60 protein-coding genes (2 of these 60 running past the window's edge) are annotated in these 57,006 nt (G+C 50.9%); 8 read left to right on the forward strand and 52 right to left on the reverse strand.

The window, feature by feature from the left end; genetic code table 11:
* The 4 genes from carB to dapF form a co-directional block, all read right to left on the reverse strand.
* Window positions 1–925 carry the start of a carbamoyl-phosphate synthase large subunit gene (carB, locus tag H6X83_RS08815; protein ID WP_212506123.1) on the reverse strand. Its footprint begins 2,294 nt before the window's first position, so 925 of the gene's 3,219 nt are visible here — the first part of the coding sequence; it begins with the start codon at window positions 923–925; the stop codon falls past the left edge of the window.
* The gene (locus H6X83_RS08820; protein ID WP_212506124.1) at window positions 922–1,998 is read right to left on the reverse strand and encodes a carbamoyl phosphate synthase small subunit; all 1,077 of its coding nucleotides are present in this window, start codon (window positions 1,996–1,998) and stop codon (window positions 922–924) included. Before H6X83_RS08820 ends, carB begins: the two co-directional genes overlap by 4 nt.
* A 171-nt stretch (window positions 1,999–2,169) precedes the next feature.
* Window positions 2,170–3,381: an LL-diaminopimelate aminotransferase gene (locus H6X83_RS08825; protein ID WP_212506125.1), complete on the reverse strand. Its 1,212-nt coding sequence runs from the start codon at window positions 3,379–3,381 to the stop codon at window positions 2,170–2,172.
* 83 nt (window positions 3,382–3,464) lie between these two features.
* Entirely contained in the window at window positions 3,465–4,298 is an 834-nt protein-coding gene (gene dapF, locus H6X83_RS08830; RefSeq protein ID WP_212506126.1) for a diaminopimelate epimerase, read from the reverse strand.
* Window positions 4,299–4,809: 511 nt separating this feature from the next.
* Between dapF and gdhA the strand changes: the two genes are divergently transcribed.
* Entirely contained in the window at window positions 4,810–6,141 is a 1,332-nt protein-coding gene (gdhA, locus tag H6X83_RS08835) for an NADP-specific glutamate dehydrogenase (protein ID WP_212506127.1), read from the forward strand.
* Between the two features lie 126 nt (window positions 6,142–6,267).
* Here gdhA and H6X83_RS08840 read toward each other — a convergent pair whose 3' ends face one another.
* From H6X83_RS08840 to H6X83_RS08885, 10 genes are all read right to left on the reverse strand, one after another.
* The gene (locus tag H6X83_RS08840; protein ID WP_212506128.1) at window positions 6,268–6,492 is read right to left on the reverse strand and encodes a GNAT family N-acetyltransferase; all 225 of its coding nucleotides are present in this window, start codon (window positions 6,490–6,492) and stop codon (window positions 6,268–6,270) included.
* Window positions 6,493–6,496: 4 nt separating this feature from the next.
* The gene (locus H6X83_RS08845) at window positions 6,497–6,976 is read right to left on the reverse strand and encodes a 23S rRNA (pseudouridine(1915)-N(3))-methyltransferase RlmH (RefSeq protein WP_212506129.1); all 480 of its coding nucleotides are present in this window, start codon (window positions 6,974–6,976) and stop codon (window positions 6,497–6,499) included.
* Window positions 6,976–7,767: an MBL fold metallo-hydrolase gene (locus H6X83_RS08850; RefSeq protein ID WP_212506130.1), complete on the reverse strand. Its 792-nt coding sequence runs from the start codon at window positions 7,765–7,767 to the stop codon at window positions 6,976–6,978. Before H6X83_RS08850 ends, H6X83_RS08845 begins: the two co-directional genes overlap by 1 nt.
* Before the next feature lie 82 nt (window positions 7,768–7,849).
* On the reverse strand, window positions 7,850–9,133 hold the full coding sequence (locus tag H6X83_RS08855; RefSeq protein ID WP_212506131.1) for a UDP-N-acetylglucosamine 1-carboxyvinyltransferase: 1,284 nt from the start codon (window positions 9,131–9,133) through the stop codon (window positions 7,850–7,852).
* Between the two features lie 498 nt (window positions 9,134–9,631).
* Window positions 9,632–11,131, reverse strand: a complete 1,500-nt coding sequence (locus H6X83_RS08860) for a M23 family metallopeptidase (RefSeq protein WP_212506132.1) — start codon at window positions 11,129–11,131, stop codon at window positions 9,632–9,634.
* 206 nt (window positions 11,132–11,337) lie between these two features.
* Window positions 11,338–11,796 (reverse strand): S-ribosylhomocysteine lyase, encoded by a 459-nt coding sequence (locus H6X83_RS08865; RefSeq protein WP_212506133.1) that lies wholly within the window; start codon window positions 11,794–11,796, stop codon window positions 11,338–11,340.
* A complete protein-coding gene (locus H6X83_RS08870; RefSeq protein WP_212506134.1) occupies window positions 11,793–12,650 on the reverse strand; it encodes a hypothetical protein in 858 nt (285 codons plus the stop codon). The genes H6X83_RS08865 and H6X83_RS08870 overlap by 4 nt, the downstream gene beginning before the upstream one ends.
* A gap of 57 nt (window positions 12,651–12,707) precedes the next feature.
* On the reverse strand, window positions 12,708–13,604 hold the full coding sequence (locus H6X83_RS08875; RefSeq protein WP_212506135.1) for an RluA family pseudouridine synthase: 897 nt from the start codon (window positions 13,602–13,604) through the stop codon (window positions 12,708–12,710).
* 66 nt (window positions 13,605–13,670) lie between these two features.
* Window positions 13,671–14,741, reverse strand: a complete 1,071-nt coding sequence (locus H6X83_RS08880) for a branched-chain amino acid aminotransferase (RefSeq protein WP_212506136.1) — start codon at window positions 14,739–14,741, stop codon at window positions 13,671–13,673.
* Window positions 14,742–14,884: 143 nt separating this feature from the next.
* Window positions 14,885–16,234, reverse strand: coding sequence for an RsmB/NOP family class I SAM-dependent RNA methyltransferase (locus tag H6X83_RS08885; RefSeq protein ID WP_281390883.1), 1,350 nt, complete (start codon window positions 16,232–16,234; stop codon window positions 14,885–14,887).
* Window positions 16,235–16,293: 59 nt separating this feature from the next.
* Here H6X83_RS08885 and H6X83_RS08890 point away from each other — a divergent pair, with 59 nt between their 5' ends.
* Window positions 16,294–16,476: a hypothetical protein gene (locus H6X83_RS08890; protein ID WP_212506138.1), complete on the forward strand. Its 183-nt coding sequence runs from the start codon at window positions 16,294–16,296 to the stop codon at window positions 16,474–16,476.
* A 75-nt stretch (window positions 16,477–16,551) separates the two neighbouring features.
* On the opposite strand, the gene H6X83_RS08895 is transcribed toward H6X83_RS08890, so the two are convergent.
* The 27 genes from H6X83_RS08895 to H6X83_RS09025 form a co-directional block, all read right to left on the reverse strand.
* Complete coding sequence (locus tag H6X83_RS08895) at window positions 16,552–17,469, reverse strand: YitT family protein (RefSeq protein ID WP_212506139.1); 918 nt, start codon at window positions 17,467–17,469, stop codon at window positions 16,552–16,554.
* Between the two features lie 12 nt (window positions 17,470–17,481).
* Entirely contained in the window at window positions 17,482–17,886 is a 405-nt protein-coding gene (locus H6X83_RS08900) for a Mini-ribonuclease 3 (RefSeq protein WP_212506140.1), read from the reverse strand.
* Between the two features lie 26 nt (window positions 17,887–17,912).
* Window positions 17,913–19,184 (reverse strand): GTPase ObgE, encoded by a 1,272-nt coding sequence (gene obgE / locus H6X83_RS08905; protein WP_212506141.1) that lies wholly within the window; start codon window positions 19,182–19,184, stop codon window positions 17,913–17,915.
* Window positions 19,185–19,287: 103 nt separating this feature from the next.
* Window positions 19,288–19,572, reverse strand: coding sequence for a 50S ribosomal protein L27 (gene rpmA, locus H6X83_RS08910; protein WP_212506142.1), 285 nt, complete (start codon window positions 19,570–19,572; stop codon window positions 19,288–19,290).
* A 3-nt stretch (window positions 19,573–19,575) separates the two neighbouring features.
* Window positions 19,576–19,896: a ribosomal-processing cysteine protease Prp gene (locus tag H6X83_RS08915; RefSeq protein ID WP_212506143.1), complete on the reverse strand. Its 321-nt coding sequence runs from the start codon at window positions 19,894–19,896 to the stop codon at window positions 19,576–19,578.
* Window positions 19,896–20,204, reverse strand: a complete 309-nt coding sequence (gene rplU, locus H6X83_RS08920; protein WP_212506144.1) for a 50S ribosomal protein L21 — start codon at window positions 20,202–20,204, stop codon at window positions 19,896–19,898. Before rplU ends, H6X83_RS08915 begins: the two co-directional genes overlap by 1 nt.
* A 130-nt stretch (window positions 20,205–20,334) precedes the next feature.
* Window positions 20,335–21,234, reverse strand: coding sequence for a polyprenyl synthetase family protein (locus tag H6X83_RS08925; RefSeq protein ID WP_212506145.1), 900 nt, complete (start codon window positions 21,232–21,234; stop codon window positions 20,335–20,337).
* Window positions 21,235–21,263: 29 nt separating this feature from the next.
* Window positions 21,264–21,899, reverse strand: a complete 636-nt coding sequence (locus H6X83_RS08930; RefSeq protein ID WP_212506146.1) for a CatA-like O-acetyltransferase — start codon at window positions 21,897–21,899, stop codon at window positions 21,264–21,266.
* Window positions 21,900–21,911: 12 nt separating this feature from the next.
* A complete protein-coding gene (xseB, locus tag H6X83_RS08935) occupies window positions 21,912–22,127 on the reverse strand; it encodes an exodeoxyribonuclease VII small subunit (protein WP_212506147.1) in 216 nt (71 codons plus the stop codon).
* On the reverse strand, window positions 22,120–23,268 hold the full coding sequence (gene xseA / locus H6X83_RS08940; RefSeq protein WP_212506148.1) for an exodeoxyribonuclease VII large subunit: 1,149 nt from the start codon (window positions 23,266–23,268) through the stop codon (window positions 22,120–22,122). The genes xseB and xseA overlap by 8 nt, the downstream gene beginning before the upstream one ends.
* Window positions 23,265–24,200 (reverse strand): tRNA (adenosine(37)-N6)-threonylcarbamoyltransferase complex transferase subunit TsaD, encoded by a 936-nt coding sequence (locus H6X83_RS08945; protein WP_212506149.1) that lies wholly within the window; start codon window positions 24,198–24,200, stop codon window positions 23,265–23,267. The genes xseA and H6X83_RS08945 overlap by 4 nt, the downstream gene beginning before the upstream one ends.
* Window positions 24,193–24,633 carry a transcription antitermination factor NusB gene (nusB, locus tag H6X83_RS08950; RefSeq protein ID WP_212506150.1) on the reverse strand — a complete coding sequence of 147 codons (441 nt, stop codon included), beginning with the start codon at window positions 24,631–24,633 and terminating at the stop codon, window positions 24,193–24,195. The genes H6X83_RS08945 and nusB overlap by 8 nt, the downstream gene beginning before the upstream one ends.
* A 138-nt stretch (window positions 24,634–24,771) precedes the next feature.
* Window positions 24,772–25,350 (reverse strand): SpoIIIAH-like family protein, encoded by a 579-nt coding sequence (locus H6X83_RS08955; protein ID WP_212506151.1) that lies wholly within the window; start codon window positions 25,348–25,350, stop codon window positions 24,772–24,774.
* 107 nt (window positions 25,351–25,457) lie between these two features.
* Entirely contained in the window at window positions 25,458–26,039 is a 582-nt protein-coding gene (locus H6X83_RS08960) for a stage III sporulation protein AG (RefSeq protein WP_212506152.1), read from the reverse strand.
* Window positions 26,032–26,493, reverse strand: coding sequence for a stage III sporulation protein AF (locus H6X83_RS08965; RefSeq protein ID WP_212506153.1), 462 nt, complete (start codon window positions 26,491–26,493; stop codon window positions 26,032–26,034). The genes H6X83_RS08960 and H6X83_RS08965 overlap by 8 nt, the downstream gene beginning before the upstream one ends.
* Window positions 26,490–27,818, reverse strand: coding sequence for a stage III sporulation protein AE (locus H6X83_RS08970; RefSeq protein WP_212506154.1), 1,329 nt, complete (start codon window positions 27,816–27,818; stop codon window positions 26,490–26,492). The genes H6X83_RS08965 and H6X83_RS08970 overlap by 4 nt, the downstream gene beginning before the upstream one ends.
* 8 nt (window positions 27,819–27,826) lie before the next feature.
* The gene (locus H6X83_RS08975; protein ID WP_212506155.1) at window positions 27,827–28,216 is read right to left on the reverse strand and encodes a SpoIIIAC/SpoIIIAD family protein; all 390 of its coding nucleotides are present in this window, start codon (window positions 28,214–28,216) and stop codon (window positions 27,827–27,829) included.
* A 2-nt stretch (window positions 28,217–28,218) separates the two neighbouring features.
* Entirely contained in the window at window positions 28,219–28,413 is a 195-nt protein-coding gene (spoIIIAC, locus tag H6X83_RS08980; protein WP_212508544.1) for a stage III sporulation protein AC, read from the reverse strand.
* A 48-nt stretch (window positions 28,414–28,461) separates the two neighbouring features.
* Window positions 28,462–28,938: a stage III sporulation protein AB gene (locus tag H6X83_RS08985; RefSeq protein WP_246419631.1), complete on the reverse strand. Its 477-nt coding sequence runs from the start codon at window positions 28,936–28,938 to the stop codon at window positions 28,462–28,464.
* Entirely contained in the window at window positions 28,877–29,893 is a 1,017-nt protein-coding gene (locus H6X83_RS08990) for a stage III sporulation protein AA (protein ID WP_212506157.1), read from the reverse strand. Before H6X83_RS08990 ends, H6X83_RS08985 begins: the two co-directional genes overlap by 62 nt.
* A 173-nt stretch (window positions 29,894–30,066) precedes the next feature.
* Window positions 30,067–30,366: a Dabb family protein gene (locus H6X83_RS08995; protein ID WP_212506158.1), complete on the reverse strand. Its 300-nt coding sequence runs from the start codon at window positions 30,364–30,366 to the stop codon at window positions 30,067–30,069.
* A 271-nt stretch (window positions 30,367–30,637) separates the two neighbouring features.
* Entirely contained in the window at window positions 30,638–31,582 is a 945-nt protein-coding gene (locus tag H6X83_RS09000; RefSeq protein ID WP_212506159.1) for an L-lactate dehydrogenase, read from the reverse strand.
* Between the two features lie 229 nt (window positions 31,583–31,811).
* On the reverse strand, window positions 31,812–31,967 hold the full coding sequence (locus tag H6X83_RS09005) for a FeoB-associated Cys-rich membrane protein (RefSeq protein WP_212506160.1): 156 nt from the start codon (window positions 31,965–31,967) through the stop codon (window positions 31,812–31,814).
* Window positions 31,968–31,983: 16 nt separating this feature from the next.
* The gene (feoB, locus tag H6X83_RS09010; RefSeq protein ID WP_212506161.1) at window positions 31,984–33,990 is read right to left on the reverse strand and encodes a ferrous iron transport protein B; all 2,007 of its coding nucleotides are present in this window, start codon (window positions 33,988–33,990) and stop codon (window positions 31,984–31,986) included.
* Window positions 33,987–34,214, reverse strand: coding sequence for a FeoA family protein (locus tag H6X83_RS09015; protein WP_212506162.1), 228 nt, complete (start codon window positions 34,212–34,214; stop codon window positions 33,987–33,989). The genes feoB and H6X83_RS09015 overlap by 4 nt, the downstream gene beginning before the upstream one ends.
* Window positions 34,215–34,401: 187 nt before the next feature.
* Complete coding sequence (locus H6X83_RS09020; protein WP_212506163.1) at window positions 34,402–35,661, reverse strand: polysaccharide biosynthesis tyrosine autokinase; 1,260 nt, start codon at window positions 35,659–35,661, stop codon at window positions 34,402–34,404.
* 5 nt (window positions 35,662–35,666) lie between these two features.
* Complete coding sequence (locus tag H6X83_RS09025) at window positions 35,667–37,232, reverse strand: O-antigen polysaccharide polymerase Wzy family protein (protein WP_212506164.1); 1,566 nt, start codon at window positions 37,230–37,232, stop codon at window positions 35,667–35,669.
* Between the two features lie 253 nt (window positions 37,233–37,485).
* Here H6X83_RS09025 and H6X83_RS09030 point away from each other — a divergent pair, with 253 nt between their 5' ends.
* Window positions 37,486–38,982: an MBOAT family O-acyltransferase gene (locus H6X83_RS09030; protein WP_212506165.1), complete on the forward strand. Its 1,497-nt coding sequence runs from the start codon at window positions 37,486–37,488 to the stop codon at window positions 38,980–38,982.
* An 11-nt stretch (window positions 38,983–38,993) separates the two neighbouring features.
* A complete protein-coding gene (locus H6X83_RS09035; protein ID WP_212506166.1) occupies window positions 38,994–39,980 on the forward strand; it encodes a hypothetical protein in 987 nt (328 codons plus the stop codon).
* Window positions 39,981–40,065: 85 nt separating this feature from the next.
* Here H6X83_RS09035 and H6X83_RS09040 read toward each other — a convergent pair whose 3' ends face one another.
* From H6X83_RS09040 to H6X83_RS09050, 3 genes are all read right to left on the reverse strand, one after another.
* Window positions 40,066–41,496, reverse strand: coding sequence for an NAD(P)/FAD-dependent oxidoreductase (locus tag H6X83_RS09040; protein ID WP_212506167.1), 1,431 nt, complete (start codon window positions 41,494–41,496; stop codon window positions 40,066–40,068).
* A gap of 164 nt (window positions 41,497–41,660) precedes the next feature.
* A complete protein-coding gene (locus H6X83_RS09045) occupies window positions 41,661–42,314 on the reverse strand; it encodes a vitamin B12 dependent-methionine synthase activation domain-containing protein (protein WP_212506168.1) in 654 nt (217 codons plus the stop codon).
* Entirely contained in the window at window positions 42,304–43,179 is an 876-nt protein-coding gene (locus H6X83_RS09050; RefSeq protein WP_212506169.1) for a methylenetetrahydrofolate reductase, read from the reverse strand. The genes H6X83_RS09045 and H6X83_RS09050 overlap by 11 nt, the downstream gene beginning before the upstream one ends.
* A 201-nt stretch (window positions 43,180–43,380) precedes the next feature.
* On the opposite strand from H6X83_RS09050, the gene pglX reads away from it, so the two are divergent.
* Together pglX and H6X83_RS09060 are read left to right on the forward strand one after the other, a co-directional pair.
* Complete coding sequence (gene pglX / locus H6X83_RS09055) at window positions 43,381–46,488, forward strand: BREX-1 system adenine-specific DNA-methyltransferase PglX (RefSeq protein WP_212506170.1); 3,108 nt, start codon at window positions 43,381–43,383, stop codon at window positions 46,486–46,488.
* Between the two features lie 295 nt (window positions 46,489–46,783).
* Window positions 46,784–49,327 (forward strand): homocysteine S-methyltransferase family protein, encoded by a 2,544-nt coding sequence (locus H6X83_RS09060; protein ID WP_246419151.1) that lies wholly within the window; start codon window positions 46,784–46,786, stop codon window positions 49,325–49,327.
* A gap of 79 nt (window positions 49,328–49,406) precedes the next feature.
* On the opposite strand, the gene H6X83_RS09065 is transcribed toward H6X83_RS09060, so the two are convergent.
* The 8 genes from H6X83_RS09065 to H6X83_RS09100 form a co-directional block, all read right to left on the reverse strand.
* Window positions 49,407–50,369, reverse strand: a complete 963-nt coding sequence (locus H6X83_RS09065) for a phosphotransferase family protein (RefSeq protein ID WP_212506171.1) — start codon at window positions 50,367–50,369, stop codon at window positions 49,407–49,409.
* A gap of 87 nt (window positions 50,370–50,456) precedes the next feature.
* The gene (gene upp, locus H6X83_RS09070; RefSeq protein WP_212506172.1) at window positions 50,457–51,095 is read right to left on the reverse strand and encodes a uracil phosphoribosyltransferase; all 639 of its coding nucleotides are present in this window, start codon (window positions 51,093–51,095) and stop codon (window positions 50,457–50,459) included.
* Window positions 51,096–51,119: 24 nt separating this feature from the next.
* Window positions 51,120–51,563 (reverse strand): ribose 5-phosphate isomerase B, encoded by a 444-nt coding sequence (gene rpiB, locus H6X83_RS09075; RefSeq protein ID WP_281390884.1) that lies wholly within the window; start codon window positions 51,561–51,563, stop codon window positions 51,120–51,122.
* Window positions 51,564–51,593: 30 nt separating this feature from the next.
* Window positions 51,594–52,154 (reverse strand): GNAT family N-acetyltransferase, encoded by a 561-nt coding sequence (locus H6X83_RS09080; RefSeq protein ID WP_212506174.1) that lies wholly within the window; start codon window positions 52,152–52,154, stop codon window positions 51,594–51,596.
* Between the two features lie 29 nt (window positions 52,155–52,183).
* A complete protein-coding gene (locus tag H6X83_RS09085; protein WP_212506175.1) occupies window positions 52,184–52,954 on the reverse strand; it encodes a methyltransferase domain-containing protein in 771 nt (256 codons plus the stop codon).
* Between the two features lie 43 nt (window positions 52,955–52,997).
* Entirely contained in the window at window positions 52,998–53,693 is a 696-nt protein-coding gene (gene tsaB, locus H6X83_RS09090; protein ID WP_212506176.1) for a tRNA (adenosine(37)-N6)-threonylcarbamoyltransferase complex dimerization subunit type 1 TsaB, read from the reverse strand.
* Window positions 53,694–53,708: 15 nt separating this feature from the next.
* A complete protein-coding gene (gene tsaE / locus H6X83_RS09095) occupies window positions 53,709–54,170 on the reverse strand; it encodes a tRNA (adenosine(37)-N6)-threonylcarbamoyltransferase complex ATPase subunit type 1 TsaE (RefSeq protein ID WP_212506177.1) in 462 nt (153 codons plus the stop codon).
* Entirely contained in the window at window positions 54,170–55,837 is a 1,668-nt protein-coding gene (locus H6X83_RS09100) for a formate--tetrahydrofolate ligase (protein ID WP_212508546.1), read from the reverse strand. The genes tsaE and H6X83_RS09100 overlap by 1 nt, the downstream gene beginning before the upstream one ends.
* Before the next feature lie 239 nt (window positions 55,838–56,076).
* Here H6X83_RS09100 and H6X83_RS09105 point away from each other — a divergent pair, with 239 nt between their 5' ends.
* Together H6X83_RS09105 and H6X83_RS09110 are read left to right on the forward strand one after the other, a co-directional pair.
* Entirely contained in the window at window positions 56,077–56,781 is a 705-nt protein-coding gene (locus H6X83_RS09105; RefSeq protein WP_212506178.1) for a response regulator transcription factor, read from the forward strand.
* Window positions 56,753–57,006, forward strand: the start of a protein-coding gene (locus H6X83_RS09110) for a sensor histidine kinase (protein ID WP_212506179.1). Its footprint extends 1,978 nt past the window's final position; 254 of the gene's 2,232 nt are visible here — the first part of the coding sequence; its start codon is at window positions 56,753–56,755; its stop codon lies beyond the right edge, outside the window. The genes H6X83_RS09105 and H6X83_RS09110 overlap by 29 nt, the downstream gene beginning before the upstream one ends.

A 57,006-nucleotide genomic window follows, 5' to 3' on the forward strand; every position in this document is an offset into this window, starting at 1 on the left:
GTGCGGAAGAACGGCTGACGCGCGGGTTTACTTCAATGACGCAGTATTCAAAGCTGTTGGGATTCAGCGCAAACTGCACGTTGCAGCCACCCTCAACACCCAGCTCTGTGATAATATCCAAAGAAGCAGTGCGCAGCATCTGTGTTTCTTTATCTTCCAGTGTCTGGCACGGTGCCACAACAATGGAGTCGCCGGTGTGAACACCGACTGGGTCAAAGTTTTCCATGTTGCAGACGGTAATGCAGTTGCCGTTGTGGTCGCGCATCACTTCGTATTCGATTTCTTTCCAGCCTGCGATGCTGCGTTCAATCAGCACCTGATGCACACGGCTGCGCTGCAAACCCAATGTTGCAATTTCTTCCAACTCTTCCTTGTCTGCAGCAATACCGCCGCCACTGCCGCCAAGGGTATAGGCAGGACGAACAACGACCGGATAGCCGATACGGTCTGCAATTTTAAAGCAGGTTTCCAAGTCCTCCGCAACTTCGCTTTCCGCGCAGGGTTGGTCAATACGTTCCATTGCCTCTTTAAAAAGTTCGCGGTCCTCCGCCATGCGGATAGTGTCGGCACTGGTGCCAATCATCTCCACATTGTGCTCTTTCAGAAAGCCGGATTCTTCCAGTTCCACCGCGAGGTTCAGGGCGTTCTGCCCGCCCAGTGTCGGCAGGACGCTGTCCGGTTTTTCCTTGATAATGACTTTTTTAACGGTTTCCGCTGTCAGCGGCTCAATGTAAACCTTGTCCGCAATCTGCTTGTCCGTCATAATCGTTGCCGGGTTGGAGTTAATAAGGATAACTTCAACTCCTTCTTCACGCAGAGCGCGGCAGGCCTGTGTGCCTGCATAGTCAAACTCCGCGGCCTGACCAATGATGATTGGGCCGGAACCAATAATAATAACTTTCTTAATTTCAGGACGCTTACTCACAGCCGCTCACCTCCAACAACTTTCAAAAACCGGTCAAACAGGAAGCCCGTATCGCGCGGACCACCGCATGCTTCCGGGTGGAACTGCACCGAGAAGCACTTTCCGTTTGCGTAGTTAATCCCCTCCACACTGCCGTCATTCATGCTGATAAAACTGACCTTGGCAGCAGCGGGGTCAATGGTTTTTTCGTCCACTACAAATCCGTGGTTCTGCGAAGAAATATATACACGATTGGTGGAAAGGTCTTTTACCGGGTGGTTGATGCCGCGGTGACCATACTTTAATTTGTAGGTATCAAATCCCTGCGCCAGAGCCATCAGCTGATGTCCCAAGCAGATAGCAAAGGTCGGCACACCGGCGGCGTAGACCTTTTTCAGCTCCGTAATTGCCTTGCCGCATTCTTTCGGGTCGCCGGGACCATTGCTCAGCATAATGCCGTCCGGCTTCCACTCCATTACTTCTTCAAAGGGAGCATCCCATTGGAAGCACTTCACCGTGCAGCCGCGCGCAACCAACGAGCGGATAATATTGCTTTTTACGCCATAGTCCATGAGTGCAATTTTCACAGCGCCGTCACCGTAAACATTGCCGCCGCGCACGCTGACTTCCGGCACGCAGGACTCCAGCTGATATGCTGCAATTTTCTGTTTCATAGCCTCTGTATCCACATTGTCGCCGTACGCAATCATGCCGCGCATGGTGCCGCTTTCACGAAGCAGGCGGGTCAGTGCACGTGTGTCAATTCCCTGCAGACCCGGCACATGGTGCGCTTTCAAATAGGAATTCAAATCAATATCACAGCGGAAATTGCTTGCCACATTAGAAACAGAACGTACAATGTAAGCACTCAACCAAGGTTTTCCGGACTCTGCATCCTCATAGCAAATGCCATAGTTGCCAATCATCGGGTACGTCATGACAACACCCTGTCCCGCATAAGAAGGATCAGTCAGCAGTTCCGGGTATCCGCACATGGCACTGTTGAATACAACCTCGCACAGGACATCGTGCTCATCGCCAAATCCGGTTCCAGCAAATGTCGCGCCATTTTCAAGCATCAGCAATGCTTTCATGAAATCACCAGCCATTTCTTTAGTATTCTGTCCTGCCGCATTTCTGTGCAGGTAAAATTTCTTTTTCCTCTATCCGCTTATCAACGTGTAATCCCACATCTGCGGACAGAATGATTCCCCCAGTCGCAGGACAAATTCATCTGGCGGTCTGAGGGAGTTATTCATTTATGCTTATGTGAACTGCTCAACGATACGCTGAACTGCTTTTTCTGTGTTCTCTTTTGTATTAAAGGAAGTAAGGCGGAAGAAGCCCTCTCCGTGGATACCGAATCCAGAGCCGGGTGTACCAACGACTGCGCACTTTGTCAACAGTTCGTCAAAGAACTGCCAGCTAGTCATACCGGCAGGCACCTTCATCCAAACATAGGGCGAGTCTACACCGCCGTAAACAGTGAATCCGGCTTTTTTCAAGCCCTCGAGGATAATACGGGCATTATTTTGGTAATATGCAATATTTTCGCGTACCAGCTTTTGCCCTTCTTCGGAATAGACTGCCTCTGCGGCACGCTGAACAGGATAGGAAACACCGTTCATTTTGGTAGACTGACGGCGCGCCCACAAACGGTTCAAGGATACATCCCCAACTTTCAATTCTTTAGGAATGACCGTAAAGCCGCAGCGGGTGCCAGTAAAGCCCGCGGTTTTGGAGAAGCTGCGGAATTCGATTGCACAGTTCTTAGCACCCTCACACTCAAAAATGCTGTGGGAAACGCCGGGGGTAACAATGAAGGCCTCATAGGCGGCATCGTACAGAATAACGGAGCCGTGCTCATTGGCATAATTGACCCACGCCTGCAGTTTGGTTTTCGGCATGCTGACACCGGAGGGGTTGTTCGGGAAACACAGGTAAATCAAGTCCGGCATTTCATCCGGGAAAGACGGCAGGAAACAGTTTTCCTCCAGACAGGGCATATAAACAATTTTGCTCCAGCCTTTTCCCTCAGTAAAGTCACCAGCACGGCCGGCCATAACATTGGTATCCACATAAACCGGATAAACCGGGTCGCAGACAGCAACAACATTATCCAGACCAAAGATATCGCCGATGGAGCCGGTGTCACTCTTTGCGCCGTCGCTTACAAAGACTTCGTCCGCAGCAATGTTCAAACCTTTATAATCATGATTGGCAATTGCTTCCCGCAGAAAAGCATAGCCATTTTCAGGGCCGTAGCCACGGAAAGTTTCCGCATTGCCCATTTCATCTGCAGCTTTTTTCATGGCATCCACCACAGGTTTTACCAGTGGACGGGTAACATCGCCTATTCCCAGACGCAAGATTTCCTTGCCTGGATTTTTCTTTTGAAAAGCATCCACTTTATTTGCAATGTCCACAAACAAATAACTCGCAGGCAGCTTTACAAAATTTTCGTTCACCTTTACCATCTGTTCAGTTCCCCCTTCAGCAAAATATCAAACTGCTTTATCACAAGAAACTACCGACAGACAAACCCATCCGCCGTAGTTTTTTATGCATCTACTGTACCGTCAAAAACGAATGCCGCCGGACCTTCCATAAAGACAGAGCCTGTCTGCTCATCCCACTGAACAGTCAGGTCGCCGCCGCGCAGATGCAGCCGCACCTGCCGCCCGGTTTTCCCATTCAGTGCACAGGCCACTGCCGATGCGCAGGCACCAGTGCCGCAGGCCCATGTTTCGCCGGAACCGCGCTCCCAAACGCGCATTTTTACCTCTTTTTCACTGATGATCTGAATGAATTCGGTATTGACACGCTGCGGGAAAATGGGTGCGTTTTCAAACGCAGGACCAATTTTCTCCAAGTCCAGCGCATCCACATCGTCCACAAAAAGTACGCAGTGCGGGTTGCCCATGGAAACGCAGGTGATGTGCTCCTCTTTCCCATTTACTGTATAAGGAACATTGACAACACATTCACCCGGCATCTGCACCGGAATTTCCACCGGTGTCAGAATTGGCGCACCCATATCCACGCGCACAGTCTGCACAGCATCGTTTTCCACATGCAGATAAAGTGTTTTAACACCGCTCTGCGTGTCCACACGCAGAGGATTTTTTTTGCAAATGCCGCGGTCATAAACGTACTTGCCCACACAGCGGATGCCGTTGCCGCACATCATGGCACGGGAGCCGTCCGCATTGTAAATATCCATTTCACAGTCGGCTTCCTCGCTCGGCTTAATCAAAATAATACCGTCGGAGCCGATTCCAAAGCGGCGGTCGCTCAAGCGCACACTTAGTGCGGCGGGATCCTCCACTTTTTCTTCGAAACAGTTGATGTAGATATAATCGTTGCCGATTCCCTGCATCTTTGTGAATTTCATTTTCCGCCCTCCACCTGCAAAAATAAAGAATGCGGCAAGGCTGCTGTTTAAAACTGCACCTCCTTGCCGCAAAATTTCAATATTGCTGTCTTTTTGACGCTTTTACTATTCTATTCTATTTTCGGTTTGCTGTCAATGAGTTTTTGCATGGAAAGTTCCTGCATTGCCCACGCAGCGGTGGTTGGTTTAGGCGCTGTTTTGGCCAATTTCCCGATTTTTCAAGACTTCTCCGGCAATATCACTGAATTCTCATGCAAAGGCAGCAGGGAATTCTGCAAGTTGAAGTGTATATAATTGTAATTTTAATTTTATTTGTCCGTACTTTTCACCAATCTGCGCAGCAATCTGCATTTTCAAATAACAAAATCAGCGAAAGCAAATAGAAATCTTGAAAGATTCGTCAAAAAAATATTCAAAAATTTATTGTAATCCTTGCTTTGCTATGCTAAACTAGACGGGTAAGAAAAGTGCATTGGCTATGCATAATCAAAATCAGGAGGCAAAACTTAATATGTCGTATGTAAGTGAAACACTGGAAACCGTACTGCAGAAAAACCCCGGTGAGCCGGAGTTCCATCAGGCTGTTACAGAAGTGCTCCAGTCGCTGGAGCCTGTACTGGCAAAACATCCGGAATACGAAAAAGCTGGCATTCTGGAGCGCCTCACAGAGCCTGACCGCGCGCTTCGCTTCCGCGTAACATGGGTTGATGATGCGGGCAAAGTACAGGTAAACCGTGGCTACCGCGTACAGTTCAACTCCGCCATCGGGCCTTACAAGGGCGGCTTGCGCTTCCACCCCAGCGTGAACTTTGGTATTCTGAAGTTCCTCGGCTTCGAGCAGATTTTCAAAAACAGCCTGACCGGCCTGCCCATCGGCGGCGGCAAGGGCGGCTCTGACTTTGACCCGAAGGGCAAGTCTGACCGCGAAGTCATGGCATTCTGCCAGTCCTTTATGACAGAACTGTACCGCCACATTGGCCCGGATACAGATGTTCCTGCCGGCGACATCGGTGTCGGCGGCCGTGAAATCGGCTATTTGTTCGGTCAGTACAAGCGTATCCGCAACGAGTTCTCCGGTGTACTTACCGGCAAGGGTCTGCCCTACGGCGGCAGCCTTGCCCGCACCCAGGCCACGGGCTACGGCCTCCTGTACTTCACAGATGCCATGCTGCGCGCCAATGGCAAGTCTATTGCCGGCAAGACCATTGTCATCTCCGGCGCAGGAAACGTTGCTATTTATGCCGCAGAAAAAGCCATTGCACTCGGCGGCAAGCCTGTTACCATGAGTGACTCCACCGGCTGGGTCTATGACGCAGAGGGCATTGACCTGGATGCGATTAAAGAAATCAAGGAAGTCAAGCGTGCACGCCTGACCGAGTACAAAAAGTACCGTCCCAACTCCGAATATCATGAGGGCCGCGGCGTATGGACAATTCCCTGCGACATTGCCCTGCCCTGCGCAACTCAGAATGAGCTGAACCTTGACGACGCAAAAGCGTTGGTCAAAAACGGCTGCTTCGCAGTTGCCGAGGGTGCGAACATGCCCAGCACACTGGACGCGACCAAGTATTTGCAGCAGAACGGCATCCTCTTTGGGCCTGCAAAGGCTGCAAACGCAGGCGGCGTAGCTACCAGTGCACTGGAAATGAGCCAGAACAGCATGCGCTACAGCTGGACATTTGAAGAAGTGGACAGCAAGCTGAAAAACATCATGGAAAGCATCTTTGCTAATGCTGCTGCAGCAGCCAAAGAGTACAGCCAGCCGACCGATTATGTAAGCGGTGCAAACATTGCAGGCTTCGTAAAGGTTGCAGAAGCTATGCTCGCACAGGGTGCGGTCTGACACTGACATACACTTTTCCACTGCATTGTCTTTTGGGAATGTAAAATAAAAAAGAGTTGCATTGAAAGTGAAAAAGACGCCTTCGGGTTTTTGCCGAGGGCGTCTTTTTCTGTGTAAAAAATGAATTTACGGTTTTCTCATGCCGTTGCAAAGCACAAGAACCCCATTGGCTTTATAAAAGGCATCGTTGTCACTGAGCACATCAATCGAACACGCCGGCCACTGTTCCTGCACAATTCGCAAAAGCCCCGTTCCAATCCCCCGCCCGCGGAATTCGCTGTCCACAATAATTTCGCAGCAGTAGATAGTAAAGCTGCCGTCCGTAATACAGCGGACAAATCCGCAGTACACATCCTCATTTATGATATTTTCCGTGGTTCAAAATCTGAAACGCCCGGTAAATTTGTTCGCAGAGCATCACCCGCGCAAGCTGATGCGGAAAGGTCATCGGTGACATGGAAAGACACAGACGCCCAGCATTTTTTACAATCGGCGCTAACCCGAAGCTACTGCCGATCACAAACGAAACTCTGCCGGCACTTTCCACTGCCGCCTGCTGCAGATGCTTTGCCAGTGCAGGTGAATCCAGTTCCTTTCCCTCTATGCACAGCGGGATGACCTCGCCTCCCTTGCAGGCAGCCAAAATGTGTGCCGCTTCTTCTTCCAAAGCCGCATCAATCTGCGCCTGTGACGGCGACTCCGGTAGTCTGCTTTCCACCAATTCTGTAATCTGAAAGTCCGCAAAAGGACGCAGGCGTTTTTCATACTCCGCACATGCCTGCCGCCAATAAGCTTCCTTTAGTTTTCCCACACACACGATCTGCACTTTCTGCATTAAAACACCGTGACCTTTCCCGGATTTTCACGCGGCGCCACTTCCAGCAGAAAGTCCCGCCCCTGCTCAGCGCCCATCTGCGTAAGTGCACAGATGCTGGTTGCACGCGCCAAGTCCGGCGTGTTGTTTTCCTTGCTCAGGTGTGCAAGAAAAATGCGTGCCGTGCCGCTGCTCACCAAGCCTGTTACAGCCTCGGAACAAGCCGCATTGGAAAGGTGGCCCCGGTCAGACAGAATCCGACGCTTCAGCGGATAGGGATACGGGCCGTTCTGAAGCATGCCAATATCATGATTGGATTCCAGCACAATCAGCTCCGAACCGGTAATGTTTTGCCGCACTTCATCAGAAAAATAACCCAAGTCCGTTGCAAACGCGACCTTGTGGTCATCCGCCGTTTCCACACAGTAGCCGTACCCCTCGGCGCAGTCGTGGGAAGTATGAAACGGATGAATCCGCATACCGGCGCACTCCGTTCCCTCCATACCCAACACTTCTGTAGGAAATTTCCCATTCAATATTTTCATCTGCTCCAGTGCCTGCATGGTTCCGGCAGAAGCATACACAGGGACACCGAGGCGGCCTGCCAACACGCGAAGCCCCTGCACATGGTCTGTGTGTTCATGTGTCACAAAAATGCCGCGTACAGCTTCCCTGGAAATTCCACAGGCATCCAGCTTTTCTGTAATCTGTTTTGCACTGCGCCCTGCATCCACAAGGATCCCCTCTTGTGCAGAACCTATGTAATAACTGTTCCCGCTGCTGCTGCTGAACAGTGGACAAAACCTTGCCATTCTTTCTTATCCTCCGCTGTTAAGTTAAAAAGAACGGGACAGAACGATAAAACTCGCCCGCCCCGTAATTCTGTAGTTCACTTTATACTGCTTGTGCTTCTTCATCGTCCCGCACAGTTATACGGCGTATATCCGCACCGATGCCCTGCAGCTTTTCCACGATATGCTCATATCCGCGCTCAATATTGCGTATCTGTTCAATTTCAGAAGTACCGTGAGCTGACAAGGCTGCAATTACCATGGCTGCGCCGGCACGCAAGTCCGTTGCCTTTACAGGTGCTGCATTCAAATGGTCAATGCCTTCCACCACAGCAAGCTTGCCATCTACAGAAACCTGTGCGCCCATCCGCTTGAGTTCATCAATGTAACGGAAGCGGTTGTCCCACACACTTTCGTTTACAATGCTGGTGCCCTTTGCGATAGAGAGCAAAGCCGTAATCTGCGGCTGCATATCCGTTGGAAAGCCAGGATGCGGCATTGTCTTAACATTGCACTTATTAAGCTTGCCAACGTAGCGCACACGCACCGCTTCATCATATTCAGTAACTTCCAATCCCATTTCTTCCAGTTTTGCGGTAATGGATTCTAAATGTTTAGGAATTACATTGGTAACAGTAACGTCGCCATACGTGGCAGCTCCGGCCACCATATACGTTCCCGCTTCAATCTGGTCGGGAATAATGGAATAGGTAACACCATGCAGATGCTCCACACCATAAATTTTAATAACATCTGTGCCAGCGCCGCGAATATCCGCACCCATTGTATTCAGAAAATTGGCAAGGTCAACAATGTGCGGTTCCTTTGCAGCGTTCTCAATCACTGTCATGCCCGAAGCCTTTACAGCAGCCAGCATAATATTAATGGTGGCACCTACAGAAACAACGTCCAAGTAAATGCTGCTGCCTTTCAGACTTGATGCAGAAACATTTACCATACCGCCTTCCAGCGTATATTCTGCGCCCAGCGCAGCAAAACCTTTCAAATGCTGGTCAATCGGTCGTACACCAAAGTCACAGCCACCCGGCATGGAAACAATCGCGTGGTTGCAACGCCCTAAAAGTGCGCCGAGAAGGTAATAAGAACCGCGCATCTGCCTTGCAAGTTCATACGAAGCAACATAAGTGCCGATTGGCCGCGGATCAATCAGCAGTGTGGAACGGTTCACCCAGTGAATATCTGCACCCATATCATGCAGAATACGAACCATTGCGTTTACATCTTTAATATTCGGTACATTTTCAATTCTGCAAGCTTCATCAGAAAGAATTGCTGCGGGGATAATTGCGATTGCCGCATTTTTTGCACCGCTGATAACAACTTCCCCTTTTAGTTGTTTTCCACCATTAATCAAGAACTTATCCAAGTTCTGCCAACTCCATTCCTTGATAGTCTTTCTGCAAGAAACGTCCGACAAAAGTAGTATGGCTCAAATATGTAAAATATTGAGCAGCACTTTGTACCACTTTTTTCCATTCAGCTTCCGTTTATGTTTCTGTACCGCCAGCACACACTTGCGGCACTTCAAATTCATAGATTATGTAAATACATCTTTATGATAATACAGCAAGTAAGCACAAATGTCAACCAAAAAGCATCCGCAATCTTTTACATCAGCGCACTTGCACAGACAGCTGTAGCTTTGTTTTTTGTTGAAACTGCCGTAAACGCCTATTATTTTTCAGTTGCTCCGCACCGCAAAAGTTCCCATATAACTATAATAATATCGGATTCTTTTCTTATAACTGGAACACAACCTATACATTTCAACAATTCTTAGTTATACAAAATTGCGGCGGTCAGTCTGTAAAGCAGACTGGCTGCCGCAAAAACTGTTTACTTTTAAATTGACAAGCAATTTGCTTTACTGCTTGACTGTAGTACTTTTCTGATAGGCAGTCAAGCTTTGCTGGCTGCTGAGCCTTGCAGCTTTTACCATGTTCTGCGCTTTAGCGGTATCTACCTTCTGTCCCAGGTAGGAAACCACTTTGGCAGTATCTGCAGAAATTAGATTCGTCGGATTGATTTTTTCACCGTTTTTGTGCACTTCAAAGTGGCAGTGCGGTCCGGTCGAATGGCCGGTGCTGCCTACCAGAGCAATTAACTGCCCCTGTGCAACCTTCGCGCCCTGTGAAATGAGCAGCTTGCTGGCATGCCCATAAATACTTTCAAAACCATTACCATGGTCAATGACAACATAATTGCCGTAACCACTATCGTCATATCCAGCAAAGACAACCGTGCCGCCGTCAGCTGCATAAATAGGCTGCCCCATAGCATTTGCGCCGGAAAGGTCAAGCCCGTAATGGAAAGTTCCCCACCTTGCCCCGTAGCCGGAAGTAATATCCGTTAGTGTTGGGGTTGGCCACATGAAGCACCCGGTAGCTTCACCTGCTGTACTTGCACGTGTTTTGGTACCTTTTACCGTTACTTCTGTTACCGGCGCCTTGTCACGGCTGACATGCAGCGTCTGGCGTGAAATTTCACGACCATTGACACAGGTCACTTCATAGGTAGTTGTCTGCTGGCCGGCAACACCTTTTGCTTTCACTGCAGTCTGATCTTCATACATAGAGTTTGAAGTGACAGTCTGTTTTTCGTAGGCAATGCCGGAAGTGACGGCCTCGGTACGCTTAGTCTGCACTGTCAGCAGCTTCTGCTGCGGTTCCAACTGAATGACATCACCTGCGTGCAGGCTTTGTAAATTCAAATCCGGATTTGCCTCCTTCAGTTTGGCTGAGGTAAGCCCATTTTTCTTAGCAATCATTTCGGCGGTATCGCCGCGCTCCACCGCATAGGTCTCGGTCTGCCGGCGGTTGCCGCAAATCAGCACCAACATGGCATCATTCGTTACAATGGAAGTATCCTCATATTCGCCCGGAACGATTTCAATTTTATTCATGAATGCAGCATCCGTGCAGCCGGAACTTGCCTTTGCGTTATTCAGCACTGCAACAAGCATGTCCTGCAGCTTGTCGCTGTCATAAATTGCACCAATAAAGCTGCCATCAACATAAAGGCCGGTTGCCGGCTGCTTTACGACCGGCGTATTGGCCGCAAGCAAAAGCGCAGTTGCATCTGTTCTGGCAGAAATCGGGCCATCAGACAGAGCAAATCGAAGCGCCGGCTGCTGCTCTGCCTTCATAGCTGCGGTTGTTTGAAAAAAACTTGCCTGCCGCAGTTCCACCTGTGCCTGATGAACCTCATCCGTCCATGCGTGCGCAGCATATGCAGAACCCGCCACCAACAGCACAGCCAGTGCCGGAAGTGCAATGCGTGCTGTATTTTTCAGCATGGAAACCGACTTTTTTTCTTTGCCGGGCTGCAGCCGCGGCTCAGCAACGTTCAAATTTTTTGGCTCCATATAAGATGTCCCTTCTGACATATTTTCAAATAGAATTTTGAGTACGGATATCATTATAAGCCAAAAGTTACAGAAATGCAACTATTTTTCATCGACAAAAAGCCTAATAATCCTTATGGTAGGAATTCATTTGATGGCAGTTTATATTGATTCGGTTAGATTCACTGGTTACAAATCCGATTTTTTGGATTTTGCGCTTGAAAAAATTACGATTTATAAACAAGGTCGGTTTCTTTCCAGCCGGAAATGACCGGCAGGAAGTTCTTTGCTTCCTTTACAGCACCGCCCAGATCGTGTTCCTTATAATTTCCGCACTCCTCCGGTTTTGTTCCGGGGATTTCGCCTTTCCAGTCCGCAATCTGTTGAAATGTCTCAATAATCAGTGTGATGGAATCCGCAGGGGACAAATCCCGCACCAAAAGGTAAAAACCAGTACGGCAGCCCATGGGACCAAAATAAATCACTTTGTCAGCAAAACGGCTGTTGCGTGCGGCGGTTGCAAACAGATGCTCGATTGTATGCAGCGCATCCTGCGCAAGAAAAGGCGGCTTGTTCGGTGTACGCATCCGAATATCATAGGTTGTAATGTCGCCGTCTATTCGGGAAGTGTAAATCCCGGGGGTAAGTTTATTATGGTCTACACAGAAACTTGCAATTCTTTTCATACTGCTTTCTCTCCTGTTTTGTTCAATGTTTTTTGAATCTGCGCCGCGTTCCAGCGGTTGATCTCTTCTGCGGCCAGCGGAATGGTTTCATCATAAAGCTGTAAAAATGTGCGGCTGTCCTGCTTTTCTCCGGTTTGCCACACTGCCTGTGCCACATTTGCATAGTCAAAGCTGCCATCTTCCGTGAAACTGCGCAGGCGGCTGGACATTTCGTGCAGTCTGCCGTTTTCCCGCCGCAGGTAAAACACGCGTTTCAGCCCGGTACGGTCTGTCATTCGGCGATACAAGCGCCTGCATTCATCCGCTGCCCTGCTGCACAATATCTCGGTATTCGGCAATTCCGCTTTTTCCAGCAAGCCGGCATACATTTTTGCAAATGCAGCCTGCGCGGTTCCCGACTTGGGCAAGGCCTGTAAAAGTGAAAATTCTGTTGGCAGCACGCCGCATTCGTACCGCAGCAGAATAGAGTCCAATGCGGATTCCTCTTCATTTTTCCAGATATACTTCGGCTGGGAACTATCCCGCCTGTACATCTGTTCCGCGCACCAGGCCACAAAGGGTGCAGCCGCACGCTCCAGCTGTTCGCTGCAAAGAAATCCCATCGCACAGGAGCGCAACGCATCGCTTTCCACCCCACTGCAGCAGTCATGAAGCTGTACAGAAAGGTCCGCCAACGACTGTTTGGCAAGCTGCCCCGCCGCAACTGTCAGCCTGCTGTCCTGTAAAGCGTCAAGCACTACCGTACCCTGCGCACCCCAAAGGAACGCGTCTTGATTTGGTATCTGCTGCCCTGCTTTGTACAAAGCTTCCTGCACCCGTTTAGCAAACAAATAATGAACGATTGCTGCAGGCATACTGCCGCCTCCCTTTTCTAAGATTAGTCGTATTGTAGCACATTTCCTGAAAAATAGCTACCGAACTCTGATGTGCTGGAAATGCAGCTTTTGCAGCATTTCGCAAAAATCTTTTGGAAACGGTGCTGTTACACACTGTTCCCCACCGGTCGGTGAAGTAAACTGTGCGCTGCCGCAGTGCAGTGCCTGTCGGCCAATCCACTGACGCCCACCGCCGTAAAAATCATCTCCCGCAAGTGGATGCCCGATAGACGCCATGTGTACCCGTATTTGATGAGTTCTGCCGGTTTCCAGTACGCATTTCACAAGTGTATGTCCGCCAGCACTTTCAACCGCCTGCCAGTGTGTTACCGCCGGGCGGCCGTTTTCACATACGCACTGCCGCACTTTGCTGCCCGCCTGCGGACCAATCGGTTTTGCAACCGTTCCGCTGCCGTCAAATTCACCCTCGCAGACAGCCCAATAAATTTTCTGTACAGTCGGCGGCACTGCAGATGCCGAGTAGCGGTCCTTTGCCAGCAAAACAATGCCGGTGGTGTCACGGTCAAGGCGGTAAAGCGGGTGAAATACCGGTGTTTCCCCACGGCCTTCCAAGTACGTCAGTGCAACATCCCGCAGTGTACCGGTTAATTGACCAGCACGCGCGTAAATAATCATTGCCGCAGGTTTATCGGCTGCCAGTACTGAAGCATCCTCGTACAGTACCGCAAGCGGCGGCGCCCCGTTGGGATGCACCGGCAAACGTTCCTGCTCCTGCGGAAGCCGCAGGGTAATGACTTCACCGGCGTGCAGCTTATCCGTTGCAATTCTCTGCTCACCCGCCACTGTAATTCCATGTTCCACCCGTTTGCACTGCGCCAGCAGACGTGTAGAAACACCACACGGGCCGCGCAGAAAACCGCGCACGCGCACGCCTTCATAGCGTTCCGGTACTGTAAATGAAAACTCCCGCATACTTCCTCCGTAAAAAATGCCACTCCGCACCGCAGAGTGGCATTTCATTTTCTGTTAAGTAATGATTTAGCAGACCTTTGTTGTCCAGCCCATGTCATCAGGCAGTTTGCCCCACTGGATACCGGTCAGGGTATCGTACAGCTTCTGGGTCAGCTTGCCGGTTTTACCGTTATTGATCTTTGCAACCTCGCCCTCATAGCGAAGCTCACCGACCGGAGAAATAACCGCAGCTGTGCCGGTACCAAAAACTTCTTCCAGTTTGCCTTCTTTGCCCGCCTTCATAACGTCGGCAATCGGCAAACGATCAACAGACACTTTGTAGCCCCACTTCTTCAACAGTTCAATGCAGGACATACGAGTAATGCCCGGCAGAACCGTACCAACAGTCGGTGCCGTGTAAACAGTACCGTCAATCTTGAAGAAGCAGTTCATAGAACCGACTTCTTCCACGTACTTGCGCTCTACACCATCCAGCCAAAGAGTCTGGCTGTAACCAAGTGCTTCTGCGGTTTCCTGAGAAATCAAGGAAGCCGCATAGTTACCGCCGCACTTAATGTAGCCGGTGCCGCCGGGAGTTGCGCGAACGTACTTGTCCTCAACATAAATCTTAACCGGATTCAGGCCGGTTTTGTAGTAAGCGGCAACCGGGCAGCAGATGATGATAAATTGATAAGTTTCAGCCGGCTTGACACCCAGATGTGCTTCTGTAGCAATACAGAATGGACGAATGTACAGGGACTCGCCTGCCTGTGTCGGCACCCAATCTTTTTCTACCTTGACCAGTGCTTTAATGGCAGCAACAAAATCTTCCTCCGGCACGACTGGCATACACATACGCTCATGGGTAGATTTAAAACGAGCGGCATTCTTTTCGGGGCGGAACAGTTGAATGGAACCGTCCGGTGTACGATAAGCTTTCATGCCCTCAAAAGACTCCTGTGCATAATGCAGGACCATAGCGGCAGGGTCAAGCTGCAGCGGCGCATACGGTACAATGCGTGGATCATGCCAACCGGTACCCTCTGTATAATCCATTACAAACATGTGGTCTGTAAAAATGGAACCAAATGGCAGCGGATCACCCGGCGCTGGTTTGGTTTTTGGCGTTTTTGTCAGTTCGTAACGAATCTCCTGCATTGAAAATGCCCTCTTTCTCTTGATTGCTTTCTATTTTAGCACTTAAACAATAATCTGACAAGTCACTTGCCTTGTTCTCATTATTGCACAGGCCAAAACAAAAGAATGTAAAGTCTGTTACAATTTCTTTGCATTTTGTTTGGTCATTTTCCAAGGATTCGCAAGCCTTTTGGATAGTGGTTCTTTAGGTTCCCGCTGCTGCACTTGCCAAAACCAGTGGTAATGCCCTCCACTGCAACGCCGCAGTAGCCTTTCAGCGTCGGCGGAGCCTCAATCTCTTCCCCGTGTAGGAATGCAGCTGTACGAGGATCATCATGTGCTAAAGACAGGCATTGATTCAGTTCCTCTGGTTTTGCCGCCATAAAGGCCGCATGGGCAGGCTCCAGCCGCGGTGAAGCACCTTTTCGGTGTACTGGTTTTTCTTCGCCGAGCAGAATGCCCGCACGCAGAACACCCAGTCCCTGCAGCCGCGGTAACCCAAGCGGCAGTAAATAAAGTTTTTCCCCAAATTGTGCTGGTATTCCAGGCAATATTCCACGGAAGATTTCTTTTTGCAACTGTGCCGCTGCTGTCGAACTTTTTATTGTATTGGCAGCCGGCAGGACTACTGAATCTCCTGTATGCTGCAGAACGGCCACAAAGTGTCCCTCTCCGCCGTCCATTGGATAAATCCTGCGTGCCTTTTCAAGTGCAGGTCTGCCGCTTGTTAATCCCGTATCTTTCAGTTCGAATTCCGGATGGCGTTTTAAAAATTCTGTGATAACGCCCTCATTCTCTTCCGGTGAAAACGTACAGGTGGAATAGGTCAGCACACCACCCGGTCGTACAGCCTGTACAGCACTCTCCAAAATTGCCTGCTGCCGTATGGCGCAGGATGTGGCGTGCTCCGGCGTCCATTCTTCCACAGCACCCTCGTCACGGCGGAACATACCTTCACCGGAGCAGGGAGCGTCCACCAGCACTCGGTCAAAAAAACCTGCAAGTGCCGAGCAAAGCACTTCCGGCTGGCAGGAACTTACAACTGCATTGCGTATGCCCAGCCGTTCAATATTGGAAAGCAAAATATTTGCACGGCCTCGTACAATTTCATTGCTCCAAAGCATTCCCTGCCCATTCAGCAGGCTGGCAATCTGCGTGCTTTTTCCGCCAGGTGCAGCACAAAGGTCAAGCACTCGCTCACCGGGCTGTGGATTCAAAGCGGTAACCGCCGCGGAAGCACTCGGTTCCTGCATATAAAATGCACCCGCGTGATGCAGTGGCTCCTGTCCCGCTTTAAAATTTTCCGGCGCATAATAGGACAGCGGCGAAAATGGTACCTGTTCCAACTCGAAAGGCAGTAGCCCAGCTAGCTTTTCCGCAGTACATTTCAGCGGATTCAACCGAATCCCGCGCTGCACCGGCTGTGTGTAGCAGGCAAAAAAAGCTTCCGCTTCACTGCCGAGCTGCTGTTTCATTCTTTTACAAAAGGAAGGCGGCAAAAGCAAACTAATCACTCTTTTCGTATATTTTTTTTAGAATGTGTCATACTAGCCCGTGTAAGGAGGTGAGCATTTTGGAAAATCAGAACTATTCTTCTAACAAATACGAGAGCTCCACTCAGAACTGCAACGACTCTGTAAACAGCCAGAGCCAGAACAAAAAGTCTCAGGACGCACAGAGTAAAAAAACTCAGAACGCACAGAACAAGAAGACTCAGAATGCACAGAATCGCACTTCTTCTAATTACGAAAACTAATCTGCTTGTTCCAGCATGAAAAGGAGCCGGGCGACACTGCAGTTTCCTGCGGGGTGGCCCGGCTCCTGCTTTTTGTCATTTTTTGTGTTCCGCAATAATTTCCTTTAAAGTTTTGTCCGTTGGTGTGGAACTGCGAAAACCTTCACCACGAATTTCACCGGCATCGCCGACCACAGTGAAAGCATTGCCGTCCTCTGACTTTACCAAGTCCATCACTTGATAAACCTCGGAACGGCTCACCGCACACATCAGCACTTCACCCTCGCGGCCGCTGTACATACCTTTAGAATGCATCGCGGTGACGCCGCGGTCCACTTCGCTTAAAATACGCTGTGAAACTTCATTCGGCTTTTGCGTTACAATCCACAGCACTTTTCCTGTGCCGGAATCCGCACCGTAAAGAATCGCATCAATCACCCGCGTAGAAACGAACAGGTAAATAACTGCATAAAGTGCACTTTCCACACGCCGGTAAACAATCGCCGAAATCAGTACAACCACAACATCAACGGACATCATAAGCCTGCCGGTACTTAAATGGCGGAAATGACGCTTCAGCACACGCGCCACCATATCTGTACCGCCTGTAGTAGAGCCACGCATGAAAACAAGTGCCAAGCTGACGCCCTCCAACAAGCCGCCAAAAATTGCCGCAAGCATCGGGTCACCTTTGTAAGCGGGTAAAATTTTGCTGAGCCAGTCAATCGCAACTGAAGTAACCAATGCCGCTACAATAGTTTTCGTAACCAGCTTATAACCAATCTCAAAAAATGCCCAGATAAAAATAGGAATATTGATAACAAAAGAAACCGCACCGATAGGCAGACCGGTAACATAGTTGATTACCGTAGAAAGGCCGGTCACACCGCCCGGAGCAATTTTATTTGGAGCAGTGAATACATTGATAGCTACTGCAAAAATACAGCCGCTTGCAATGTAAATCAGTAAATCCAAGAACAATGTCTTTGCAGTATCCTTCTGTTTTCCTGACAAATTTGCCACCTCTTATGCTTTTTCACGTGCCTGCAGCAAAACCTGAAACAAAGTCCGCAGCCGCTGTACATTTCCCTGCAGATACAGATATCCAAACAGGCATTCCAAACCTGTTGCCGCATGATAATCCGCAACTGATGCATTTTTTGGAACGTGGTTTGTGTGTGCATTGCGGCCGCGGTGCAGCATCGTTGTTTCCTCCTCAGTCAGTAACGGTGCCAATATAGCACAGTCCGCGGCCTGAGCGGTACAGCAAACCTGCTGCACCGACTGCCGATGCAGGGTATTGACCGGACAGTTTGCATCACATACCAGTTTTTCACGAACAAACAGTTCAAAGACGCAGTCACCGACAAATGCAAGTGTCAGCGGGCTGAGGGTTTTCGGGTCACATGGGTTCTCTAAAAAACGTTCCATTGCTACCTCGTATGTCAAAAAATTACTTACTCAATAAAATCAAACTGCACATCATAGATAGAAACCGTGTTTCCCTCCTGCACACCTGCTTCCCGCAGGTGGTCGATTACGCCGGTTTCAATCAGCACACGCTGGAAATACTGCAGGGATTCGTAGTCGTCAAAATTGACGGACTGCATAACCTGCAAAAGCCAAGGTGCTTCCACCATAAAGATGTCGCCTTCCTGCGTAATTTTGACCTCACCGCGCGGAATCTCCTCCGGCTTGGCAAGCGGTGCAGGTTCCGGCTCGTAGCTGCGAATCGGCGGCAGTTTGCTGAGTTCCTCTGTGATTTTATTGAGCAGCGGGTCAACACCCTCCCGAATCGGCGCCATGATAGGGAAGAATGAATAACCCTGTTCCTCTACAAATTTTTGAAAATCCGCAACGTGCTCTTCATCAGTCAGGTCACACTTGTTGCCAGCTACCAGCATGGGCCGCTCGGCAAGCTCCGGATTAAACTTCCGCAGTTCCTCATTAATAATGCGGAAATCCTCCTTCGGGTCGCGGCCCTCGCTGCCGGAAACATCCACAATGTGCAGCAGCAAACGGCAGCGTTCCACGTGCCGCAGGAACTGGTGGCCCAATCCAACACCCTGCCACGCGCCTTCCACCAAACCTGGAATATCCGCCATTACAAAGGAGCGTCCTTCTGACATATGAACAACGCCCAGCACTGGTGTCAGCGTTGTAAAATGATAGTTAGCAATGTTCGGCTTTGCTTCGCTCACCACGCTGATAAACGTGCTTTTCCCTACATTGGGGAAACCAACAAGTCCGACATCTGCCAAAAGTTTTAGTTCCAACTGAACATCAAGCTCCATGCCGGGTGTACCGGGCTTGGCAAAACGCGGCACCTGCCGTGTTGGGGTAGCAAAGTGCACATTTCCCCAGCCGCCGCGCCCGCCCTGCAGCACTACCTGCGGCTCATCACCGGAAACATCTGCTAAAAGCCGGCCGGTTTCCGCGTCTTTCACCAGCGTACCGCGCGGCACACGCAAAATAAGGTCATCACCTTTTCTGCCAAAGCACTTTTTGCCGCGGCCAGCTTCGCCGTTCTGCGCTGCAAACTTGCGCCGATAGCGGTAATCGCTCAGCGTAGAGATATTGTCATCCGCCTGAAACACCACATTGCCGCCGCGGCCGCCGTCGCCGCCGTCCGGCCCGCCAGCCGCCACGTACTTTTCCCGCCGGAAAGACACGGCGCCGGCACCGCCGCTGCCTGCTTTAACATGAATTTTTGCACTGTCTATAAACATAATCTACTCCTGTTGGTTTGTTTTTCCGGCTTTAAATCGTTATTCTTCCCCAAAAACAGCAAAAATCCCAGGCTGCATTGCCTGGGATTGCTGCTTTGCTGATTTACTGTTCTACTGCGTAAACGCTGACCTTCTTACGGTCTGCGCCCAGGCGCTCAAATTTCACTTTGCCGCTAACCTTTGCATACAGTGTGTCATCGGAACCGATGCCCACGTTCTCACCAGGATGAATATGAGTACCGCGCTGCTTTACCAGAATGTTGCCGGCCAGAACGAACTGACCGTCTGCACGCTTCACACCAAGACGCTTAGACTCGGAGTCACGGCCGTTCTTAGTGGAACCCATACCTTTCTTATGAGCAAATAACTGAATATTAACTTTCAGCATTTTTTACACCTCTTTATTACTCATGTTGATTGACTTCGGATACTCTTCCCGCAAGTTCTGAATATGCACCTCAAGCGCCCTAAAAAACGGCCGGCATTTCGGCTCGTCCGCCACAGGAATTTGCAGGCGCAGATAACCATCCTCTGCTGTAATGTCCGCTTTTACAAACAAAACATCCGTAACCGCATTTGCAGTTAGGTAAACAGCTGAAGAAACAGCGGCACAAACTATGTCTGTGCCTTTTTCGCCGCCTGCATGACCGGAAAATTCAATTCCCACACAGCAGGCGTTTTCAGAATCTACAAGAAATCTGCATTGAATCATTAGGCGTTAATAGCCTCAATCTGTACCTTTGTATAAGGCTGACGGTGACCCATCTTTCGGGATTCGCCCTTCTTTGCCTTGTAAGTCCAGATGTTAATCTTCTTTGCCTTGCCGTTTTTCAGGACTTTGCCCTGAACAGAAGCGCCCTCAACATAAGGAGCGCCAACCTTCAGGCCGTTGTCACCGCTAACAGCGACGACCTTGAAGTCAACAGAGCTGTTTTCATCAACTGCAAGCTTTTCGACAAAGATGACATCATCTTTCTCTACTTTGTACTGCTTGCCGCCGGTCTCAATGATTGCATACATAAAAGAAAACCTGCTTTCCATAGACTCGCTACCGTAGGCGGAGCCAAATCGGCCCACTTTTACCCAAGATAAGCGGCTTAATTATTTTATCATTTCAAAACAAGTTTGTCAACAATTTTGGTGCGGCTTTTTATTTTTGGCGGAAAGCCATGCTGTCCGCCAGCATGCACAGAAATCCTGCCTTTTCTCCGAATGGCGCAAGTGCCTGTTTTGCCTGCTGTGTCAGACTGCGGACAGTTTCTTTTGACTGAGCAAGCCCCAACAGTGTTACATAGGTTGCTTTGTCATTCTGCACATCGCTGCCGATTGGTTTTCCGAGCGTTTCGGCGTCCCCCTCAACATCCAGAATATCATCCTGAATCTGGAACGCAAGGCCCAGTGCTTTTGCATAGCAGTCCGCCGCCTGCTCCTGTTCTGCCGATGCACCGGCAAGTGCACAGCCTATACCTGCCGCCGCACAAATCATGGCACCTGTTTTCTTGGCATCAATATTCATCAGTTCTTCTGCGGTCATGCTGCGGTTTTCATTCAGCAAATCCAGTACCTGACCGGCTACCATACCGTGGTCACCCGCTGCCCGCGCCAGAATTGCGGCCGCTTTCAGCACACGGTGCGCATCCGCACCTGCTTCCTGACAGGCAGGGATGATTTCAAACGCCTTTGTCAGCAGTGCATCCCCCGCCAGCAGGGCGTTGGCCTCGCCAAACTGCTTATGACTGGAGGGTCTGCCGCGGCGAAAATCATCATTGTCCATACACGGCAGGTCATCATGTATGAGTGAATAGGTGTGTACCATTTCAATCGCACAGGCTGCCGGCAGAACTGTTTTCACATCTCCGCCGCAGAGGGAGCAGAACGCAAGCACCAGCACCGGGCGCAGCCGCTTTCCGCCCGCAAGCAGACTGTACTGCATTGCTTCATACAAAATGTGCTCCGGCAAGTCCTGCTCCTGCGGTACAAAGCGCCGCAGCGCTTCTTCCGCCATCTGTGCATACTGCTTCATCTGTGCTTCAAACTGCAATTTTTCCATGTTCCGCTCCTCTGCTGTAAAACCCAATTTCATTTTTGAATCTGTACGTCAAGCGCTTCATAAAAATCCGCAATCTGCCTGCCGTCCACCAGTGCATGGTGTACCAAAACAGTGACCGGCATCAGCAGGCGCGCTCCCTGCCAAAAATATTTGCCCCAAACAATGCGCGGATTGGAATCCGGCGGGTTGGAAACCGGCTGTGTTACATCTGTGTAGCTGATCCACGGTACACAAGATATAAAATAATATGCCAGCGGGTCCTCCGCCTCATCCAGTCCGCCATTTTCACGCACTGCTGTCTGACGCGTGGCGGTTTCACGAAGGAACTGCGGAAATGGCAGCACCGGGTCAGCCTGACAGTAAGCGTAAGTATCATCCGGCTTTAAGACAGTATGGGACGTTTTACAGGCATCGTATTCCCATATTTCATTTTCTACAATTCTTTGGCGAAACGATTGAACTTGATTGGCCGCGTTTCCCGCTGCATACAGCATGTGCAGAAAAAATGACTCCTTTGCGGCTTTGGCTCTTTCTGCCAGCTTCGTAACATCCACATTTACTGTCATACCCGCATATGGATAAGCCATTGAACAAAAATACTGAAAATGTGCTTTTCGCGGGTAGCAGCTCATATCCAGTTTTCTGCACTGCAATTTTCTTTCCATGTGCTTCTCCATTTATTCGCTGTCCGCTGCCTTTTCTGTATCCCCGGCAGAGATGGTTTTGACTTTCAATTCCGCTTCCTGCAATTTTTGATAGCAGAAAGCTGTCAACTGGGTGCCCTCCTGATACAGCTTCATGGTTTCATCCAGCGGGGCACTGCCGGTTTCCAGCTTTTGAACCGTTTGCGCCAGCTTATCCATTGCCTGTTCGAAGGTCATTTTTTTATTCATGCAGGTCCTCCTTTTCGTCGACAGTGCAGAAAAGCGTTCCTTTATCCATACGTACCTGCACCTGTTCCCCGATGCTGACACTGTGCGGGTCGGTAAGCACACCGCCCCCCGCACTGGTCACCATAGAATAGCCGCGGTGCAGGACTTTCAGCGGACTTAGATCCTCAAGCCGTCCGGCAAGCGTGGAAAGTTCCTGCCGGCAAAGCTGTGTTGGTTTTTGAAGCCCTTCCTGCAAAGACTGTGCAAGCAGATCCAGCTGCATACGCTCATCATTCAGCCGCTGTTCCAGTCCCATGTGCATGCTGACCGCTGTCTGCATCAAGGTATCCATCAGTTCCGCGCGGTTCGGTGCGGCAAGCTCCGCAGCGGCACTGGGAGTTGGTGCGCGCAAATCTGCTGCAAAATCCGTTAAGGTCACATCCGTTTCATGCCCAACTGCTGAAATAATTGGAATTTTAGAAGCAGCCACCGCACGCACGACCGGTTCCTCATTAAAGGCCCACAAATCCTCAGCGCTGCCGCCGCCGCGCCCGATAATCAGCACATCCGCACACATACACCGGTTGAAGGTCTGCAGTGCCTGCACAAGCTGCGGCACCGCTTCCTCCCCCTGTACCGCCACTGGAAACAGCACGATTTCCGCCAGCGGCCAGCGGCGCGAAAGCACATTTTGTATATCATGAATCACCGCACCAGTTGCCGAGGTAATCACCCCCACGTGCTTCGGATAACGCGGCAGTTCGCGCTTGCGTTCTGCGTCGAACAATCCCTCTCGGCGCAGCTTTTCTTTCAGCTGCTCCAAGGCAACCGCACGCTCCCCCGCGCCGACCGGCTGCATTTCCTCCGCGTAAAGCTGATACTGCCCGGAAACCTCGTAGGCGGAAATGCGGCCGCGCACCAGCACTTTCATGCCGTTTTCCGGCGCAAAGCGCAGGCGGCGTGCCGCAGATGCAAACATTACAGCTTTCAGAGCACACTTTTCATCTTTCAGCGAAAAATACAAATGACCGGAACGGTACTGGTCAGTAAAATTGCTGATTTCGCCGGTTACATAAACACAGTTCAGTTTCGCATCACCCTCCAGCAGGAACTTCACATACTGGTTTAATTGGGTAACAGTCAGAACGCCATTTTGTTTCACAGCAATCCCTCCGCACGTGCGGTCAGCACAGCAATGCCCGCGGCGTTATCCGCAGAAAACACGGGTTCTGCAAAGCATGCACCGTACTTTTCCGTAAGCGCTTTCCTGATAAACTGATTGGACATCACCCCTCCGGCAAAAACCAGCGGCAGGCCCGGATGTGCTTTCAGCAGCGCAGCCGCCATGGCATCCAGCGCCGCAAGCAGACTGTACAGACAAAATTTTGCGATATCCTGCGGCGGTACACCCTCCGCATTCATTTTGCCACATTGATTTTCAATGCCGGAAAGGGAGCAGTCCGCACCTTTCATAGATGGGTGAATCTTAAATTTTGCATCCGACTGTGCGGCGAGCTTTTCCAATTCCGGACCGGCTGGAAACGGCAGTCCGAGCAGCCTGCCTACGCGGTCCACAGCCTGTCCGCCCTTTAAGTCCAGTGACTGTGCCAGCAACTGAACTGTAAATGGTTCCTGTGTGTCCGGCGTTACCAGCACGGCTTCCGTAGTACCGCCGGATACATGAAATGCTATAAATTCCTTATCGAACAAATCCAGCCGCTTAGCCGACCAAAGTGCCGCCGCAATGTGCCCCTGCTGGTGGGAAAAGGTGTGCAGCGGAACTCCGTAAGTGGCTGCAAGAACCCGTGCAGCACCATGCCCTACTGTAAAACACGGCATATAGCTGCCGGGCAGAGTGCGTGGCCGGGTGGAGCAGCCTACCGCCCGCAAATTCTGCAAAGCAGTTTCCGCCAGCAGTGCTTCCATCAGGTCCGGCAACTGCTGCACATGGTGGAACACCGCATCACTCTGCCGCAGACCAAGTTCACCTTTTTTGACCGGCAGCAGCCGCTTCTGCTGAAAAATCTGCCCGCCGCAAAAGCGCGCAGTGCTGGTTGTATAGTTGCTGGTATCCAGTGCAAGGATTTCAGTCATTCTGCGGCAGCTCCTTTGCGGCTGTGCCGAGAATACCGTTCAGGAAAGAGGCGTCATCCGCACCGCCGTACTGCTTCGCCAATTCGACCGCTTCATTGATGGAAACACTGACCGGAATCTCTTCTTCCCATTTCATTTCATAGAGCGCCAGCCGCAGCAGTGCCAGACAAACTTTGGAAATACGGCGCACCGACCAGCCGCGCGCGTGCCTGCCAATAATCTCGTCCAGCTCCGCTGTGTGGGCTTCTACACCGGAAGCAAGCCGCTGTGCAAAATCATCCACTGGCACAGGCACCTGCTCCATATTGTCATCTTCTGTGAGAAAAGAACCTGCTTCATCTGCATAGTCGATCAGTTCTGCGATGGTACCACCGTTCAAACTTTGCTCAAAGAGGAGAAAGAAGGCCTGTCTGCGTGCTTCATGTCGTTTCATAAAAAACCTCCAAAATAAAAAAATCCTCCACAGCGGAGGATTTCATCTGCAATAATCTTCTTTTGTCAAACTCCACTTTTACAGTATACCACGGGGGACCCACAGCTTGCAAGAAAAATCAGGGAATCTGCCCGGTTTTCAGCTGCCTTTCTGCTCCACCACTTTGATTTTGTCGTAGGAAACACCGGTCTGCCCGGAAACCGCATCTTTTACAATCACAGCCGCATTTTCCATATTGGTGCTGCCCTCTTTAACAACCACACTGCATTCGCCATTTTGTAAGAAAACCACGCAGTCTGAAAAACCTTTTGCCTTAATAATATTTTCCGCATTGTTTTCCTTCATCTGCTCCTGTGCAAGCACAGCTGTTTGCTGCACTGCTTCCTTTTTTGCAACATCACTGGAATTTGCATCTGTGATGGTCTTTTCCAGAAGCTGCGCGGCACTGTCACGTGTTTTCTGGCGGTTCAGGCGTGCTTCTGTGAAGTAATCACTGCCAGAGGATGTGCCGGAGGAAGCTGACGAAACAGCGGAGGAACCCGAGGACGGCAGAGTCTCCCCTGCATTCACCAGCTGTGTCTGTCCCGGTTCGCGGGAAGTGGCGGCATCCTGAGCAAGCAGCTGATTGCCGTTCGAAAAGCGATAGTTCAGGTAAACCGCCGCACCCAATGCAACAACCAGTGCTGCCAGTACCAGCTGACGTTTTTGTATCTTCATTCTGTACTCCTCCATTCACTTTCCCGGAATTTATTTTTTCTCCGGAGCGTATCTGTTTTCTATAAATTTATGCACGGTATCTTTCAGGAATGACAACTTTGGCAGATTCATTTACTGGAGGAAGCCACCACGCAGATACGGCTGCTGTTTACCCCTGCAGCAACGGAAACAGCATTCAGCACCGCCTGCTGCACATTTGGGTCCTCTGCGCCGGGGCAGGTCACCACAACTCCCTGCACCTTTGGCTGCTGACGGGTCACTTGAACCGCGTGTTCGTTACCGTCGGAGTCCTTTACAATGATACAGCCGGTTTCTGTGCTGTCCGCATTTTGACCGGTACCGGAAGTGCCGCCCTGCTGCTGCGTGGAACGTTTTTCCGTCTGGGCGTAAACCTGTGCGCTGCCCTGCTCCAGCGTGACCAGTACGTGCGGCGTTCCTGCGCCGCGGATGCCGCTGATAATAGAGGTCAGCTGCTGCTCCAACTGCTGTGCGTAGGTGTCATCTGAGCTCTGCACTGCTGCGGAACTGGCGGCTGCCTGCGTACTTTTCTCCCCCTTGCCGGAACCAGTAAGTACGCTGGAAAGGAAAATTAGTGCAATCCCGATGATGCCAACGATTACAACAGCCTTGCGGCTGGTGTCACTGTTCACCAGCTTCTGCAGAAAGCCATTTTTCTTTTCTTCATCCACTGATTTTCACCTCCACGGTTGTTCCAAGCGCTTCCTCCAGCAGTTCCTTGGCGCGGGCCTGCTGGGTACCGTCCTGCAGATAAACCGTCACTCTGCCAATACCTATGCTGGAAGATTTTGAAGTATCCATTTCCACTTCTATTTTTTGAACTGAAATTTTCGCGTTCTTTAGCTGCGCCGCCGCAACGGCTTCCACCTGCTTTGCCGCGGCGGATTTCATCTGGCTGTCTACAATCATGGAAAAGCCGGAGGTATCCGCCGCTTCCGGCACCTTCTGCAGCGCAGAAGAAAGATTCGGTGTAATCTGCAAAAGCGGGCCGATCATCACGCACAGCGCCATTGCACCCAAAATCAGCCTGAGCATTTTGCCCATAGAACCGTCCGGTGCCAGGATTCGTACCATAGCTGCCGCAACTGCCAGTGCACACAATCCTCCTGCCCACGCCTTGATCATGCGGTACCGCCCCCTCCCATTGACACCAGCACCACGCTGGACACAATCAGCACTGTCATGGAACACAGCAAAATGGCAAGCAGAACTTCCAGTACCATACTGCAGGAGCGCAGCATGGTACTGACTTCTTTTAGTGAAAAAACCTCACTGACTGCAGCGCAGGCGTGCAGGGTCAGCATCCATAAAAGGCAGCTGAGCACGACCGGCAGAAACAAAATCAGCAGCGCAAGCAGCACAAAAGCGCCCACACCGGAACGCAGCATTTCCACACAGCCTGCAACGGTGTGCAGTGCATCGCTTAGGGCGCTGCCCACAACCGGCACCGCGCTGCTGACCACAAAGCGTGCCGCGCGGGCGGTCAGGTTGTCCGCTCCAGTGGAAACCAGCTGCCGCATACCGAGCAACCCCGTAAACAATGTCATGGAAAGTCCCAGCAGCCATTTGACCGCTTTGCTGAAAAACCTGCAGATACCGGAAAGATTGATGTCCGGTGAAATGGAGGAAACGATTGCCATAGCTAAATAAATTTTCAGACCAGGTGCAAAAACACACGCGGAAAGCACCTGCACCACGTTTCCCGCTGTGGTCAGCATAATCTGCATGGAAGCAGCCGAAGCCGGTCGCCCTAATGCCGCCAGAATCGCCGCCGCCACCGGCACAGCCGCCAGCGTGAAACCGCACGCGGTCTTAATGACCGACGTTGCACGCACCAGTACCTCTACGATTGGCTCTACAACGCAGATGCAGATACACAGTGCCGCCACTACACCTGCCACTCCGCCAAGCGGGCGGTCACCAAAGGAAAGCTTCATGGAATTTACAAGAGCACAAAGCAAAATAACACCCAAACACATTCCGGCAGCTTTCAGCGGCCCTTTGCCCTCAGTTCCCGCAATACCGAAAACGGTGCTAAAGAATGATTTTGGAGTTAATCCTCCAACAGTTTGCAAATTATCGGTATCTACACCCAACCCTGCAAGCTGCTTCTGTGTTTCCTCCGGCAGTTTGTCCGGCAGACGGTTGGCACCGCTGCCATCAAGCTGTTCTGTATAATATTCCTGTGCTTCCTTTGGCAGTACAGAAGATTGTGCTGCTGCACACGGCAAACAAAAAAGTAAAAATACAAGCAGCAAAACCACCGCCACCGTCAGTATCCGCACAAAAAGCGGCAGCAGGATTTCTTTTTTTCGGATACCTCTGTATTTTCTGCTGACTTTTTGAAAAATCCGTACGCTGCTAAAGCGTGCTTTCCATCTTACAAAGTACCTGTGCAGTCGATTCGGTGGTTTAGCAGTCCGGTAAACCGCTTTTTTGTATTTTTTCATACTTCCCCCTACTTTGCAATCAGTGCCGCCGCAATGGACGCAACCTTTGCAAACAGCGGCAATGCCAGAACCAAAATGCTGACTCTGCCAGCCAGTTCCACTTTACTGGCAAGTGCTCCCTCGCCGGCATCTTTGCAGGCATCCGCCGCAAACTGCGTCAGAAACGTAACGCCGATTGTACGAAGCAGAATGCCGCCGTACTCACCATTGACACCGGCCGCCTGCAGCAATGCGGAAATCTGCTGCAGAGCCGGCACCACAGCCTGCAGGATTTCCAGCACGATTAAAACCCCGGCAGCAATGCGCAGCACCATGGCATATTCACTGTTTGTCCGGCGCAGCAACGTGGCAAACACAGCAGCAATCAGCGCTGCGCCTGCAACACCAGCAATATTCATGCTCATAACCCAAAAGTGGACTTGATGGTGCTGAACAGCACATCAATCTGCTGAATAATCATCATCAGTACAACGATCAGCCCCGCCAGCGTTGTCATCATCGCCTGCTCCTCCCTGCCGGAGCGAATTAAAAGCTGGTTGAGCACCGCAACAATGATGCCGATGGCAGCAATTTTAAAAATCAAATCCACATTCATGTAACGTCCCTCCGTTTTTGGCGGCACCCAGCGCCGCTTTCCTCCCAGTTATATCAGTACCAAAGCAAGAATTGCACCCACACAGACACCCAGCATCCGGTAAAGCCTGCCTTTTCTTTTGTAAAGCTCCTCTGCAGTGTCCAATTCTTTGTGCGTCAGTTCCTCGTAAAGTGCGCAGTGTGAAAGCTGCCCCTGCATATCCGTTGCACCGAAGCCTTCGCCAAAATTTCGCAGTAAGGTACGTTCCTGCGGCAGCAGCAGGTCGCTGCCGGCGGCTTTCCCCCACGCCTGCAGAAAGTCCTCGCCGTTCTGCCGCGCCTGAAAATACGGCAGCAAAAAATCTATATTCTTTCCGTGACGCTCCAGAATCTCCTCCACTGGAACGCCCGCATAAGCAATTTCAGTTTTAACTTCACTCAAAAATTTCAGGAAAGCCTGCAGGCGGTCGCGGTGCTCCCGCAGTTTACGCGATTGCAGACAGCCCGCTGCCGCGCCCGCAAAAATCAGGCACACCGCCCCCAGCACTTTTAACAAGCAAATCACCCGCCTTTACCACTTCCTGCACACGCCCCGGCTTTCCGTTTTTTAAAAGAGCCACCTGTGCAAAAGCACCACTCTGCAGCAGCGCACGTGCCTGCGGTCGGGAGGCCAGTTCCGCTAAACTGCCCGCATGGATACTGGCGATTACCGTTGCACCCGCATTGACGCTCTGTACCAGTGCATCCGCTTCCAGTGCGGTTCCCAATTCATCGCACAGCAGGTATTCCGGTGAAAGAGAGCGAATGGCAAGCAGCATACCGGCAGCTTTCGGAAAACCGTCCAGTACATCACAGCAAGGACCAAGGTCATTTCCGTATTCCGCCTGATGAACACCACACAGTTCTCCACGCTCGTCCACAACCGTCACTTTATGTATCTGGCCGCACTGCCCGCTGGAAAGCTGCCGGGCAATATCCCGCAGCAGTGTTGTTTTGCCGGATGCAGGCGGACCAGCCAGCAGCAGCCCTCCATTCAGGAGGTTGCCAAGCCGCTGCAGCAGTTCTGCCGCACAGCCATTTATCTGCCGTGCCACACGAATGTTAATTGAGGTAATGTCCCGCATGCCGGTCACAACGCCGTCATGCAGCAACGCGGTACCACCAAGTCCCGCACGGTGCCCGCCGCGCAGTGTTACATAGCCCTCCCGAATCTGGTCCTGATGGCTGTAAACGGAATAGCTGCATACCATACGAAAGCTCTCATACAAATCATTTTTTGTGGCACAAATTCCTTTTTCCGGTGTCAGCGTAACACCATTATTAACAACAAACCATGTACTTCCGCTGCCCCACAGGCAGATTGGCCTGTCTACCCGCAGGCGTATTTCTGAAACTTCTGTCCGCACCGCTGCCGGCAGCCCCAGCAGCAGGCTTTTTACACGCGGGCATAAAGCTGCAGCTGCCTGATCGAACCTACGCGTGTTTTCCTGAGTTTTTTCCATTTTGGTTGTCCCACCTTTCGCATGTCCCTATATCCTATGCTCGTCTTTTCACACATAGAACGTTGGAATTTTCTGCTCAGAGCAAAGCTTTTTACGCAAAAAAATACCGCAGGACATGCTTTTTACATATCCTGCGGTACTCATAATTATTCTGCTTTTTTCAGCTAAATTTGTCAGCTAGTATATTCGTAGTCAAACGCCGTGCGTGCACAAACCACACTGTGTACCAGTTCCTTAATCTTCAAATGCTCCGGGTGCTGCTGATAGGCCGCCTCAGCTTCTTTGCTGCTAAAATCAGCGGACAGGCACAAATCGTAGTCACCGTCTTTGTAATTCACACCGACTTCAATCGCAGTGAGGCCATCTACAACACCCAGCAAAGATTTGAACCGGCTGCGCAGGCTGGCCGCCACACCGGCGGCATTTCTGCTCTGCGATTCTTTTAATTTCCATAATACAATATGTTTCACCATGATGCGTTACCTCCTTTACCATTCAGTTGAACTCAGCATGTGCTTTTGTGGTGCAGCTAGTTTTGAGCAAAATATTGATTCATTTGCAATTATACCATAAAAGGAAGCACACACATGCACAAATTTGGTTCCGGAAATAACTTTGGATGAAAGCACAAATCCGTTCCTCTACGCGGCGGCAGTTTCTGTGTATTTTTCATTGTAATTTATGGAATGTTTTCACAAAATTATAGCAATCTGCGTTCAATTTTGTGATTTAACTAAACAAAAATCAGAGCTGAATCTCCTGTAACACCTGCTTCAATGCAGTGGCAGAGCGCTCGAGTTCCGCCTGTTCCTCTTGGTTAAGGCCAATGTCCAGCACACGTTCCACACCTTTGCTGCCAAGGATAGTCGGCACACCCATGCACAGATCTGTCAGGCCAAAGTGTCCCTGAATCAGGCTGCTGACAGAAAGGATGCTGTGTTCGTCACGTACAATGCATTCACAAATACGCCGTACAGAAAGTGCAATTCCGTAATAAGTAGCTCCCTTTTTCTCAATGATGCGGTAAGCGCTGTTCTTTACTTCTTCATAGAGCAACTGACGGTTTCTGCCGTGTTCCTCGTAGCCGCGCAGCTCGCAGAACTCTGTCAGCGGAACACCACTGACATTTGCGCTGCTCCATACTGCCAACTCGCTGTCACCATGTTCACCAACAATGAAAGCATGTACACTGCGCGGGTCAACATCCAGATGGCGCCCCAGCAGATACTTCAGCCGGGCAGTGTCCAGTACGGTACCGCTGCCGATGACCCGCTCAGCCGGAAAGCCGGAAAGCTTCCACGTCACCCACGTCAGAATGTCCACCGGGTTGGCAACGACCAGCAGAATGGCCTCCTGATTGTATTTTACGATTTGCGGAATGATCTGCTTGAAAATTGCAACATTTTTGTGCACCAAATCCATACGTGTTTCGCCGGGTTTCTGACCGGCACCCGCAGAGATAATGATAATGCCGCAGTCCTTTAAATCTGCGTAATCACCGGCAATAATCTCCATCGGTTGTGTAAACGCCAAGCCGTGGCTCAAATCCATGGCCTCGCCCTCTGCTTTGTCGTGGTTGGCATCAATCAGCACCAGGTCAGTGAAAAGGCCGCTTTCCACCAAAGAGAACGCTGAACTCGCCCCCACAAAGCCACAGCCAATCATTGCGCATTTCTGCATATTCACCATCTGTAAGTACCTCCTTCATTGTCCGCGGCGGTGCCCGTACCTGCCGCCGTTCTGTTTGCATTTTCTCATAGAACCAGTCAATTTACAGTATGAACAGAAAAAACTGCTTCATACAAATTCATCATATCGTTTCAGCGGCACAAATGCAATACGTTTCGATAAAATTTGTTAAAAATTTAACATTTAATTTTTTCAATAATCCGCAGTTGTACGGAACTGCGGATTATTCTTACTTATTATCTTTTTCACTCCTGTGGCAGCTTTCGCAGTGACTGCAGCTGGCACAGTTTCCACAGCAGCTGTGGCGATGCTTCCACCAGAAACGCCCGGCCAACACTGCCAACGCCGCAAGCACGCCAAGTACAATCCAATCCTGAACCTGCACTGTGCAGCCCTCCTTTTTACCGAATAATTAAGGAACCAATCTGATAAACCACAAACGAGGTCAGCCACGCCAGACCTGTCTGATACAGCACAACAGAGATTGCGGACATATGTGAGTTCATTTCGCGGCGAACCGCGCTGATTGCTGCCACACAAGGTGAATACAGCAGCACAAATACCAAAAAAGCAATCGCACCCATCGGCGAAAACAATCCGGAAAGCACCTGCGGCAGCGCCGCACCGCTCGCACCCGTAAGTACCGCGAAGGTACTGACCACTGCTTCCTTGGCCGTAAAGCCGGTCAGCAGCGCCGTGCTTGCGCGCCAGTCGCCAAAACCAAGCGGAGCGAAAATTGGTGAAACAAACTGCCCAATCGCAGCCAGCATACTGTCGCGGCTGTTCGCTACCGGGTTCAGCTTTGCATCAAAGGTCTGTAGGAACCAGATGACAATAGAAGCAATAAAAATCACCGTAAAGGCGCGCTGCATAAAGTCCTTGGCCTTTTCCCACACCAACATCCCGGTGCTGCGCGGACTGGGCAGGCGGTAATTCGGCAATTCCATGACAAAGGGGACCGGCTTGCCGTGGAAAATCGTGTGTTTCATCAGCAATGCACTCAAAACGCCCATAACCATGCCGCCAATATACAGGCAAATCATAACCAATGCCCGGTATTTTGGAAAAAACGCCATGGTGATCATGGAGTAAATCGGCAGCTTTGCACTGCAGCTCATGAACGGTGTCAGCAGAATAGTCATTTTGCGGTCACGCTCACTGGAAAGTGTGCGTGCGGACATAATGGCAGGCACCGAGCAGCCAAAACCAATCAGCATGGGTACAAAACTTCTGCCGGAAAGACCAATACGCCGCAAAAGTTTATCCATCACAAACGCAACACGTGCCATGTAACCGCTGTCCTCCAAAATAGACAGGAAGAAAAACAGCACCACAATCGTAGGCAGGAAGGAAAGCACACTGCCCACGCCGGAAAAAACGCCACTGATTATCAGTGATTGCACAACGGGATTAATGCCGTAAGCCTGCAGTCCATTTGTAGCTGCATTCGTAACTGCGTCAATGCCCAGTGTGAGCAAATCGCTCAGCGCCGCGCCAATCACGCCAAAGGTCAGCCAAAAAATCAGGAACATAATGCACAGGAAAATCGGTATGGCCGCATATTTGTTGGTAAGCACTGCATCTATGCGAACGCTGCGCCGATGTTCCCGGCTTTCCTTCGGTTTTACAACCGTGTTCCTGCACAGCTTTTCAATAAAGGTGTACCGCATATCCGCCATGGCGGCTTCGCGGTCGGTATTCATGTCACGTTCCATTTCCTTGACGGAGTGACCCAGCATATCAATTTCATTTTCATTCAGCGCCAGCGCGGTCATCATGGGGGTATCGCCTTCCACCAGCTTGGTTGCGGCAAAGTACGCGGGAACGCCGATTCGCTGCGCGTGGTCCTCAATCAAATGTGCCACCGCGTGAATGCACCGATGCACCGGGCCGCTGCAAAAATCCTGCCGCATCGGCTTTTTCTTGTTTTGCGCAGTTTCCATGAGAATATCAATCAGTTCGTCAATACCCTCGTTTTTGCTCGCAGAAATCGGAATGACCGGCACACCAAGTTCTTTGCTCAGTTCCTCAATATGTATCGTTCCGCCGTTGTTCCGCACTTCATCCATCATATTCAGACAGACCACCATGGGCAGGTCAAGTTCAATGAGCTGCATAGTCAGATAAAGATTGCGCTCAATATTGGTTGCATCCACAATATTGATGATGCCGTCCGGATGCTTGTTGAGAATAAAGTCGCGAGTCACAATTTCTTCGCTGGTGTAAGGGGAAAGCGAATAAATACCCGGCAAGTCAACTACCGTTGCGTCTTTATGCCCGCGGATAATGCCATCTTTTCGTTCCACTGTTACGCCGGGAAAATTGCCAACATGCTGGTTGCTTCCGGTCAGCTGATTGAACAGGGTGGTTTTCCCGCAGTTCTGGTTTCCTGCCAATGCAAAAATCATTTTTCACCCTCCAGCGTAATATTTTGTGCGTCTTCCAGGCGCAGAGTCAGCTCATAGCCGCGCAGTTCCAGCTGAATCGGGTCGCCCATAGGGGCCACCTTGCGCACCTGCACACGTGTGTGCGGAGTCAGCCCCATTTCCAGCATATGGCGGCGCAGAGCGCCCTCACCGCCAACCTGTTTAATGACCGCTGAGCGGCCGATTGGGAGTTTATCCAGTGTCATAACCGTCTCCTTCTGTTAGTTGATGCTATCTTTAGTTAGCATATGCTATCTATTACGGTTTTATTATATCTTAGGCAGGTAAAATTGTCAAGCGCCAGAATGGGCACATCCAAATTTTTCTTGACACAAAAACGCAAAAAGCGGGTACCGCATATCTGCGGCACCCGCTTGCATTTTCGATTAGATTTTAGTCCGCATCGGTTGTAACAAAACCAATTACCTTGCCGCCGGATGTTTGAATGCGGCGCAGGCTGCTGCGGAACTGTGCCATCGGTGTCACGCCATAGCGTGCAACCAGTACAACCGCGTCGCACGCGGCAGCCACACTGTCAGCGTCAGAGGAGGCTTCCTCCGCCGGAGCACTCAGCAGAACATAGTCATAAGTCTCCTTAGCGTCTGCCAGCAGTTTTTCAAAAGCCGCTGAACCCAGCAAATCGGCCGCTGTTTCGGATTCCGGCGCAGCAGTGCAGCCAAGGAAATCCAGTCCCTCAGTATCAGCAGCGGTAGCTGCATCCTGCAGGGAAGCACTGCCACTAAGTACTGCATACAGAGAGGCCTTTGGCTGCACACTTATTTTAGCTGCCAGCGCTGGTGCTTCCATGTTCGTGTCAAGCAACAGCACTTTCTTTTTGCTGCCGGCAAGGCTGCGCGCAAGGCCGCTTACCAGTTCCAATTCTCGGCTGTTTTTACTGACCGGCACAACCAGCAGACTGCGTCCATCCCCCGCCTGCAGCAGTGCCGCCGAGCGAATGCGGCGGTACTCTTCGGCAGTGTGCTTCCCACTTCCGGCAGTACCGAGCAGCGGAAGTTTGAAAGCTTCCGCAACAAAGGCGCTGTTGCGCACGTGCTTGTCGAGCAGGACTTTCAGCACGGCGAAAATAAAACAGACAATCACAGCAAATGCACCGCCAAGCACAGCACCCTTTACTGCTGCCATCTCGGGCAAAACCGCCGCAGCATCCTTGCCGGGGTCTACCAGTGTTACGGTCAGCTCCGGTGTCGGGAACATCTGCTTCATCTGATTTGCAAGCAGACTGCACGCCGTATCGGAAACTTTGGCGCAAACATCAGCGTCATTTGTGGAAGTTGTGATTTTGATGCTGGGCGCGTTCTGGTTCTGTGTTGCCTTAATATCAATAATCTCAGAAACCGGAATTCCCAGTTGGTCGGCAACTGACTGCTTCATCTGCGTTGCGTTTGCCAGCGCCAAACCGCTGTTGATGCGGCTCGCCAAAATGGATGTGTACTGCAGGCGATACTCCTTGTCCGCATTTTCCGCAACTTTACAGGAAATCACAACTGTAGAATCCGAAGAATACGTCGGTGAAAGGACTCGCAGGGACATGCCTGCGCCAACACCGGCAACCACAACAATCACGATCAGCAGCTTCCACCAGTTTCGTTTGATAAAGCTCCAGATATCCGAAAAGCTTACGCTTACTTCCATAGTATTTAACCTCCGATAATTTCAGTCGTTGGGGATTTGCTGTCAGGAAGACTTTCCACAGAAGGTGCGCGTGTGCGCGGGCGCACCTTTGCACTAATCTGTATGATCAGCAGTGCTATTGCGTACAATGCCGCAAAGTAAACAATATTGGTAATACTGAAAGTTTCCGTTGCCCAAGTAAAGGCAAAGCTGCGCGGCAGGTAAATCAGCTGGCGGAAAGCCAGCATGCCAAATGCGATAACCACCCAGTTGTGCGCCAGAATGGACGACAGAAAACGGAACAGCACCGCCGCCATAATTGCCAGCAGAACGACCGCAGCAATGCCGCCCGCAACATAGCTCTCTGCAATAAAGGATGTGCCAAAGCCGCCGCCGCCCTCATAGCGCTGTGGGTCAACTTTATAAGTCAGCACATGCGCAAAATTATGTGTGGATTTTGCAAAGCCCTCATTCTGTACCTCAACGATCGGCTGCAGGCCAAACAGATTGCGGATGACCAGATTGTTGTGCGCAAACAGTTCAAACGGATACAACAGATACAACCAAGTGATATTCTGGTCAAACGACGGCATGTTGTTGACCGTCTGAATCACCACACGGAAACTTGCTCCCTGTGAATCCACAAAGCTCATAAGCACATCCCCGAATGAACGGGTCAAAATGAAGTTTCCCGCGCGCTTGTATGCCATCATCTGCAGCAGATAGGCACCAAGCACCCCGCCGATGCCACAGAACGCAACGACCTTTTTCGTAATGCGGCGCTTGCCTTTTGCCCTGCGGAAATCACGCATGACAAAGTACACCAAAAGCATCAGCGCTTCTGTTACCAGCATATTCCGCCGCCCGGTAAACAGCGAAGCCACCATGTACACGCCGTATACCAAAAGCGGCAGTTTCATTTCTTTGACCGACGGCAGCGTTCCGAGAAACACCGCAAAGGACGGCACAAAAACTGCTGAAAGGCGGCTGATAATTCCCGGAATCTCCATGGTGTCCGTAAAAGAAGCGGAATAGCCGTTTTTGAGCACCGTCAGCACTTTCAGCGCCATCGTATAGAAATAGGGAATTGACGAAGCATAAAGCATAATCTTCGACAGCTGGCGGATAACCGGAAGTGTTCCATTTTCTTTTTTTCTCTCTGCCTGCCCACGCACAATCTGCCGTTCATATTTTGCAAAAAGCGGCCCTGCCGCATAGTAAAATACAATGAAAGCCAACAATCCAGTCGCAACAACCGTAAGTGCCGTGTAAAGGTTGTCCCAGCTGTCCGCTTCCAGTGCGACCAGCATTTTGTGCGGGAAATACATACTATTAAAATATACCCGCCCAAGCAGCAGCAAATTGTAAGCAAAAACAAACAGTAAAAAATGAACATCCCGGTATATATGAAATGCGGAATGCAGGAATGCACCTACATCCAAAGCGATGATTCCAAACATCATCAAATAGAACGCGGTAGTAATATAGCCCTCTCCCATCCACCGAAAAACAGCCGAAGACAGAAACAGTGCTGCCGCCATGCCAAAGACCAGCATATCCAGCACCACACTGGTTCGTTTCACACGCAGCATGGGCATTCCCCCAATTAAAAGATTATGCTGTACAAAACTAATATTTATTCTTAATTTTTGTACAGCTTTTTTATTATAGCATCCTTTCCTTAGATTTACAAGCACACGCATTTTCGTCACTTTGAAAGTTGACGCTGAGAAAATCGAATGTTATACTTGAGTAGTTACAGCTTAGATTCACCAATTAATATACAATATATTGTATATGAATGCTTCTTGAGCCCTGATATGTATAGGATTTACAAATGTTCTGATGTATTCCAAGGAGGCGGCCAATATTCTCATTTTCTCTGCTGAATATATTTTATTTGTCCCACTCTGCGCACTCCTTTATCATCTGCTGCCAAAGCGTTTCAGCGAATGGTGGCTGTTGGCGGCCTGCCTGTTTTATTACTGCACATGGACACCTGCGGCGCTGCCGGTTTTGCTGGAAGTTGTGCTTGTTTCCTACCTTGGCGGGCTTTGCCTGCAAAGACTGCATCGCAGGCAAAAACGGACAGGCCCGGCACTTGCCGTATTTCTGCTGCTTACTTTGTCTGCTTTGCTGGTCTGCAAGTATTCGCAGTTTTTTACCTCATCCATACAAAGGCTGCTGCGGCATTTCGGTGCGCAGGTTACGCTGCAGGCACCCGCGTTTCTGCTGCCAATGGGCATCTCTTTTTTTACCCTGCAAGCAATTTCATACCTTGTGGACGTCAGCAAAGGCAAACTGCCGGCCGAACGCAATTTGCTGTATTACCTTCTTTACATGAATTTTTTCCCTTCTGTCACATCCGGCCCAATCTGCCGTGCACCGGAACTTTTGCCGCAGTTTCGGGAAAAGAGATGCGTGACTTACAGTCAGGTAAAGCACGCCTGCCTGCGCATGCTGCGGGGGTACTTTTTAAAGCTTGTAATTGCTGACCGCATTTCGCCGTGGATCAGCTTTATTTACAGCGACACCCAGCAGTACGCCGGCCTTCCCATGTGGAGTGCTGTGCTGCTGTATGGATTTGAAATTTATGCGGACTTTGCCGGATATACTGACATCGCACTGGGTGCCGCGGAGCTTTTTGGTTTCCGTCTGCCGGAAAACTTCGATATGCCGTACCTTTCCCGCAGCATCCGCGAGTTTTGGCGCCGCTGGCACATTTCCTTTTCCAGCTGGCTGCGCGACTACATTTACATTCCCCTTGGCGGCAGCCGCTGTTCCAAGCTGCGCAAATACTGCAATGTCATGGTCACATTTGCAGTCAGCGGCTTCTGGCATGGCTCCGGCTGGAACTACATCGCATGGGGACTGCTGCACGGCGTTTTTCAAGTAATCGGCGGTGTGCTGGCTCCTGTACGGGAAAAGTTGTGCGGTGTTCTGCATTTTCGGCCGCAGAACAAGCTGCGGATTGTGCTGAGCACGCTGTTTACCTTTGGACTTGTTGATTTTGCGTGGATTTTCTTCCGATGTAACAGCATCCACAGTGCTTTCGCTGTCATGAAGGGGCTGTTCTTCAGTGGCGGCACACCATTTTGGGACCTTATTTCCGCACAGTTCACCAACGGTCTGCTGGGTTTTGAACTGGTGCTTGCCGGCATTCTTATTGTCATGATATTGGAATGCATTCAGTACCATTTTGGTTCGCTTTACCCAAGGTGGCTGCACTGGAACGGCGCTTTGCAGTGGGTCAGTGTTTTCTGCCTGCTGGCACTGGTGCTGGTCTGCGGAGTTTATGGTCCCAGTTACAGTGCGCAGTCCTTCATCTACGCAATGTTTTAGGAGGCGGACGGATGAAAAGAAAGAAAATTCTGCGGCAGGTGTTCGGCCTCGTTTCTCTTGCCCTCTGCCTTGGCTTAGGACTCAGCTTCCTAAATGAATATTACGTTGACAAAGGTCACTACCGTGACCTGAAACGAATTCTTTACACGGACGCAGAAAACAGCTATCCGCTCATCTTTGCGGGCGGCAGCCACATGGGCGGCGCCATTAATCCGGAACATTTTGAAAAGACTTTTGGTATCAAAAGCTTTAATTCTTCAACCGGTGGTCAGGAATTTTATGAAACATATTATCTTTTAAAAGAAACACTGAAGCGGCAGAACCCAAAGGTTGTCGTTTTGGATATTTATTATGCGCTGAACGAATCTCCTTACGGTGATGAAAGCTTTGCCCACCGTGTACTGGACCCCATGAAGCTGAGTCTTAATAAAATTGAGGCAATTCAGGCATCCGTTGTACAGGAGGACTGGAAGCAGTACTTCTTCCCCTATCTTCTGTACCACAGCCGCTGGAGTGACACAGACACTGTCGCGGAGGAATGGAGTGAATACACCGGCGATTATACCGGTGCACTTGGCTTTGCGGGCGGTGAACAGGAATACGGAAAAACAATGACCTATGATAACTGGGGTTACACTACCTGCACACCGCTCGCTGAAAAGCAGGAAACTTACCTGCAAAAGTTCTTTCAGCTGGCAAAAGATGAGAACTTTCAGCTGGTGCTCATTAATTTCCCCTGTGAAATGGAAAGTGATGACCTTACAAAATGGGCAGGCAACGCCCCCGGCAAACTGAATCAGATACAAAAAGAAGCGGATGCTGCCGGTGTGCTTTTCCTTGACCTGAACCGCCCGGATAAATTAACGGCAATGAACTTTGACTTTCCAACCATGATGAATAACGCTTCTCATGTAAACTACAACGGCGCTTACAAAGTGACAGAGTACGTTGGAAATTACCTGAAAGAAAATGCTGCACAGCTTTTTAAAGAATCTTGATTATATGAAACAGCGGCCGCTCCGAAAATTCACTTCGAAGCGGCCGCTGTTTTTATATTATGTTATTTCATTTTTCAGCACAGAATTACAGGCTGGATTCTGCCTTCCCGGAAATTGCGCGCGCAACAACCACACCGGTTGCGGAGGCCTGCATCAGGCCGCGGGTAATACCCGCACCGTCGCCGATTGCGTACAGCCCCGGAATCTTCGTAGAGAAGTCATCGTTGACTTCGACTTTGGAGGAATAGAACTTCACTTCCACACCGTACAGCAGTGTATTTTTGCTGTAAAGTCCCGGTGCCAGCGCATCAAACGCTTTCAGCGATTCCACAATCGAGGTCAAGTGGCGATGCGGCAGCACAAAGGAAAGGTCACCCGGCACCGCAGTTTTTAGAGTCGGCACAGTCGTACTCTTGGACAAACGGGAAGCATCACTGCGGCGTCCCAACAGCAGGTCGCCCAGACGCTGCACCATAATGCCGCCGCCTGTCAGCATATTTCCAAGCTTTGCAATGTAGCGGCCGTACTCGATTGGCTGGTCAAACGGCTGTGTGAATTTAGTAGAAACCAGCAGTGCGAAATTCGTATTGTCGCTGTGGCGTTCTTCTTCTGCGTAAGAATGTCCGTTTACAACAGCAAGACCGCCGTTCGGGCCGTCATAATGTTCTTCGCTGACAATGCCGCCGGGGTTCATGCAGAAAGTACGCACCTTATTTTCAAAAGTGTCAGAGTAATAGACCAGCTTTGCTTCGTACAGACTCTTGGTTAAGTGGTCCATGACACCATTCGGCACTTCCACACGGACACCAATGTCCACTTCGTTGTTGGTAAGCTCCAAACCGGTTTGCTTCGCAATGTGGGAAAGCCATGCGGCACCGCCGCGGCCCGGCGCGGCAACAATGTTTTCCGCTTCCACACGGCTGGTGGAACCATCCGCAAGTGTCAGTACGGCTCCGGCAGCACGGCCGTTTTTCACAAGGATACTTTCCGCAGTTGTGTGCGGCAAAAATGTGAACTGCGGCTTCTGTGCCAAATAATCGTACATGGCCTTGAGAACCTGATAGCTGTACTCGGTACCCATATGGCGCACAGGACAGCGAATCAGCTGAATGTTCTGCCGGCGGGCATCATAGGCGATTTTATCCGCTGTGCGGTCACCTGTGCCAAACACTTTCTCCGGTGCGCCAAAGTGCAGATATTCCTTATCACAGTAATGAATCAGTTCCTGTGCTTTTTCCCTAGACATATAATCCACCAGATTACCGCCGACATCCTCGCACAAAGACAGTTTGCCATCGGAAAATGCACCGGCACCCGCCCAGCCGTTCATAATGCTGCAGGTCTTGCAGTGCATGCAACGGCCCTGTGTACGTGCAGGGCAACGCCGGTCCGCAATGGCACTGCCGGTGTCCACAACCAGAACCGACTTTTCCGGCGAGACCCGGTCCAGTTCCAGTGCGGTAAAAATACCGGCAGGACCGGCACCGATCACCAGTACATCGTAATTATTTTTCATATTTGCTTTAATTCCTTTCTAATCAGCCAACAACACAGGCACAAACGTTTCAATTATAAGCAGGTCATTCTATTTTGTCAACACCAATTTCCGGAAGTAAAACTTTTATAAAGAAAAATGGCTGCCGAACCTGCATTTTCTGCAAAGCACAGCAGCTTTTTGATTTATTCCAATCGATAAGCGCAGTCCGTTTTGGGGCAGGAAGCACACTTCCCGCCGCAGGCATGCCCAGCGGTTTTTGTTGGTTCAGGGGTCAAACCAATAAATGCTGTCACGCTCTTTGTCGGCGTCATCAGCATACTCTGCGTACATGTCAGCCCAATCCGCTTCTCCGCATTCAGCACACGCAGAAGCTGCTGCTGGCAGGAAAGAGAAAGGTCACCGTAGCCCGGGCTGAAACGTGGGCGAAGATACAGCCCCTGTTTTGCGAAATGAACCGCCAGCTGCTCACAGCATTCATCGCAGAAAGCTTCCGTGGCAGCGGCGGCCGCAGCCTGCAGTACAACGGCGGGTGTCACCGCAGTCGCCGCCGCGCGGCGCATAAGGCTGTCCGGCGCAGTACCCAAAGTTGCGGCAAACAGACAAACCTGTGTACAGCCGTTCAGGTGTTTTGCAAGATCCTTGCTCTGCAGCATGATTTCCGCTGTGCAGATTCTGTTTCCTTCTATTTCAACCGGATAAGACGCCCAAATCCAACGCGGGTCACATTCTTTTTTCAGAAGGGACACCGCCGCCTGTACCTCCTGCCGGATTCGCCCGCCGGGTTCTTCCCGTCCGCATCCAAGGTAGCGGAATACCTCCCGCTCATCAATCTGCATAGTCAGCAATAATATCAGAAAGATTGCTGAAAATCTGCGCAGCAATCTCCGGCTTGTTCATGGTGTAAATATGAATATGCTCCACACCATTGGAAATCAAGTCAATAATCTGCTCAGTAGCGTAAGCAATGCCTGCCTGCTTCATTGCCGCCGGATTGTCGCCGAAGCGATCTACCAAACTTACAAACCGCTGCGGCAGATAAGTACCGGAAAGCTCCACACTGCGTTTAATCTGCTTTGCGTTTGTTACCGGCATGATGCCCGCTAAAATCGGCACCCGGATACCAACGGATAGTGCACGGTACAGGAAATTATAAAATAAATCATTATCAAAGAACATCTGGCTGGTAAAAAAGTCACAGCCGGCATCCGCCTTTTCTTTCAGATGCTGTAAATCTTCCGCCTTGCTGGCACTTTCCACATGTCCCTCCGGATAGCACGCGCCGCCAATGCAGAAATCGCCCATTGCTTTCAGGTCGGCAATCAGTTCACAGGCATGGCGGTACTGTCCCTCGCCGGGAAATGTGCCGTCCTGCGGAATGTCTCCCCGCAGTGCAAGAATGTTTTCCACTCCGTTTTCCGCAAAGCGGCGCGCAACCGCGCGCACTTCTTCCTTGTTCGCAGAAACACAGGTCAGATGGGAAAGCGCCGGCACACCGGTTTTCTCCACTTCCGCTGCAAGCTCAACGGAGTTGTCGCAGTTGGTACCGCCCACACCGTACGTAACACTGACAAATGCAGGGTTCAGTGCCGCAATTTCCTGCACAACTTCACGGGCATGCGTAAGGCCGATGCCCTTTTTCGGCGGGAATATTTCGCAGCTGACGGTTATATGTCCACTTTTCAGCAATTCATTGATTTTCATCGTTTTATTCTCTCCTGTTCCGCAGTTTTGGCGCAGAGTTAGAACCTGCTTCTGCTGATGAAAACAGTATACCACAAACCCGCCGCCTGTGCCAATTCTTTTTGAATGCACCATAATAAAGTATGAGCAAAAGGGATGCGTGACAAACCGTGCGTTTTCGACTATAATAAATAAACATGTTTAGAAAAGGGAGGAAGCGGCATGGAAAAAGCAGCCGTCTGTGCGCTGGCACAGAAAGCACGTGCCAGTCTGGAAAAATCAGCACATCTCTGCCTGCAAGCCCTGCGCGGTCCGCGCCTGCCGGAGGGAGCCGGGCTGCAGCAGGATTTGCTGCTGCGCAAAGCATCCAAATTGGGGGAGGATGCCCTTTGCAGAAATGCGGCCTACCGCTTTTTCATGCAGCTTGCCGGAATCCGCTATATGGAAGCAAACGGATATCTGCCGTATCGCGTGCTAACTCCCGCGGCTGACGGCAGCATCCCGGAAATTATGGAGCACTGGCTGAAAAGCCATGAAGACACACTGGACCGTGATGCGCTGTTTACGGAGCTGTTTCGCAGCGAATGTGCCCGCCTGCATGATTGCATGCCGGATTTTTTTCCCAGCCCGGACTGTGATGACCTTCTGCTCTCCCTCAGTTGCACGCATGGTACAACAAAACTTCTTGCAGAAAGCCTGCCAGAAAACGACTGGCAAAATAATGTTGAAATCATTGGTTGGCTGTATCAATATTATCACTTGGAAGAAAAAGACAATGCCATTGATGTTTACCGTGGTGCAGTCAAAATGCGGGATGTGCCGGCTGCCACCCAGTTCTTTACTACTGACTGGGTAGTGCAGTACATGGTACAGAACACCCTTGGGCGTGTCTGGCTGGAAAGCCACCCCGACAGCCGTCTGCGCACGCAGATGCCTTACTATCTGGACACCCCGCAGAAAACCACCCGCCGCCCCATGCAACCGCAGGAGCTTCGCCTGCTGGACCCTTGCATGGGCAGTGGACACATTCTGGTGTATGCATTTGAACTGCTGCTGAAAATCTATGCGGAATGCGGTATTTCTGCGGCGGAAGCGGCACCGCAGATTTTAAAAAACAATCTTTGGGGTTTGGACATCGATGAGCACAGCCGCCAGCTTGCCGCCTTTGCCCTACTGATGAAAGCACGAGCCTGCGACCCGGCTGTTTTTGACAAACGCCCCGTACTGCACCTGTGTGCTGTTCACGGAAGTAAGGGCATTTCCAGAGATGTTCTGCACTTTGCGGCAAACGAAGATGAAGCGCTGGATGATGACCTGCACCGCATGGTAACCGCTTACCGCGGCGCCCAACAGTTCGGCTCTCTGCTGCACGCACCGCACGTGGACCTAGCACTGCTGAAAGCACGCTTTGAAACCATTCACCGGGAACTTTGGCCAGGTGATTTATTTAAGATGGAAGCCCGCAGACTGGCGCTGGAAACGCTGCTGCCGCTGCTGCTGCAGACGGAGGTCCTTGCTAACCAGTACGATGCTGTGGTAACAAATCCGCCCTATTTGAATCACATGGCAAAACCGCTGCGCAAATTTGTGGACACCAACTGGCCGAAATACAACAATGACCTTTTCGCGGTATTCATGGTGCGTAATTTTGACTTCTGCAAACCAAACGGCTACTGCGGCTTTATGACGCCGTTTGTTTGGATGTTCATTAAAAGCTATGTTCATCTGCGCCGGTTTCTTGCGGACGAAAAATCTGTTTCATCCCTTGTACAGATGGAATACTCCGCATTTGAGGAAGCAACCGTACCAGTATGTACGTTCGTACTGCAAAATAAAAAAGAAGAAGATCCCGGCCGTTACCTGAAGCTGACTGCCTTTACCGGCGGTATGGAGGAGATGGGGCGCCGTGTGGCACAGGCTGCCGCGCACCCCGGCAGTACATGGGATTACGAAGCACGCCTTTCTGATTTTCTGCAGATTCCCGGCAATCCCTTTGCCTACTGGGCAGGCGGCAGCATTGCACGTGTGTTCCGTCAGGGAACGCCGCTTGGCGACTCCGCTGAAATCTGCAACGGCCTGTTCACCTGCAGCAATCAGCGTTTTCTGCGCCTGTGGTGGGAAGTTGATCAGGACAACATTGATTTTTCCTGCAAAGACGCACAGGACTGCCGCGAAAGCCTTTGCCGATGGTTTCCCTACAACAAAGGCGGTGCCTACCGAAAATGGTACGGCAATCAGGACTGGGTGGTGGATTTTGCGGACTTCGGTACTGAAATCCGCAGCTACCGCGTGAAAAGCGGGCAAAGTGCCGCCATGCCCGGACGGCAGCATTACTTTGAGGAAAGTTTAAGCTGGGGTTTTGTCAGTTCCAGTAAATTCGGCGTACGTGCCTACCCCGCGGGATTTATTTTCGACATTGCGGGTTCCTCTCTGTTTCCAAAACCGCAGGATAAACTTTACCGGCTCGGTTTTCTGGGCAGTTCCACCGCGTATCAGTTTTTGCAGGTGCTGAATCCAACGCTGAACTGCCAGGTTGGGGACATTGCCCGCCTGCCGGTACTGGAAGCCGGTGACCGCTCCGGCATAGAAACGCTTGTTGCCGAAAATATTACCCTTTGCCGTGCGGATTGGGATGAACAGGAAACCAGTTGGAATTTCACCGGCCACCCGCTTGTTCTCGCCAAAGGTACAACGCTCAAAGAAGCGCAGGCAGACCGGCAGAGGACTTCTGCCGCCCACGCAAAACGTTTAAAAGAAAATGAGGAAGCCATTAACCGGCATTTTGCCACGCTGTACGGCACCGGCGCGCCGGTCACTGTGGAAAGCCATGACCTTTCCATCCATCCGGCTGACCCTGCTCAGGATGCGCAGACGCTTCTTTCTTACTTTGTCGGTGTGTTTTTCGGGCGGTTCGCCTGCGATTTCTGGCAGCCGCCAACTGGTACGCCTGTGCTACTTCTGGAGGAAGCGCCGCAGCTGTTCACAGAATTTTTGGAAGCTCGCTTCGGTACCGGTGCTGCGGACGAACTTGCTCTGCTGCTCGGCAAAGGCACCACCGCTTATGTTTTAAAGCGCTGGTTTACCCGCACGTTTTTCCGAAGCCACTGCCAAATGTACCGCAAGCGTCCCCTTTACTGGCAGACCTGCTGCGGTAAACCGGCGCTGCTGTACTACCATGGCGACCTCACGGCATCGCTGTGTTTTCTTGCCGCACTTGCGCCGGAGGAAAAGAAGCTGAAAGCATTGGCAGCACATCCACCGGTGTTTGACCGAAACGACGGCATCCCTGTGAACTTTGCTAAGCTGCAGCCGATTCTGCGGAAAATTTAATCAGATAATAGAATAAAACGGAAAAGCCCGCTTAATCGACCGTGGCAGCGTGAAGCAAATTTCTATTATATAGATATATAGAACAAAAACGAACTGCAATACTCACCTGTCAATTTGATATCTCTGCGCTGCTGCGAATACCCCGCAGTGCAGCGGCACAGAAAATGAAATTGGGAACTGAGAAACTTGCTGTCATTTTGCGCAACGGAAAAATATCCGTTATTTTGTGAAAGACTATGAACGTTTTCTTTTTCCACTCAATCTTTAACCAATACAGGCCAGAGGAGGCTTTGCAATGACATCCATACGGGAACAGCTTGGAAAACGAATGATTTTCTGTGACGGCGGCATGGGTACCATGCTGCAGAAAGCGGGTCTTGCCGCAGGCGAAACGCCGGAACTGTGGAACTTTACGCATCCGGAGGTACTCACTCGGATTCACACAGAATACGCGAAAGCCGGCGCCGATATTGTGACCGCAAATACATTCGGTGCCAATTCCATTAAACTGGAGTGTAAAGAATATTCCGTAAAAGAAACCATTACGCGGGCTGTTCACTTGGTGAAAGATGCCGCTGCACCGCTTGGCAAATGGACAGCGCTGGACATCGGCCCAACCGGCCGCCTGCTGGAACCGATGGGTGACCTTTCTTTTGAAGACGCCTACCACGCCTTTCAGGAAGCCGCCGAAGCCGGTGAAGCGGCAGGCGCGGATGTGATTCTGATTGAAACCATGAGTGACACACTGGAAATGAAAGCGGCGCTGCTCGCCTGCAAAGAAAACACCTCCCTGCCGGTCTTTGCTACCATGACCTTTGACGCAAAAGGCAAGCTGCTGACCGGCGGCGACATTCCCGCCGCGGCGGTTCTGCTGCAAAGCCTGCACGCAGACGCAGTCGGCTTTAACTGCGGGCTCGGCCCGCAGCAGATGATTGACTTCCTGCCAAAGCTGCGGGAGTACACGGACTTGCCGATTCTGATTCAGCCGAATGCGGGACTGCCGCAGGTGGAAAACGGCGAAACCGTTTATCTTGTCGGGCCGGAGGAATTTGCGGCGGATTCTGAAAAGCTCTGGGAGGGCGGCGCCTGTGTTCTGGGCGGCTGCTGCGGCACTACCCCAGCACATATCAAAGCACTGGTTGAAAAACTTTCCGGCAAGACGCCAAAGTCACTTCCCCACAGCACCAAAACGGTTGTGTCCTCTTACAGCCATGCCGTCACACTGGGCGGACGCACGCAGCTGATTGGCGAACGCATCAACCCAACCGGCAAAAAACGACTTCAGCAGGCACTGCGTGAAGATGACATCGGCTACCTACTGCGGGAGGGCATTGCACAGCAGGATGCTGGTGCGGACATTCTGGATGTGAATGTCGGCCTGCCGGAAATTGACGAGCCAAAGCTGTTAACCGAAGCGGTTCAGGCGCTGCAGGGTGTTACCGACCTGCCGCTGCAGATTGACACCAGTGATCCCGTGGCAATGGAGCAGGCACTGCGCATTTACAACGGCAAACCGCTTTTAAATTCCGTAAACGGCAAGCAGGAAATTATGGATTCCGTATTCCCGCTGGTAAAAAAATACGGCTGCGCAGTAATTGCCCTCACACTGGATGAAACCGGGATACCGGAAACTGCAGAGGGACGCTTTGCCATTGCGAAAAAAATTGTACGGGAAGCAGCAAAATACGGAATTCCGAAACGCGACATCATCATTGACGCACTGGCCATGACCATTTCTGCCAGTCAGGAAGCCGCACAGGTTACTTTGCAGACACTCCGCATGGTGCGTGAAAAGCTGGGCCTGCACACCAGCCTTGGCGTTTCCAATATTTCATTTGGGCTGCCGCACCGCGAGCGTGTTACCTCTGCGTTCTTTACCATGGCAATGCAGGCAGGACTTTCCGCCGCCATCATCAACCCCAAAAGTGAAGCAATTATGGACGCATGGCGCAGTTTTAACGCGTTGATGTGCTATGACAAAAACTGCATTCAGTACATTGAATATTACAAGGATTTGCCGAAAACAGGCGCACAGAAGCCCGCCGCACTCCCCACCGGAAACGCGCTGGCGGTGGCTGCAAACGCGTTGGTCGCCGCAGGCAACGCCCTTGCCGCCGCTGCCGGACAAAAAGTGGAACTTACAGGTAAAGTATCTGTTCCTTTTGACATTGCGGTCCCTGCCGCTGCAACGGAAAAGGGACCTGCAGGCAAAAGCAAAAAATCCGCGCTTTATCACGCGGTCGCTAAAGGTTTACAGGACGATGCCCGCACTGCCGCCGCAGATGCTTTAAAAACGGCTGAACCACTGGACGTCATTCAAAACGAACTGGTGCCCGCACTGGATGAAGTCGGCACCGGCTACGAAAGCGGCAAACTTTTTCTGCCACAGCTTTTGATGAGTGCGGACGCCGCTACTGCCGCATTTGAAGTAATTCGCAGCACGCTGCAGGCAGGCGGTCAGAAGGCTGAAAAGAAGGGAACCATTGTGCTTGCCACCGTGAAAGGTGACATCCATGATATTGGTAAAAATATTGTAAAAGTTTTATTGGAAAATTACGACTACAACGTCATTGACTTAGGCCGTGACGTTGACCCGCAGACAGTCGTGGATGCTGTAAAGGAAAACGACGCACCTCTGTGCGGCCTTTCCGCACTGATGACAACTACGGTAGTCAGTATGGAAAAGACGATTGCACTGCTGCATGAACAGTGCCCAACCTGCAAAGTAATGGTCGGTGGTGCAGTATTGACGCAGGAGTACGCTGACCAAATTCACGCCGACTGCTACAGCAAAGACGCCATGGGTTCGGTACGCTACGCCGCCACGGTTTTCGGATAAACAAATTTTTACAATAAATAAAAGGAAAAGACGCATCCGGCAGCTTTTAAAAAGGCTGTTGAATGCGTTTTTTGCATCTCTATTTGCTTCCTAGTTTTTGAACAGTTTCCAAAAGCATCTTACTGGCCCAGTGAAAAATCTCACGTGTTTCGTAGTGCCGGTAATCGCACTCCAAGCTGTTGATCAGCAGCAGATAAACATCGTACCACAGCACCCGTATCTGCTGTGCCAGTGTCAGCTCCTGCAGACCGTAGCCACGCAGGAATGCCGGTTCCTGCTGCCAACTGCGAAAACCTGCTTCCATTAAAAAGTCGCCCCAAAGGCTTCGCTCAAAATCAATCAGGCCGGATATTTCTCCGTTGTCCACAAAAATGTTTCCTGCCCACAAGTCCCAGTGCACCAACTGCGGGCAAGTTACCTGCTCAAAGCAGGACTTGTCCCTTTCCAGCAGTTCAAGCAGCAGCTGCGGCTTTACACTGAACGAAGCCGAAACCTGTTCGGCATCTGCAAAAACATCCTGCAGCAAGCTTTTAAATGCTGGGAACCACGCGGTGTATTGTTTTTCCGGCTGCGCAAAGCAACCGAATCTTTCACCGGAAATTGCATTGAGCTTTCGGTTGAACACACCCGCTGAAAACTGAATGTGGCACTTTTCCGCTTCTGTCAGCTGCTCCTGCAGCACAGAAAAACTCTTGCCCGGCAACTTTTCCATAACAAAATAGTCAGAATCACAGAGTGTACGGCTCTGGTCGAAAAAGAGAATCTTTGCCACCGGGCAGTCCGTCTGCTCTGCCACCAGCCGCATAGCTCCAACTTCGGCTGCCATGAGGTCCTTTTCATACCGCATGACCGATACATCCGGCGGCGGTGCAATTTTTAAAATAACCTGTTTTCCATTTTGCAGCGTGACTTCATACGCTGCATTGAAGTATCCTTCTGTCAATTCATTCAATATTTTGACGGGACTGTTTGGGCACGCCTGCTGCATCATGTGTTCCAACTGAACACGTGATTTTTGATTTTTTGTCATGCTAACCGGCATGATTATTTCCTCCACTTGTAAGTCACGAATAAAAACAGCAGGCCCACTGCCAAATACAGTGTAAACCTGCTTGCACTTTTTTTACACTCAAAGTGTACCGAAAATACGGTCCCCTGCATCGCCAAGGCCCGGCACAATGTAACCGTGTTCGTTCAAATGGTCATCCACAGAAGCACAGTACAGCTTTACATCCGGGTGAGCAGCTGTAAACGCCTTAATTCCTTCCGGCGCGGCAATAATGCACATAAACTTAATGCATTTCGGGTGGCTGCGCTTAATAATTGTTACCGCATCAATGCCGGAGCCGCCTGTTGCCAGCATCGGGTCCAGCACAATAACTTCGCGCTCCTCAATGTCACTGGGCAGCTTGCTGTAGTACTCGACCGGCGCCAGTGTTTTGGGATCGCGGTAAAGTCCGATGTGGCCCACCTTTGCGGCAGGCACCATGGAAAGCACGCCATCCACCATGCCAAGGCCTGCACGCAGAATCGGCACGAAAGCCAGCTTGCGTCCGGCAATCACCTTTGTTTTAGCAACCGCCACCGGTGTCTGCGTTTCAACCTCTTTCAGCGGCAGGTCACGTGTGGCTTCGTAGCACTCCAGCATAGCAATCTCACTGACAAGCTGGCGAAAATCCTTACTTCCTGTTTCTTTGTCCCGCAGGTAGGTCAGTTTGTGCTGAATCAGCGGATGGTCCATAACGAATACATTTTCACAGTTTTCCATTTTCTTATCCTCCCGAACAAAACTTCAAAGATCTCCGTTTTCAATTGCAGTAATTTCATCCAGACGGCGCTGGTGACGGCCACCCTCGTATGGGGTATCCAAATAGATTCCAACAAGTTCCACTGCCTGCTCCGCGTTCAGCACACGGCCGCCAAGGCAAAGGCAGTTGCAGTTGTTGTGGCGGCGGGTCATTTCCGTACTGTAGGTTTCCGTGCAGACTGCTGCGCGGACACCGTTCACCTTATTAGCCGCAATGGACATACCAATGCCGGTGCCACAGCAGAGGATTGCGCGTTCGCACTGTCCCTCTGCCACACTATGGGCAACTTTTGCCGCAATCGGCGGATAATCCACGCTTTCTTCACTGTCTGTTCCAAAATCCTGATATTCAATCCCGCGGCTTTCGAGATAACTTTCAATTACTTTTTTTAACTGAAATCCACCGTGGTCGCAACCAATAGCTAACATATTCATTTCCTCCGTTATGAATTTATTAAGTTATATCTTTTTATGGTCTGCAGCCAGCATCGCATAATACGAAATATCTGCCAGACCCTGGTTGTTGCATTTAAATTGCCGCAGGGTGCCTTCATACTGCATCCCGCATTTTTTCATAACCATGCCGGAATGCGGATTTTTTACGTCATGGCACGCCTGCACGCGGTTGGCACCTACTTCATCAAAAAAGAAATCCATGACCGCCCGCAGTGCTTCTGAAACGACTCCCTGATGCCACCAGGTTTTACCGATGCAGTAGCCGATTTCAACAGTTTGCGTATCCTCATCTACATGAACTGCGGCGATGCTGCCAATCGGTTCATCCCCGTTGCTTTTCAGTGTAACCGCCCACTGGTAGTCTGCCGGACTTTCGTAATCCTTCACCCATTGCTCCAACACTTTTTGACTCACACTTGTGTCTGCGTGTGTCGGCCAAGTCAGAAATTTTGTGACTTCCGGGTCACTTGCCCAGTTGCGAAACATGGGTTCGGTATCTTCAAGCGTAAAGCGGCGTAAAATCAGGCGCTCCGTTTCAAGCTGTTTGGTTCCCAAGTGTGTCATGGCCTTCTCCTTTCCGCTCAAAGTATATTTTACTTGACCGCGGTGAAGAAAAGACGCGGAAACCGGAAGATGATTTCACCATTTTTCTGCATGGGATATGCTTTCTTCACCCCCGCAAGCACTTCACTTTCCAGTTCTGCTTTCTCCGCGGCATTTAGAACACTGAGATAAGGGCGCAGGCCGGTGCCGCGATACCACTCAATAATTTCATTGTAAGAATGCATTCGGTGAAAATACGTTGTCTGCCACATTGTAAAATCCGATGCATTTTCGGCAAGCACGTCAAAATATTTTTCAGCAGAAAGGGTATGAAAAATGCGCGGCTGTGCAAACTTTTGCTTCCATTTTTCACTTTCCGCAATCGCAAAAATAATCTTATAAATCGGTTCCGTCTGATTGACCGGCACCTGCACCGCCAGCATGCCGCCGGGACGAAGCATTCGCAGCATTGCTTTCAATAAACCGGCGTTGTCCGGTATCCACTGGATGCACGCGTTGGAAAACACGATATCAAAATTTTGACCAAGCGATGGCAGTTCTTGCGGAACATTGCAAAGCCGGAAATCAATGCCGCTGTGTTCCTTTGCGGCTGTTTTCAACATATCCGGTGAACTGTCCGCACCGATAATCTGCGCGTACGGATACTTCTGCCGCAAAACTGCTGTGCTGTTTCCCGGGCCGCAGCCGATGTCAACAATCCGCGCGGGTTCCGCCGCAGTCAGCCGTGCCGCCAAATCGGCCGCAGGCTGTGTGCGTTCTGCCTGAAACTTTAAATACTGTTTTGAATCCCACTTCTGCAAAATGCTTCACCTGCTTTCTTTTGCTGTTCAATTGATAAAAATTTCAATGCTTCACTTTTAAAGAGCGCTGTGCCTGCGGCGGGCGCAGATAGACCGGCATCAGCTCTTCCGCAGAAACCAGATTGCCTGATTCCGCTGCACGCGCGGCACAGGCGGCTGTACCACACGCACGCTGAAAGCGAATCGGTTCCGGCGCAAGGCGGACCCCGATCGTCTCAAAAGCCTCTGATTTTGCGCAAAGTTCCGCGCCGTCGCCAACTAACACTACTGGCATCGTATATTTGGCGCACTCTGCCGCCAGTTCGTCAATGGACAAGGCCCTGTCCGGTGTCAGACGGCGCATTTCACCGTTTTTAATTTCAAATAAGGCATTGTAAACCTGCCCGCAGCGGGCATCCATCACACAGCAGGCAGTGCAGTCCAGCACCCGCAGATTTTCCGCCATTGCTTCCAGCGTGGAAATGCTGGCGCATGGCTTATTCTGCGCAAACGCCATTCCCTTGATGCTTGCAACACCAATGCGCACACCAGTAAAGGAACCCGGCCCGGCAGTAACGGCAAATACGTCAATCTGCTGCAAGTACACCTTGGCGTACTCTAGCACACCGCAGATCATTGGCATCAACGTCTGGCTGTGAGTCAGCTTGACATTGGTAAAACATTCGCCCAATACTTTTCCATCCTGCCAAATGCAGGCGGAGGCTGCCCCAGCAGAGCAGTCAATCGCTAATATTTTCATGGTAACTTCCTTGTTTTACAGAGAATCAAAAATTTCCGGAGAGGGCGCTTCTATTGTAATAATGCGGTCATCGTCTCCCGTGCCGCGTGCAAATGTAAGATACACCGCTTCCGGCGGCAGCGCAGCTTCAATGTTTTCGCTCCACTCAATCACCAGAACGCCGCCGTCCTCCAGATAGTCAAAGTAACCGGTAGAGGAAAGGTCATCCCAGCCTTCTACCCGGTACATATCAAAATGATACAGCGGCAGGCGTCCACCGTCATAAACGTGCACAAGCGCAAAAGTCGGGCTGGAAATCCCTGCTTCAATGCCCAGTCCGGCAGCAAGCCCACGGGTAAAGGCGGTTTTTCCCATGCCCATCGGGCCAAACAATGCCAGCACTTCTCCGCCCTGCAGCTTCTGTGCTATGTGCTTTCCGAGTGCTTCCGTTTCTGCGGCAGAAGCGGTTTTTATTTGGTGAACTGTTTTTTCTGTCATTAAAACAGCCCCATAATACGGCCGTCATCCGTTACGTCAATTTTTTCGGCAGACGGTACCTTCGGCAGCCCCGGCATAATCATAATATCACCGGCATAGGCAACCACAAAGCCGGCACCGTTAGAAAGTTTTAAGTTGCGGATATTCAGCGTAAAGCCCTGTGGGCGGCCAAGCAGAGAAGCGTCATCTGAAAGGCTGTACTGCGTTTTCGCAATGCAGACCGGCAGTTTATTGCCGCCAAGCACTGCAATATCTTTCAGCGCTTTCTTTGCTTTTTTAGAGTAAGCAACATCCGCCGCACCGTAGATTTCTGTGGCAATCCGTTCAATTTTTTCTTCAATGGTGCTGCTGTCCGGATACAGACAATGGAAATTGCTGTCCTTTTCGCAGGCAGCCACAACTTTTTGTGCAAGCGCAGTTCCGCCCTCTCCGCCTTTGGCAAATACTTCGGAAAGTGCAAAGTCCGCACCCTGCTCTTTGCAGTACTGTTCAATAAACTGCAGTTCCTCGGCAGGATCCGTGTCAAAGCGGTTGATTGCCACAACCACCGGTACCCCATACTTGCGCATATTTTCGATATGCGCGCCAAGGTTTACAATACCTTTTTTCAAAGCTTCCATGTTCGGTTTTGCGGTGTCCGCTTTCGGTACGCCGCCGTTGTACTTCAGCGCACGGTCAGTTGCTACCAGCACGATTGCGGAGGGAGCAAGTCCTGCCAAACGGCACTTGATATCCATAAATTTTTCAGCACCGAGGTCACTGCCGAATCCTGCTTCTGTAATGCAGTAATCCGCCAATTTCAGTGCAATGCGGGTGGCACGCACGCTGTTGCAGCCGTGCGCAATATTTGCAAAGGGTCCGCCGTGCATAATTGCTGGTGTATTTTCCAGTGTCTGTACCAGATTCGGATTAATGGCATCTTTCAGCAGTGCTGCCATAGCACCTTCCGCGTGCAGGTCTTTTGCGTAAACCGGTTCTCCTGCTATAGAGTAGGCAACCAAAATTCTGCCAAGGCGCTCTTTCAGGTCATGAATATCCTTTGCCAGACAGAAAATCGCCATGACTTCACTTGCAACGGTAATGCAGAAACCGTCCTCCCGCACGAAGCCGTTGATTTTGCCGCCTAAACCAACCACCACACTGCGCAGTGCGCGGTCATTCATATCCATGCAGCGGGAAATCAGGATGCGGCGGGTGTCAATCTGCAGCGCGTTGCCCTGATGAATATGGTTGTCCAGCATGGCGCAGAGCAGATTGTTTGCCGCGGTAATGGCGTGCATATCTCCTGTAAAGTGCAGGTTGATGTCCTCCATCGGCACCACTTGTGCCCAGCCGCCGCCGGCCGCACCGCCCTTAATGCCGAACACCGGGCCAAGGCTTGGCTCCCGCAGTGTTACCACAGCCTTCTTGCCGATTTTTGCCATTGCTTCTCCCAGTCCAACGCTGGTGGTTGTTTTACCCTCACCCGCCGGCGTTGGATTGATTGCTGTAACGAGCACCAGTTTCCCGTTCGGTGCATCCTGAAGCCGGTCAAACAAGGATTGATTCAGTTTTGCCTTGTAGCGTCCATAAGGCTCCAGTTCTTCTTCCTTTACGCCGAGTTCTCCGGCAATCGCCGTGATAGGTTGCATGTTCGCCTGCTGTGCGATTTCGATATCTGTCACGATACGGTCCCTCCTTGCACATTCTTGTTTATCAGTATAGCACAACACGGGAGATTTCGGAAGCATGGATTCCTTTACATTTGCAATTTTGCCGCATCTGTTTTCATGTATACTGTGTTTTCTCCCTTTCTGTGGTAGAATGAAAAGGAAAAGAAATTTTCATTTTGTAAGAAACTTGTAAGAATTCCGGCAGTTTCTTTGTAAGAATTCTGCGGTACCATAAAAGCACAGGAGGAGAAAAAATGAACAAAGACAAAATACTGGTTGTAGACGATGACCGGGAAATCACAAAGGCAATCGCGCTGCTGCTGCAAAAAGAGGGCCTTGCCGCCGAGTGCGCCTACGACGGAATGGAGGCGCTCGAAAAAGTGACGGACCCGCAGGTCTGCCTCTTGATTATCGATGTGATGATGCCAAAGCTGGACGGCCTTTCCGCTGTGCTGCGTATCCGCGAAAAACGCAACCTGCCAATTCTGGTGCTTTCCGCAAAAAGTGAGGATTCCGATAAAATTCTCGGTCTTTCCATGGGCGCGGACGACTACATTACAAAGCCGTTTAACCCAATGGAATTAATGGCACGGGTAAAGTCCCAGCTGCGGCGGTACAAAACGCTTGGCAGCCGAAACGAAGAGCAGCGGCAGGGTATTCTGCGCACCGGGCGGCTTGCCTTTAACCCGACAGCAAAGCAGCTGACCGCCGACGGCGAGGCGATTCACCTGACCGCAACGGAAACAAAGATTGTCGCGCTGTTGATGGAAAACCTTGGGCGTGTCTTTTCCGCCGAGGAAATCTACCGCCGCGTATGGGACGAGGACGCCTACAGCGTAGAAAACACAGTGATGGTACATATTCGGCGCATCCGCGAAAAAATCGAACTAAATCCAAAAGAACCTGAATACTTAAAGGTGGTGTGGGGACTTGGCTACAAAATTGAAAAAATACTATGACGAACTGCGGCAGACACCCGCTGATTCTAAGAACTGGCGGAACATTGGCTTTGTGGGCTGGCTCAGTTTTTTCCTGAGCATCAGTATTCTGCTGACCATTGCCGGATGTTACTTTGGTCCGCGCGCCGCGGCGGCCATGGGCGGTTCCTCTTACGAGGATTTGATGCAGGATGACTACAAGAATACCAGCCTTTTCAGAAATTCTGTGGTATCCGGTATTTATTC

The organism is Caproicibacterium amylolyticum (assembly GCF_014467055.1).
GTDB lineage: Bacteria > Bacillota > Clostridia > Oscillospirales > Acutalibacteraceae > Caproicibacterium > Caproicibacterium amylolyticum.

Bases quoted from the DNA above. Each gene is read 5' to 3' on its own strand.
- H6X83_RS08930 (WP_212506146.1), bottom strand. From the start codon at position 21,899: ATGGAAAGAAAATTGCAGTGCAGAAAACTGGATATGAGCTGCTACCCG.
- xseB (WP_212506147.1), bottom strand. From the start codon at position 22,127: ATGAATAAAAAAATGACCTTCGAACAGGCAATGGATAAGCTGGCGCAA.
- H6X83_RS08870 (WP_212506134.1), bottom strand. From the start codon at position 12,650: ATGCCTGCAGCAATCGTTCATTATTTGTTTGCTAAACGGGTGCAGGAA.
- H6X83_RS09000 (WP_212506159.1), bottom strand. From the start codon at position 31,582: ATGGTGAATATGCAGAAATGCGCAATGATTGGCTGTGGCTTTGTGGGG.
- rpmA (WP_212506142.1), bottom strand. From the start codon at position 19,572: ATGCTGAAAGTTAATATTCAGTTATTTGCTCATAAGAAAGGTATGGGT.
- tsaE (WP_212506177.1), bottom strand. From the start codon at position 54,170: ATGACAGAAAAAACAGTTCACCAAATAAAAACCGCTTCTGCCGCAGAA.
- gdhA (WP_212506127.1), top strand. From the start codon at position 4,810: ATGTCGTATGTAAGTGAAACACTGGAAACCGTACTGCAGAAAAACCCC.
- H6X83_RS08820 (WP_212506124.1), bottom strand. From the start codon at position 1,998: ATGAAAGCATTGCTGATGCTTGAAAATGGCGCGACATTTGCTGGAACC.
- spoIIIAC (WP_212508544.1), bottom strand. From the start codon at position 28,413: ATGAATGTGGATTTGATTTTTAAAATTGCTGCCATCGGCATCATTGTT.
- H6X83_RS09050 (WP_212506169.1), bottom strand. From the start codon at position 43,179: ATGAAAATCAATGAATTGCTGAAAAGTGGACATATAACCGTCAGCTGC.
- H6X83_RS09025 (WP_212506164.1), bottom strand. From the start codon at position 37,232: ATGCTGCGTGTGAAACGAACCAGTGTGGTGCTGGATATGCTGGTCTTT.
- H6X83_RS09060 (WP_246419151.1), top strand. From the start codon at position 46,784: ATGACATCCATACGGGAACAGCTTGGAAAACGAATGATTTTCTGTGAC.
- H6X83_RS09015 (WP_212506162.1), bottom strand. From the start codon at position 34,214: ATGACACTGGATAAACTCCCAATCGGCCGCTCAGCGGTCATTAAACAG.
- H6X83_RS08925 (WP_212506145.1), bottom strand. From the start codon at position 21,234: ATGGAAAAATTGCAGTTTGAAGCACAGATGAAGCAGTATGCACAGATG.
- H6X83_RS09105 (WP_212506178.1), top strand. From the start codon at position 56,077: ATGAACAAAGACAAAATACTGGTTGTAGACGATGACCGGGAAATCACA.
- H6X83_RS08860 (WP_212506132.1), bottom strand. From the start codon at position 11,131: ATGGAGCCAAAAAATTTGAACGTTGCTGAGCCGCGGCTGCAGCCCGGC.
- H6X83_RS08880 (WP_212506136.1), bottom strand. From the start codon at position 14,741: ATGCAGGAGATTCGTTACGAACTGACAAAAACGCCAAAAACCAAACCA.
- H6X83_RS08900 (WP_212506140.1), bottom strand. From the start codon at position 17,886: ATGGAACGTTTTTTAGAGAACCCATGTGACCCGAAAACCCTCAGCCCG.
- H6X83_RS08875 (WP_212506135.1), bottom strand. From the start codon at position 13,604: ATGCGGGAGTTTTCATTTACAGTACCGGAACGCTATGAAGGCGTGCGC.
- obgE (WP_212506141.1), bottom strand. From the start codon at position 19,184: ATGTTTATAGACAGTGCAAAAATTCATGTTAAAGCAGGCAGCGGCGGT.
- nusB (WP_212506150.1), bottom strand. From the start codon at position 24,633: ATGAAACGACATGAAGCACGCAGACAGGCCTTCTTTCTCCTCTTTGAG.
- H6X83_RS08970 (WP_212506154.1), bottom strand. From the start codon at position 27,818: ATGAAAAAATACAAAAAAGCGGTTTACCGGACTGCTAAACCACCGAAT.
- H6X83_RS09020 (WP_212506163.1), bottom strand. From the start codon at position 35,661: ATGGAAGTAAGCGTAAGCTTTTCGGATATCTGGAGCTTTATCAAACGA.
- H6X83_RS08990 (WP_212506157.1), bottom strand. From the start codon at position 29,893: ATGGAAAAAACTCAGGAAAACACGCGTAGGTTCGATCAGGCAGCTGCA.
- H6X83_RS09080 (WP_212506174.1), bottom strand. From the start codon at position 52,154: ATGACACACTTGGGAACCAAACAGCTTGAAACGGAGCGCCTGATTTTA.
- pglX (WP_212506170.1), top strand. From the start codon at position 43,381: ATGGAAAAAGCAGCCGTCTGTGCGCTGGCACAGAAAGCACGTGCCAGT.
- H6X83_RS09040 (WP_212506167.1), bottom strand. From the start codon at position 41,496: ATGAAAAATAATTACGATGTACTGGTGATCGGTGCCGGTCCTGCCGGT.
- H6X83_RS09045 (WP_212506168.1), bottom strand. From the start codon at position 42,314: ATGCAGATTGATGAGCGGGAGGTATTCCGCTACCTTGGATGCGGACGG.
- H6X83_RS08915 (WP_212506143.1), bottom strand. From the start codon at position 19,896: ATGATTCAATGCAGATTTCTTGTAGATTCTGAAAACGCCTGCTGTGTG.
- H6X83_RS08995 (WP_212506158.1), bottom strand. From the start codon at position 30,366: ATGGTGAAACATATTGTATTATGGAAATTAAAAGAATCGCAGAGCAGA.
- upp (WP_212506172.1), bottom strand. From the start codon at position 51,095: ATGGAAAACTGTGAAAATGTATTCGTTATGGACCATCCGCTGATTCAG.
- tsaB (WP_212506176.1), bottom strand. From the start codon at position 53,693: ATGAAAATATTAGCGATTGACTGCTCTGCTGGGGCAGCCTCCGCCTGC.
- H6X83_RS08945 (WP_212506149.1), bottom strand. From the start codon at position 24,200: ATGACTGAAATCCTTGCACTGGATACCAGCAACTATACAACCAGCACT.
- dapF (WP_212506126.1), bottom strand. From the start codon at position 4,298: ATGAAATTCACAAAGATGCAGGGAATCGGCAACGATTATATCTACATC.
- H6X83_RS08975 (WP_212506155.1), bottom strand. From the start codon at position 28,216: ATGAATATTGCTGGTGTTGCAGGCGCAGCGCTGATTGCTGCTGTGTTT.
- H6X83_RS08965 (WP_212506153.1), bottom strand. From the start codon at position 26,493: ATGATCAAGGCGTGGGCAGGAGGATTGTGTGCACTGGCAGTTGCGGCA.
- H6X83_RS08955 (WP_212506151.1), bottom strand. From the start codon at position 25,350: ATGAAGATACAAAAACGTCAGCTGGTACTGGCAGCACTGGTTGTTGCA.
- feoB (WP_212506161.1), bottom strand. From the start codon at position 33,990: ATGATTTTTGCATTGGCAGGAAACCAGAACTGCGGGAAAACCACCCTG.
- H6X83_RS08845 (WP_212506129.1), bottom strand. From the start codon at position 6,976: ATGCAGAAAGTGCAGATCGTGTGTGTGGGAAAACTAAAGGAAGCTTAT.
- rplU (WP_212506144.1), bottom strand. From the start codon at position 20,204: ATGTATGCAATCATTGAGACCGGCGGCAAGCAGTACAAAGTAGAGAAA.
- H6X83_RS09065 (WP_212506171.1), bottom strand. From the start codon at position 50,369: ATGCCGGTTAGCATGACAAAAAATCAAAAATCACGTGTTCAGTTGGAA.
- H6X83_RS08825 (WP_212506125.1), bottom strand. From the start codon at position 3,381: ATGGTAAAGGTGAACGAAAATTTTGTAAAGCTGCCTGCGAGTTATTTG.
- H6X83_RS08850 (WP_212506130.1), bottom strand. From the start codon at position 7,767: ATGGCAAGGTTTTGTCCACTGTTCAGCAGCAGCAGCGGGAACAGTTAT.
- H6X83_RS09035 (WP_212506166.1), top strand. From the start codon at position 38,994: ATGAAAAGAAAGAAAATTCTGCGGCAGGTGTTCGGCCTCGTTTCTCTT.
- H6X83_RS09030 (WP_212506165.1), top strand. From the start codon at position 37,486: ATGTATTCCAAGGAGGCGGCCAATATTCTCATTTTCTCTGCTGAATAT.
- rpiB (WP_281390884.1), bottom strand. From the start codon at position 51,563: ATGTTAGCTATTGGTTGCGACCACGGTGGATTTCAGTTAAAAAAAGTA.
- H6X83_RS08865 (WP_212506133.1), bottom strand. From the start codon at position 11,796: ATGAAAAGAATTGCAAGTTTCTGTGTAGACCATAATAAACTTACCCCC.